The organism is Photobacterium aquimaris, from assembly GCF_002954455.1.
In the GTDB taxonomy this organism is placed as follows: domain Bacteria; phylum Pseudomonadota; class Gammaproteobacteria; order Enterobacterales; family Vibrionaceae; genus Photobacterium; species Photobacterium aquimaris.
Genome location: NZ_MSCC01000001.1, coordinates 1,905,128 through 1,962,798, shown reverse-complemented (window position 1 = coordinate 1,962,798; position 57,671 = coordinate 1,905,128). Strand labels below are relative to the sequence as shown.

Annotated in this window: 45 protein-coding genes, 1 tRNA gene and 1 pseudogene; 35 read left to right on the top strand and 12 right to left on the bottom strand. The window is 41.2% G+C overall.

The window, feature by feature from the left end; genetic code table 11:
• Positions 1 to 153 precede the first annotated feature (153 nt).
• Positions 154 to 1,527, top strand: a complete 1,374-nt coding sequence (locus BTN98_RS08565; protein ID WP_060997427.1) for an MBL fold metallo-hydrolase — start codon at positions 154 to 156, stop codon at positions 1,525 to 1,527.
• Between the two features lie 278 nt (positions 1,528 to 1,805).
• Here the strand turns inward: BTN98_RS08565 and mnmC are convergent, their stop codons facing one another.
• Positions 1,806 to 3,944, bottom strand: a complete 2,139-nt coding sequence (gene mnmC / locus BTN98_RS08560) for a bifunctional tRNA (5-methylaminomethyl-2-thiouridine)(34)-methyltransferase MnmC2/FAD-dependent 5-carboxymethylaminomethyl-2-thiouridine(34) oxidoreductase MnmC1 (RefSeq protein ID WP_060997322.1) — start codon at positions 3,942 to 3,944, stop codon at positions 1,806 to 1,808.
• Between the two features lie 393 nt (positions 3,945 to 4,337).
• Between mnmC and fabB the strand changes: the two genes are divergently transcribed.
• From fabB to purF, 10 genes are all read left to right on the top strand, one after another.
• A complete protein-coding gene (gene fabB / locus BTN98_RS08555) occupies positions 4,338 to 5,552 on the top strand; it encodes a beta-ketoacyl-ACP synthase I (RefSeq protein WP_060997321.1) in 1,215 nt (404 codons plus the stop codon).
• A 418-nt stretch (positions 5,553 to 5,970) separates the two neighbouring features.
• Entirely contained in the window at positions 5,971 to 7,146 is a 1,176-nt protein-coding gene (locus BTN98_RS08550; protein ID WP_060997320.1) for a 4-phosphoerythronate dehydrogenase, read from the top strand.
• Positions 7,143 to 8,156: an aspartate-semialdehyde dehydrogenase gene (locus BTN98_RS08545; protein ID WP_060997319.1), complete on the top strand. Its 1,014-nt coding sequence runs from the start codon at positions 7,143 to 7,145 to the stop codon at positions 8,154 to 8,156. Before BTN98_RS08550 ends, BTN98_RS08545 begins: the two co-directional genes overlap by 4 nt.
• A 299-nt stretch (positions 8,157 to 8,455) precedes the next feature.
• Entirely contained in the window at positions 8,456 to 11,569 is a 3,114-nt protein-coding gene (locus BTN98_RS08540; protein WP_060997318.1) for a FimV/HubP family polar landmark protein, read from the top strand.
• 274 nt (positions 11,570 to 11,843) lie between these two features.
• Complete coding sequence (gene truA / locus BTN98_RS08535; protein WP_060997317.1) at positions 11,844 to 12,623, top strand: tRNA pseudouridine(38-40) synthase TruA; 780 nt, start codon at positions 11,844 to 11,846, stop codon at positions 12,621 to 12,623.
• A gap of 222 nt (positions 12,624 to 12,845) precedes the next feature.
• Positions 12,846 to 13,763 carry an acetyl-CoA carboxylase, carboxyltransferase subunit beta gene (accD, locus tag BTN98_RS08530; RefSeq protein ID WP_060997316.1) on the top strand — a complete coding sequence of 306 codons (918 nt, stop codon included), beginning with the start codon at positions 12,846 to 12,848 and terminating at the stop codon, positions 13,761 to 13,763.
• A 203-nt stretch (positions 13,764 to 13,966) separates the two neighbouring features.
• The gene (gene folC, locus BTN98_RS08525; RefSeq protein WP_060997315.1) at positions 13,967 to 15,229 is read left to right on the top strand and encodes a bifunctional tetrahydrofolate synthase/dihydrofolate synthase; all 1,263 of its coding nucleotides are present in this window, start codon (positions 13,967 to 13,969) and stop codon (positions 15,227 to 15,229) included.
• Positions 15,230 to 15,290: 61 nt separating this feature from the next.
• Positions 15,291 to 15,938 carry a cell division protein DedD gene (dedD, locus tag BTN98_RS08520; RefSeq protein ID WP_060997314.1) on the top strand — a complete coding sequence of 216 codons (648 nt, stop codon included), beginning with the start codon at positions 15,291 to 15,293 and terminating at the stop codon, positions 15,936 to 15,938.
• 64 nt (positions 15,939 to 16,002) lie between these two features.
• Positions 16,003 to 16,494 carry a colicin V production protein gene (gene cvpA, locus BTN98_RS08515; protein WP_060997313.1) on the top strand — a complete coding sequence of 164 codons (492 nt, stop codon included), beginning with the start codon at positions 16,003 to 16,005 and terminating at the stop codon, positions 16,492 to 16,494.
• A gap of 86 nt (positions 16,495 to 16,580) precedes the next feature.
• Positions 16,581 to 18,098 (top strand): amidophosphoribosyltransferase, encoded by a 1,518-nt coding sequence (gene purF, locus BTN98_RS08510; protein WP_060997312.1) that lies wholly within the window; start codon positions 16,581 to 16,583, stop codon positions 18,096 to 18,098.
• A 212-nt stretch (positions 18,099 to 18,310) separates the two neighbouring features.
• Here the strand turns inward: purF and BTN98_RS08505 are convergent, their stop codons facing one another.
• Entirely contained in the window at positions 18,311 to 19,195 is an 885-nt protein-coding gene (locus BTN98_RS08505; protein ID WP_060997311.1) for a LysR family transcriptional regulator, read from the bottom strand.
• Positions 19,196 to 19,537: 342 nt separating this feature from the next.
• On the opposite strand from BTN98_RS08505, the gene BTN98_RS08500 reads away from it, so the two are divergent.
• Positions 19,538 to 20,587: a response regulator gene (locus BTN98_RS08500; protein ID WP_060997310.1), complete on the top strand. Its 1,050-nt coding sequence runs from the start codon at positions 19,538 to 19,540 to the stop codon at positions 20,585 to 20,587.
• Between the two features lie 73 nt (positions 20,588 to 20,660).
• Here BTN98_RS08500 and BTN98_RS08495 read toward each other — a convergent pair whose 3' ends face one another.
• The gene (locus BTN98_RS08495; RefSeq protein ID WP_060997309.1) at positions 20,661 to 22,055 is read right to left on the bottom strand and encodes a peptide MFS transporter; all 1,395 of its coding nucleotides are present in this window, start codon (positions 22,053 to 22,055) and stop codon (positions 20,661 to 20,663) included.
• A gap of 444 nt (positions 22,056 to 22,499) precedes the next feature.
• Between BTN98_RS08495 and rfaH the strand changes: the two genes are divergently transcribed.
• The gene (gene rfaH, locus BTN98_RS08490) at positions 22,500 to 23,003 is read left to right on the top strand and encodes a transcription/translation regulatory transformer protein RfaH (protein ID WP_060997308.1); all 504 of its coding nucleotides are present in this window, start codon (positions 22,500 to 22,502) and stop codon (positions 23,001 to 23,003) included.
• A gap of 76 nt (positions 23,004 to 23,079) precedes the next feature.
• On the opposite strand, the gene folD is transcribed toward rfaH, so the two are convergent.
• A complete protein-coding gene (gene folD / locus BTN98_RS08485) occupies positions 23,080 to 23,937 on the bottom strand; it encodes a bifunctional methylenetetrahydrofolate dehydrogenase/methenyltetrahydrofolate cyclohydrolase FolD (protein ID WP_060997307.1) in 858 nt (285 codons plus the stop codon).
• 339 nt (positions 23,938 to 24,276) lie between these two features.
• Between folD and BTN98_RS08480 the strand changes: the two genes are divergently transcribed.
• From BTN98_RS08480 to BTN98_RS08445, 8 genes are all read left to right on the top strand, one after another.
• Positions 24,277 to 24,353, top strand: a tRNA-Arg gene (locus tag BTN98_RS08480).
• 439 nt (positions 24,354 to 24,792) lie between these two features.
• Complete coding sequence (tig, locus tag BTN98_RS08475; protein WP_060997306.1) at positions 24,793 to 26,091, top strand: trigger factor; 1,299 nt, start codon at positions 24,793 to 24,795, stop codon at positions 26,089 to 26,091.
• 105 nt (positions 26,092 to 26,196) lie between these two features.
• Positions 26,197 to 26,820, top strand: a complete 624-nt coding sequence (gene clpP / locus BTN98_RS08470) for an ATP-dependent Clp endopeptidase proteolytic subunit ClpP (RefSeq protein ID WP_036793692.1) — start codon at positions 26,197 to 26,199, stop codon at positions 26,818 to 26,820.
• A 111-nt stretch (positions 26,821 to 26,931) separates the two neighbouring features.
• Positions 26,932 to 28,215 (top strand): ATP-dependent protease ATP-binding subunit ClpX, encoded by a 1,284-nt coding sequence (gene clpX, locus BTN98_RS08465; protein ID WP_060997305.1) that lies wholly within the window; start codon positions 26,932 to 26,934, stop codon positions 28,213 to 28,215.
• A 209-nt stretch (positions 28,216 to 28,424) separates the two neighbouring features.
• Complete coding sequence (lon, locus tag BTN98_RS08460) at positions 28,425 to 30,788, top strand: endopeptidase La (RefSeq protein ID WP_060997304.1); 2,364 nt, start codon at positions 28,425 to 28,427, stop codon at positions 30,786 to 30,788.
• A gap of 223 nt (positions 30,789 to 31,011) precedes the next feature.
• The gene (gene hupB, locus BTN98_RS08455) at positions 31,012 to 31,284 is read left to right on the top strand and encodes a nucleoid-associated protein HU-beta (RefSeq protein WP_060997303.1); all 273 of its coding nucleotides are present in this window, start codon (positions 31,012 to 31,014) and stop codon (positions 31,282 to 31,284) included.
• Between the two features lie 428 nt (positions 31,285 to 31,712).
• On the top strand, positions 31,713 to 33,605 hold the full coding sequence (ppiD, locus tag BTN98_RS08450) for a peptidylprolyl isomerase (RefSeq protein ID WP_060997302.1): 1,893 nt from the start codon (positions 31,713 to 31,715) through the stop codon (positions 33,603 to 33,605).
• A 135-nt stretch (positions 33,606 to 33,740) separates the two neighbouring features.
• Positions 33,741 to 34,037 carry a ComEA family DNA-binding protein gene (locus tag BTN98_RS08445; RefSeq protein WP_087820931.1) on the top strand — a complete coding sequence of 99 codons (297 nt, stop codon included), beginning with the start codon at positions 33,741 to 33,743 and terminating at the stop codon, positions 34,035 to 34,037.
• Positions 34,038 to 34,094: 57 nt separating this feature from the next.
• Here BTN98_RS08445 and rrtA read toward each other — a convergent pair whose 3' ends face one another.
• On the bottom strand, positions 34,095 to 34,655 hold the full coding sequence (gene rrtA, locus BTN98_RS08440) for a rhombosortase (protein WP_065190099.1): 561 nt from the start codon (positions 34,653 to 34,655) through the stop codon (positions 34,095 to 34,097).
• Between the two features lie 10 nt (positions 34,656 to 34,665).
• On the opposite strand from rrtA, the gene BTN98_RS08435 reads away from it, so the two are divergent.
• The 3 genes from BTN98_RS08435 to BTN98_RS08425 all read left to right on the top strand — a co-directional run bounded on the left by BTN98_RS08435 (position 34,666) and on the right by BTN98_RS08425 (position 36,578).
• Positions 34,666 to 35,274, top strand: coding sequence for a tRNA-uridine aminocarboxypropyltransferase (locus tag BTN98_RS08435; protein WP_060997301.1), 609 nt, complete (start codon positions 34,666 to 34,668; stop codon positions 35,272 to 35,274).
• Between the two features lie 507 nt (positions 35,275 to 35,781).
• Positions 35,782 to 36,051 carry a type II toxin-antitoxin system TacA family antitoxin gene (locus tag BTN98_RS08430; protein ID WP_060997300.1) on the top strand — a complete coding sequence of 90 codons (270 nt, stop codon included), beginning with the start codon at positions 35,782 to 35,784 and terminating at the stop codon, positions 36,049 to 36,051.
• Entirely contained in the window at positions 36,048 to 36,578 is a 531-nt protein-coding gene (locus tag BTN98_RS08425; RefSeq protein WP_060997299.1) for a GNAT family N-acetyltransferase, read from the top strand. Before BTN98_RS08430 ends, BTN98_RS08425 begins: the two co-directional genes overlap by 4 nt.
• A 324-nt stretch (positions 36,579 to 36,902) precedes the next feature.
• On the opposite strand, the gene BTN98_RS08420 is transcribed toward BTN98_RS08425, so the two are convergent.
• The 3 genes from BTN98_RS08420 to BTN98_RS08410 form a co-directional block, all read right to left on the bottom strand.
• Positions 36,903 to 38,270 (bottom strand): anti-phage deoxyguanosine triphosphatase, encoded by a 1,368-nt coding sequence (locus BTN98_RS08420; RefSeq protein ID WP_060997298.1) that lies wholly within the window; start codon positions 38,268 to 38,270, stop codon positions 36,903 to 36,905.
• Positions 38,270 to 38,854: a 5'-deoxynucleotidase gene (yfbR, locus tag BTN98_RS08415; protein WP_060997297.1), complete on the bottom strand. Its 585-nt coding sequence runs from the start codon at positions 38,852 to 38,854 to the stop codon at positions 38,270 to 38,272. The genes BTN98_RS08420 and yfbR overlap by 1 nt, the downstream gene beginning before the upstream one ends.
• A 147-nt stretch (positions 38,855 to 39,001) precedes the next feature.
• The gene (locus tag BTN98_RS08410; RefSeq protein WP_060997296.1) at positions 39,002 to 40,216 is read right to left on the bottom strand and encodes a pyridoxal phosphate-dependent aminotransferase; all 1,215 of its coding nucleotides are present in this window, start codon (positions 40,214 to 40,216) and stop codon (positions 39,002 to 39,004) included.
• 401 nt (positions 40,217 to 40,617) lie between these two features.
• Here BTN98_RS08410 and BTN98_RS08405 point away from each other — a divergent pair, with 401 nt between their 5' ends.
• From BTN98_RS08405 to menE, 5 genes are all read left to right on the top strand, one after another.
• Complete coding sequence (locus BTN98_RS08405) at positions 40,618 to 41,952, top strand: isochorismate synthase (RefSeq protein ID WP_060997295.1); 1,335 nt, start codon at positions 40,618 to 40,620, stop codon at positions 41,950 to 41,952.
• Positions 41,949 to 43,682: a 2-succinyl-5-enolpyruvyl-6-hydroxy-3-cyclohexene-1-carboxylic-acid synthase gene (menD, locus tag BTN98_RS08400; RefSeq protein ID WP_412779388.1), complete on the top strand. Its 1,734-nt coding sequence runs from the start codon at positions 41,949 to 41,951 to the stop codon at positions 43,680 to 43,682. Before BTN98_RS08405 ends, menD begins: the two co-directional genes overlap by 4 nt.
• The gene (menH, locus tag BTN98_RS08395; protein ID WP_060997294.1) at positions 43,666 to 44,478 is read left to right on the top strand and encodes a 2-succinyl-6-hydroxy-2,4-cyclohexadiene-1-carboxylate synthase; all 813 of its coding nucleotides are present in this window, start codon (positions 43,666 to 43,668) and stop codon (positions 44,476 to 44,478) included. The genes menD and menH overlap by 17 nt, the downstream gene beginning before the upstream one ends.
• Before the next feature lie 86 nt (positions 44,479 to 44,564).
• A complete protein-coding gene (gene menC, locus BTN98_RS08390) occupies positions 44,565 to 45,539 on the top strand; it encodes an o-succinylbenzoate synthase (protein ID WP_060997293.1) in 975 nt (324 codons plus the stop codon).
• On the top strand, positions 45,527 to 46,951 hold the full coding sequence (menE, locus tag BTN98_RS08385) for an o-succinylbenzoate--CoA ligase (RefSeq protein WP_060997292.1): 1,425 nt from the start codon (positions 45,527 to 45,529) through the stop codon (positions 46,949 to 46,951). Before menC ends, menE begins: the two co-directional genes overlap by 13 nt.
• 73 nt (positions 46,952 to 47,024) lie before the next feature.
• On the opposite strand, the gene BTN98_RS08380 is transcribed toward menE, so the two are convergent.
• The 3 genes from BTN98_RS08380 to BTN98_RS08370 all read right to left on the bottom strand — a co-directional run bounded on the left by BTN98_RS08380 (position 47,025) and on the right by BTN98_RS08370 (position 50,097).
• Complete coding sequence (locus BTN98_RS08380; protein ID WP_060997291.1) at positions 47,025 to 48,899, bottom strand: MFS transporter; 1,875 nt, start codon at positions 48,897 to 48,899, stop codon at positions 47,025 to 47,027.
• Between the two features lie 18 nt (positions 48,900 to 48,917).
• On the bottom strand, positions 48,918 to 49,514 hold the full coding sequence (locus BTN98_RS08375) for a TetR/AcrR family transcriptional regulator (protein WP_060997290.1): 597 nt from the start codon (positions 49,512 to 49,514) through the stop codon (positions 48,918 to 48,920).
• A gap of 178 nt (positions 49,515 to 49,692) precedes the next feature.
• On the bottom strand, positions 49,693 to 50,097 hold the full coding sequence (locus BTN98_RS08370) for an NINE protein (protein WP_060997289.1): 405 nt from the start codon (positions 50,095 to 50,097) through the stop codon (positions 49,693 to 49,695).
• Between the two features lie 407 nt (positions 50,098 to 50,504).
• Here BTN98_RS08370 and BTN98_RS08365 point away from each other — a divergent pair, with 407 nt between their 5' ends.
• A complete protein-coding gene (locus BTN98_RS08365) occupies positions 50,505 to 51,380 on the top strand; it encodes a Tim44 domain-containing protein (RefSeq protein ID WP_060997288.1) in 876 nt (291 codons plus the stop codon).
• 282 nt (positions 51,381 to 51,662) lie between these two features.
• Complete coding sequence (locus BTN98_RS08360; RefSeq protein WP_060997287.1) at positions 51,663 to 51,908, top strand: TIGR02647 family protein; 246 nt, start codon at positions 51,663 to 51,665, stop codon at positions 51,906 to 51,908.
• 33 nt (positions 51,909 to 51,941) lie between these two features.
• Here BTN98_RS08360 and BTN98_RS08355 read toward each other — a convergent pair whose 3' ends face one another.
• Positions 51,942 to 52,190 carry a YkgJ family cysteine cluster protein gene (locus tag BTN98_RS08355; protein ID WP_060997423.1) on the bottom strand — a complete coding sequence of 83 codons (249 nt, stop codon included), beginning with the start codon at positions 52,188 to 52,190 and terminating at the stop codon, positions 51,942 to 51,944.
• 293 nt (positions 52,191 to 52,483) lie between these two features.
• On the opposite strand from BTN98_RS08355, the gene BTN98_RS08350 reads away from it, so the two are divergent.
• The 4 genes and pseudogenes from BTN98_RS08350 to BTN98_RS08335 form a co-directional block, all read left to right on the top strand.
• A complete protein-coding gene (locus BTN98_RS08350; RefSeq protein WP_060997286.1) occupies positions 52,484 to 52,930 on the top strand; it encodes a YcgN family cysteine cluster protein in 447 nt (148 codons plus the stop codon).
• Positions 52,931 to 53,142: 212 nt separating this feature from the next.
• The gene (locus tag BTN98_RS08345; RefSeq protein WP_060997285.1) at positions 53,143 to 54,738 is read left to right on the top strand and encodes a tyrosine-type recombinase/integrase; all 1,596 of its coding nucleotides are present in this window, start codon (positions 53,143 to 53,145) and stop codon (positions 54,736 to 54,738) included.
• Positions 54,735 to 56,597: a hypothetical protein gene (locus BTN98_RS08340; protein WP_060997284.1), complete on the top strand. Its 1,863-nt coding sequence runs from the start codon at positions 54,735 to 54,737 to the stop codon at positions 56,595 to 56,597. The genes BTN98_RS08345 and BTN98_RS08340 overlap by 4 nt, the downstream gene beginning before the upstream one ends.
• Before the next feature lie 2 nt (positions 56,598 to 56,599).
• Positions 56,600 to 57,671: pseudogene (locus BTN98_RS08335) on the top strand (hypothetical protein); the annotation flags it as partial.

The window sequence follows — 57,671 nt, the reverse complement described above, 5'->3', positions numbered from 1 at the left end:
TTTTGTGATCTAATGATAGTCACACTGCGTTTGTTACATTAAGTTAACATGGTAAAAGCGAATGCTTCCTAGTTCTATCTGATAACATTTCTAACAATAGATATGCGCTGTCATCATGAGCCGCTTATTGTTATTGGCAACGGGGAGATTGCAGTGAATATTGTTCATCATGGCGCAAAAACAGGAGTAACGGGATCATGTCATGAGCTTGTTATTGGCGATAATAGCTTATTGATAGATTGTGGTTTATTTCAGGGAATAGAAGCCCGTGAGACGTTAGATATTGAATTTGATATTAACAATATCGCTGCATTATTACTGACCCATAGTCATATAGATCATATTGGTCGTTTGCCATGGTTGCTTGCCGCAGGTTTTACGGGTCCTATTTATGCCACAGAAGCAACCGCGGCTTTAGTGCCATTAATGCTAGAAGATGGGCTTAAACTGCAATTAGGGCTCAATAAAAAACAGTGCGAAAAAGCGTTAGCATTAATACATCAGCGCATTCGTCCTGTGCCTTATGATTGTTGGGCGCAAATAGTGTTACCAACTGGAGATCAAGTTAAGATCCGTTTTCGACCTGCTGGGCATATTTTGGGATCGGCTTATATTGAAATTAAATTGCCGACCAATGAGATTGTGGTTTTTAGTGGTGATCTTGGACCGAAAAATACGCCATTATTAGCCGATCCCATCGCGCCAACTGTCGCTGATACGTTAGTAATTGAAAGTACTTATGGTGATAAACCTAACCACCAACTTGAGCATCGCCAGCAAGTATTAAAACGCATTATTGAACGCTCATTACAAGATGGTGGTGCGATTGTGATTCCCGCCTTTAGTGTTGGCCGTACTCAAGAGTTACTGTTTGATCTTGAAAATATTATTGCCCAAATTGATATCGATCCTAATGAAACAGAAACCAATAAGCGAGTGTGGAAAAGTTTACCAGTAATTTTAGACTCGCCACTGGCACAAAAGGTGACTGAGCAGTACCGCTATTTTCATGAATTATGGGCTAAAGAAGCGAAACATCGGCGTTATATGGGCAGGCATCCGTTAGCGTTTGAACAATGTATTACCATTGATAGCCATGCGGATCATATAAAATTAGTCAACCGGCTTCAGCATTCTGGTGAACCTGCAATCATTGTTGCCGCCAGCGGCATGTGCTCTGGTGGCCGAGTAGTCAATTATTTAAAAGCGTTATTAGCCGATAAACGCACTGATATAATTTTTGCAGGTTATCAAGCGCAAGGTACAACCGGACGCGCTTTAGTCGATGGCGATAGAGCCATTAAAATTGATGATAAAGTGATTGATGTTATGGCGCACATCCACCAATTATCGGGTTATTCCGCCCATGCTGCGCAATCTGATTTGGTTAGTTTTGTGGCTGATATTGAGCAAGGCCCTAAGATAATTAAAGTCGTGCATGGTGATCTTAAAGCGCAAACCGCATTAGCAGTAGAATTGAGAAAGGTTAAGCCTGAGGCAACAGTGATTATTGCCGCGAGTGAGTAAGGGGGAGAGCCAAGCCTCACTCCGTAATGTCTAGAGTGAGTGCCAAGCCCCAACCTCCGTCATTCCCTACAGTGAGGTTACGAACGAGATAGGGAATCTACCGTCCGCGCGTTGTAGGGTTATTGAATTCACTGGCTTCTTTAAGGCTCGATCACGTCTTGAGTAGATCACGGATAGTTTCGTGCCTCAACTTCCGAGATGACGGATATTAGGCTGTCTCGGCACTAATAATCCGCCACTCGCTACTGCTCTTTCTCGCCTCTAAAACCCTCGCAACCTTATGCCTTTACCTCTTTACCGCGTACTAATTTTCGTACCCACATTCTTCCTGGGTGAAGGGCATCAAGTACTGTGTGTGGTAGGGGAAGTGGATCGCCACAAATCTGTGAAGCCAGTAACTCGCCTAATAGTGGTGCTGAACTTAACCCTCGTGAGCCTAAGCCAACAATGGTAAATAAGTTTTGATATACCGGCACATTTTGAGCGTAAAGCTGGTTATCTTTGAGATCTTGATATTGCTTAATCAAATCATCATAACGGCAAACATTACCCACAAACGGTAAATGATCACGGCTAGCACAACGGACTCCAACACGTGCTCGTTGCTGAGGATCAAACTCGTCAACATGAATGGCATCGACCCATGAGGCCGTTGCAGGAACACTGTCTAGTAAGCGTTGCTTGTTTTGCTGTTGATCGACGTTACTGTAAGTTAAATCGCAACTACGACGGGCGTAACTGGCACCAATACAATGACTATTGGTGTTGGTGTTTACTGGCGTTAAATAGCCGTCATAACATAATACCGTGTTAAGTTGCGCCAAGGTCTCATTGGTTGGTACATGGCTGACTTGACCACGTACTGATGAGGTTGGAATCGGGGCTGTTTGTGGATATTGATTAAAACGGTGACCACTGGCAACCACAACTGTGGTGTGAGTTGTGGTGCTGCCATCGGCAAACGTTAATTGCCATCGCGGATCATTAGTGGGTGTTTTAAGTTGTTCAAGCGTAGTGACATCACAATTAAGATGTAAGGTTAGTTTGCCTGTTTGCTGCATTGATTCGATTAATGCTTGGGTTAATTGCTGTGGGCATAACCAACCACCTAACGGGTAATTAACACTACGACAATCGGTTTCGACACCGGTGATCGTGCGGGTTTGTTCAATATCTAATTCACGGACTAACTCTTCAGGAAAGCCTCCGCTTAACATGCACTCTAGCTTTTTAGTTTGACGACCGAGTTTTTTATCTTGGGTTGCAAGCGCGAGTTGTTTTTCAGCATCAGTCAGGTTTTTACCGTTTTCATCCCATGCTAATTGGGTTACGCCACACCAATCATGATCAAACTGACATTGCTGAGCAGCTTGTTCAACAAACTGACGTGCATAAATAAATCCCGGCGCAAAAAAGCGTGATAGTGGATCATGCTTACCATTGAGCAGTGGGTAGACGGCACCTTGGCGATTGCCCGATGCTCCTTGGGCTAACTCGTTATCAGCACAATATAAGGTTACCGACTGACCGCGACGAATTAAGGCTAATGCGGTGGTCGCTGATGCAACACCACCACCGATAATCGCAATATCGCTTGGTTGTGATGTTTGTTGTGAGCTACGGGCAAACCAAGGCTTAAAGTTAGCTTGCGAATGCGAAGGAGTGATTGTCGCTAGAGTAATATGATGGTGTTCGTTTAGCGTTGATGTATTGTTGAGACTAAAACCAGCCTCAGTTAAACCCGTACGTACTAAGTCTGTCGTTGTTGCTGTCACGGCGCTAACACTGCATTGAGCACGTGCCATTTTAGCCATGTTATTAAACAGCTGCTGATTCCAGCTCTCGAGTTGATGCTGAGGTGCGCACTCGTCTAATAGCCATGCGTCGATAAGACCGTCATTGCCTAGCCATAGTTGAGGCATAGATTGGTGAATATCGCCAAACCATAAATCAAGAGTGATACGGCCATTCTCAAGCACAATTCGATGACAATCAGCGACAGCAGGAGGATAATGTGCGTGAAGCTGTTCAGTGAGTTGTGCCAGTTCCGGCCACATAAGCTGAGCTTTAATTAGATCGTGCTTGGTCAACGGTGTTTTTTCAAAGCTAATATAATGCAGCTCTTGCGTTGTCGCCTCTGGGTGCTGTTCACGAAAAGCGTTAAATGCTTGCCATAGTGCTAAAAAGTTAACCCCAGTGCCAAAACTGGTTTCAGCCACAACAAATCGACGGCGGTCAAAATCCTGCCAGCGTTGCGGTAAACCATGTTGGTGGATAAAGGCATCGCGTGTTTGTTCAAGTCCATGATTATTTGATGATGCTAACTGATGAAATATTGAACAGCCACTATCGTTCCAATCAAGGACGGCATTTTTTATCCGTGGCGTAGACGTTGTGGTAGTAGGACGAGACAACATGAACCTCTTGTTTAGCAGCTGAGCACTTTAGCATCACTTTATGCATAAAAATGCATCAATTATGGGCTTTAAATGCGATTGAATAGCAATTTTGACTCGATTGTACCTGAAATACAGGAAAGCTGACCACTTTTCAGGAGCAAAGCCGTTATAGTTCTCGTACTAAATAATCGTTAACTTTTTTGTTTTTTTCTTAATAAAAGAGTTAGATTAGTGAATTGTCTCGGCCCAAACATCTTTAATATCGCGTGTTTTCGTTCGCTATAGCAAACGAAGAGTGGATGTGAGCGCAGATTTTAAAGCCGTTTGGGACGTATTCTAGTCATTGAAATAGGGCATTGGTTGTTCTATAAAATGGGTAGGTATTTCCATTAATATCAGTAGGAATTCATCATGAAACGAGCCGTAATTACAGGCATGGGTATTGTATCTAGTATCGGTAACAACGTTGCTGAAGTACTGGAATCCCTAAAAACAGGCAAATCAGGTATTACTTACTCTGAGCAGTTTGCAGAAATGAAATTGCGTTCAAATGTGTGGGGTGACCTAAAAATTACACCTTCTGAGCACATTGATCGTAAGAAAATGCGTTTCATGGGTGATGCCGCTGCGTTTGCTTACCTATCAATGGAACAAGCGGTTGCTGACTCTGGCCTAGCAGAAGACCAAGTATCAAATGAGCGTACAGGTTTAGTTGCAGGTTCAGGCGGCGCATCATCATACAATCAGTACCATGCAGTAGATACACTGCGTGAGAAAGGCGTTAAGCGTGTTGGTCCTTACATGGTTCCACGTACTATGTCTTCAACTGTTTCTGCATGTTTGGCAACACCTTTTAAAATTCGCGGTGTTAACTACACCATGAGTTCTGCATGTGCAACATCAGCACACTGTATCGGTCACGCGGTTGAACTGATTCAACTAGGCAAGCAAGATGTTGTTTTTGCTGGTGGCGGTGAAGAGCTTGATTGGTCACTAACAATGATGTTTGATGCTATGGGCGCGTTGTCGACTAAGTACAACGATGATCCATCAAAAGCATCACGTACTTACGATGCAGACCGTGACGGTTTCGTTATCTCTGGTGGCGGCGGCATGGTTGTGGTTGAAGAACTTGAACATGCTCTTGCTCGTGGCGCAAAAATCTACGGTGAGATCGTAGGTTATGGTGCAACATCTGACGGCTACGACATGGTAGCACCATCAGGTGAAGGCGCTGTGCGTTGTATGAAGATGGCAATGAAAGATCTTGATGCTCCTGTTGATTACATCAACACTCACGGAACTTCAACACCTGTAGGTGACGTGAAAGAGCTTGGTGCTATTCAAGAACTATTTAGTGAAAACTGCCCAGCAATCTCTGCAACTAAAGCGATGACTGGTCACTCTCTAGGTGCGGCTGGTGTTCACGAAGCAATTTACTCAACGCTAATGCTAGAGCACGGTTTTGTTGCGCCAAGCATCAACATCGACAACCTGGATGAAGCGGCTAAAGGCCTTGATATCGTGACTGAGAAGCGCGATGTTGAATTGAAGACTGTTATGTCTAACAGCTTTGGTTTTGGTGGTACTAACGCAACGCTAGTAATTAAGAAATACGAAGCGTAAGGCCGGAACACAGCAGCGGCGAGATTTCAAGTAGCGAGATTTCGTGTCTGAGAGTTCATAGCATGATAAAAAGCGATAGGTGAGAGCCTGTCGCTTTTTTTGTGTCCAAACCCTGTTGTTTTCTAAAATGAATGCCAAGCCCAACCCCGTCATTCCCTACAGTGAATGACTGCGAGGGCGTTAGGGAATCTACTGCCCGCGTGTCGTAGAGTCATTGAATCCACTGGTTTCTTTTAAGCTCAAACACGCGTTAAGTAGATCACGGATAGTTTCGTGCCTCACCTTTCGAGATGACGAATATTGGGCTGTCTCGCCACTCGCACCGCTTTTCCTCGTCCCTGCTTTTCCCTTGTCCCTCTCTCCTATATAATAATCAGCGCACGCGCCTCTCTTTACTTATTCTCTCTACAGGACGTATATGAAAATCCTTATCGATGAAAACATGCCTTATGCTCAGGAATTATTTAGCCAATTAGGTGAGGTTATTGCCAAACCAGGACGTACATTAACTGCTGATGATTTAGTCGGCATTGATGCTTTGATGATCCGTTCTGTAACCAAAGTGAATGCCGATCTAATAGCGAAAGCCGATAAGCTGAAATTTGTTGGTACTGCAACCGCAGGGCAAGATCATGTTGATCAGGATTTATTAGCCGCTAAGGGGATCACCTTTACCGCAGCGCCCGGTTGTAACAAAGTGGGTGTGGCAGAATATGTATTAAGTAGTTTGATGGTGCTTGGCCAACAGCAGGATTTCTCTATTTTTGATCGCACCGTGGGTATTATTGGAGCGGGCAATGTTGGTACTTATTTAGCGAAATGTTTGGATGCGCTGGGTATTCGGTATTTATTAAACGATCCCTTAAAACAAGTTGAGGGCGATGAGCGTGAGTTCAACTCGCTTGAAACGCTATTGGCTGAGTGTGATGTGATCACCACCCATACCCCGATAACACGCACAGGTGATCATCCTACTCATCATTTAGTGGATGCAGCATTTTTAGCGGCAATGAAACCCAATGCGATTTTAATTAATGCAGCTCGTGGTCCTGTAGTGGATAATCAAGCGCTAAAACAAGCCTTACAAGCAGCAGCTGATGGCAGTGGTAAAGTGTTAACCGCAGTGTTAGACGTGTTTGAACAAGAACCGCTGGTGGATTTAGAATTGTTACCATTATTAGCCTTTGCGACACCGCATGTTGCTGGTTATGGACTTGAAGGTAAAGCACGTGGCACCACCATGGTGTTTAACAGTTTTTGTCAGTTTTTAAATAACGAACACCATGCTCAGGCAAGTGATTTGTTACCTATTGCACCTGTACCACAAGTGCAATTAAGTCGAAAATGGGATGAAGCAACCTTATTTAGCTTGATCCAATTAGTTTATGATGTACGTAAAGATGACGGTATTTTCCGTCGTGAAATGCTAGCTGCTGGCGACGATAACAGCAAAATGGCTACCGCTTTTGATTTAATGCGTAAAAATTACTGGGATCGACGTGAATATAGTGCGATTACAGTAGCGGCGAAGGCCGAGTTTGCGGTAGAGTCGCTGGCTAAATTAGGTTTTACAGTAGTAGAGGTCACTCAATGAGTCAGGAATATGATATCGCAATACTTGGCGCAACAGGCGCTGTAGGCGAAGCTATGGTCGAAGTGCTAGAAGCACGCAATTTTCCTGTTCGCAATCTTTACTTGCTGGCAAGTGATCGTAGCGCAGGTAAAGCGTTACGTTTTAAAGGTAAATCAACCCGTGTTCGTAATGTAGAAGATTTCGATTGGAGCCAAGTGCAAATTGCCTTGTTCTCTGCAGGTGCTGAAGCATCACGCCATTGGGCACCGATTGCCGCTGAGCAAGGTGTGGTGGTTATTGATAACACCTCTGAATTCCGTTACGAATATGATGTACCGTTGGTTATTCCAGAAGTGAACCCAGAAGCGATTGCAGATTACCGTAACCGTAACATTATCGCTAACCCGAACTGCTCAACAATTCAAATGTTAGTTGCGTTAAAGCCGATTCAAGATGCTTATGGTATCGATCGTATTAACGTGGCGACTTACCAGTCAGTATCAGGTTCTGGTCGTAAAGGTATTGATGAACTAGCAGGACAAACTGCGAAGTTGCTTAACGGTTTGCCAATTGAAACCAAAGCCTACGATAAGCAAATTGCGTTCAACTGTATTCCTCATATTGATGAATTTATGGATAACGGCTACACCAAAGAAGAAATGAAAATGGTGTGGGAAACACAGAAGATTTTAGGCGATGCAAGTATTCGTGTGAATCCAACTTGTGTGCGTGTGTCTTCATTCTTTGGTCATGGTGAAGCAGTACACGTTGAAACCCATCAGCCAATCGTATTAGAAGATGCGATTAACTTACTTGAAAATACTGATGGTATTGAAGTTTTCCCTGGTAATGAATACCCAACACAAGTAACGGATGCTGTTGGTAAAGATCATGTGATGGTTGGTCGTATTCGTGAAGATATTAGTCACCCATGTGGTTTAAACATGTGGATTGTGGCTGATAACGTTCGTAAGGGCGCTGCGACTAACAGTGTTCAGATTGCAGAAAAGTTGATTGCTGAATATTTATAATCAACCTTATTAAAAGTAAGGCTTAGATCGCGCTATTAGTGTTTGTTAACACAATAGTGCGATCGAACTTGCTAACAAAATAACAAAGCGATGGGTGAAAGCCGGTCGCTTTTTTATTTCGTTAGTTGCTTACTTTTCTTTTGCTGATAACTTGACATAATGTCATCCACATTGTGATTGAATATCGCTATTCAAGTTTTGCTCATAGCTGTCGTTATGATTAACAAACTATTATTTCGAATTCGTTGTATGACAACGAGTTCGAGCAACTTTATCTTTGCCAAAGAGGAATGTAGACAGTGTCTGACATCCCAAAAATACTTAAACGTATGGTACTGCCGGTAGCCTTTGTAACTATTTCATCCTATTTACCGGTAGTGAATGCTAATACGATACGTATAGTAGGCCCAGCGAATGAAGACAGCTCGTATATAACGATGAATCAAGGTTCTGACACGAGCGAATTAACTGTACCTGCTAAACAATTTTCAACATCGTCATTAATGGCACGTAGCTATGGTCCAACGTATGAAACTGAAACGTTGTGGGGCATTGCATCGCGTCATTTACCAAATAAAAATGTGTCTATCTTTAAAGTTATTGGTGCCATTTATAATCTTAATCAAGACGCCTTTGAAAATAATAATATTCACTCATTGTTGCCGGGCAGCTATTTAAAATTGCCAACAATGGAGCAAATTCAGCAGCAACGTATTAGCACTGTTAGCCGAAAATTAGCGGCAGACCAATTACGTGCGCCGTACGCAACTGAGTTAGAAAAAAGACGCTTAGCTGAACAGCAACCTTCCGTTGTTAATAAGCCTAAAGTGATAAAACTGACACCAAAGCCGGAGTCAGTCACGCCTGTCACGCCAACTGTAGACATCAAAGCTGAAACTGATGCTGACAACTCGGCAGATGTTACTGCAACGGCAGTGGCGACCAAAAGTGAACAGCCTGCGGTCGTTGATGGGCCTAAGAATGATGATCAAACCATTATTCCAGCCAAACCAGTAGCGAATGTTGATCATGTGAAAATGGCAGCATTAGTTGAAAGTAACCACGCATTGCGGTTGCGGTTATCTGCGATGCAACAAGATATGGCGACATTGAAAGATCAGGTCACTGAAAGTGACAGTATTCGTCAACAAATGGTGTCGTTTTTAGAGCAACAAAAGCAGGTACAACAAGCGCCAGAGCCTGTTCCTGAAACATGGTTAGAGCGTCTAACTAATAATCCATGGGCACTTGCTGCTGCGGGTATTATACCAGGCGGCTTAATTGCTGCGTTATTCGCATTATTACTGTTCCGCCGTAAGAAAAATGAGTCTCAACCACAATCGTTACCTGCACCAATAACCGATAACGACACCAGTTCAGTGGTGGTGCCACCGATTGATTTAGTGGATAGTGATCAAAATGATGATCTTGATGACTTATTTGCTGATGACGATTTGTTTGCAGATATTGAACCTAAACAGCACAGCAATAACAAAGCCTCTGATAAAGAACTTGATTCTGAAACACTAGAACAACAAGAGGATCAATCGTTAGCGAAGGGTGAGCAGTCATCGGAGCTGGCGTTAGCTGCAGCAGATTTTGATGATCAGGCATTTGATTCTAACCTTAGCACTATTTCAGTGACTAACGATGATGCTATTGGTCTGAAAGACATGGAGCGCGCGCTTGATGAGCTTGATGCTAAGTCTGAACCGAGTTCAGATGAAGCATTAGCTGCGTTGTGGGAGCAATCGCTTAGCGAGGAAGATAAAGCTGATTTTGATTTATCTGAACATGATGACGCGACAACAACATCGGTTATCACAGAAGAACACGATCACGATGACGAAAAAGCATTATCAGACCAAGCATTATTAGATGAGATCTTGCAACAAGCACAAGCATCGACCAATGAAGAGTCGCAGTCTGAAGCTGTTTCTAAATCGGAATTAGTCGGTACTAAAGCCGTTTCTCAAGATGAACTTGACGCATTGTTTTCTCAGTTTAATCATGATCTACCAGATATCACTACGCCATCGACAGATAAAGATGCAAGTAATGAGCAATCATTATTTGCTGAAGGTAGCACTGAGTTATTGGATGATTTAGTTACTGATGATGACGATAAATCTTTTGGAAGTGATATAGAGGTTGCTGAAGGTAGCACTGAGTTATTAGATGAACTACTTGCAGATGATAGCGATACCTTAGCGACAACGTCAGATATTAAACTCGATGAAAATAGCACTGCGCTATTAGATGAGTTAATCGATGCTGAAAAAGATACGCCAACGTTTAATCTTGATGATTTGCCTGAGTTTGATGAGCAAGCCGCATTTGATGATTATGATGATCAATTGTCAGACTTACCGTCAGCTGATGCGGTACATAATGCGCCATTAAGCCTTGATGATTTACCTGAGTTTGATGAAAACTCAGCATTTGATGATCCGCAAGCATTGCCATTAGAGCAAACCGATGATCGTTCAGAAATTGATGAGCAAGTTGCAATTGATAATGTTGCACGTCAATTACAACAAGCGGCACAAGCTGCAGAACAACGTCAGACTGTTGCTGTTGATAATGCTAGCGCTAACGTTGAACCTGATTACTCGCCATTTGATACTGCTCGTCATTTGGAATATGCGTTTGAGAATATTGATGTTACGGCTTTGCCTGAGTTCGATGAAGATGAAGCGTTATATGCATCCTTTGAAGAGCAGCATGAATTAGAGCAATACGCTATTGAGCAAGGCCTTAAACCGCAACCATCATCGCCAGGTATCACCACTGTTGATCGTTCACCAGAAGCAGAGCAAGAGCGGGTTGATGCTGCAGGCTTAGATATGGATGCGTTACTGTTTGATGACTCGCAGCCAACAACAGTATCTCCTAAAGGTGGGCTTGGTGTTAATAGTGATGAGCGTGAGCAGCTATTAGCCTCTACACCAGACAGTGCTATTGCTGATAATGAAGATGTATTAGCCGAAGATGAAGCCGCGGTGTGGCAACGTGCTGTGGCTGAGCCTGAACTTGTCAGTGAAGATTGGTCTAAGCAACCGTCTTTTGCTCAAGCGGATGTTAAATCGGCAACGGCAACAACGTCGAATTACATTAGTATTGATGATTTATTGGCTGATGATCCTAATTATCAGCAAGAAGATCCTGATGAAAAACCATTAAACCTTGATGTGGGTTTGACTGAGTTTCCTGATATGTTTGCCAATATTCGTCAATTTGATGTTGATAGTTCTGGTGAGTATGCTGGCCAGTTGGACTTAGCAAAAGCGTATCTTGAAATGAATGATATCAGTGGTGGTATTGATTTGTTGCAAGATATAGCGCTAAAAGGTGAGGGCGAAGTCCAAGCGGAAGCCAAAGCGCTACTTGAGAAGTTTATGCTCAAGAAGTAGGTTTTGAGGAGCGAGGAAAGAGCAGGGACGAGGTTTCGAGTAACGAGACTGTGAGTTTCGAGATTAGCGATAGGCGAGAGCCTGTCGCTTTTTTATATCCAATCCCCGTCATTCCCTACAGGGAATGCCAAACCTCGACATTAACTATCTTACCCCTCGAAATCCCTGCTCTTCCCCTTTGTGGCGCCATCCCCTATACTTCCCTCTCTGTTTTGAGCAGGCGCTTAAACAATATCGCCTGTGTATTTATGCTAAATTAAGTCGAAGTGAGATTATGCGAATAGCGTTAGGTATCGAGTACGATGGTGCTAAATATTGTGGTTGGCAACGTCAAGTAGATGTAGATAGTGTGCAAGAACGTTTAGAAAAAGCGCTATCACATATTGCCAATCAACCCATTGCTGTTTTTTGTGCTGGACGTACTGATACAGGGGTGCATGGTACAGGACAAGTGGTACACTTCGATGTTGATATTGAGCGTAAAATGGCAGCATGGACGATGGGGGTTAATGCCTACCTTCCAAAAGATATTGCTGTACGCTGGGCACATGAAGTCAGTGACGATTTTCATGCGCGTTTTTCAGCTACCGCCCGTCGTTATCGCTATGTGATTTATAATCATGCTGTACGTCCGGCTATTTTTCAGCAAGGTGTTAGCCATTATCATGGTCACCTTGATGAACAAAAAATGCATGAGGCGGCTCAGCATTTAATCGGTGAACATGATTACACTTCTTTTCGTGCTACCCAATGCCAATCACGTAGTCCATGGCGTCGACTTGAACATTTAACTGTGACGCGCAAAGGTGACTTTGTGGTGATTGATATTAAAGCTAATGCCTTTGTTCACCATATGGTGCGTAATATTGCGGGTAGCTTGATTAAAGTCGGTAAAGGTGAAAAACAACCAGATTGGATCAAATGGGTACTTGAACAAAAAGATCGTCGTGTTGCAGGTCCAACAGCAAAGTCTGCGGGTCTTTATTTGGTTGATGTTGATTATCCTGCTGAGCACAATTTACCGCGTTCAGTGCTTGGTCCAATATTTTTATAAGTCATTTATTTACGGCTGGTGAAAACATAGACAGCTTATTAGTCTCGATTTGACTGTTTTTGATGTGTAGTGGTGTTTTTACTTAAAAACATCATGATGACTTACAAAGGTAATACCAGTTTTTTATCTACAGATTAATAAGATTATGTTTTAATCTTAAATAATATTTAATGAATTTGTCTCTTCGGTCTATGGCGGAAGAATAAAAAAGAAAGGTCATTCATGAGCTGGCTTGAAAAGATTCTAACTAAAAGTAACATCGTATCTTCGCGTAAAGTATCTATTCCTGAAGGTGTCTGGACGAAATGTACGTCTTGTGATCAGGTTTTGTATCACGCAGATCTCGAACGCAATCTTGAAGTTTGTCCTAAATGTGACCACCACATGCGTATGAAAGCGCGTCGTCGTCTTGAAACATTTCTTGATGCAGATACGCAAGTGGAAATTGCAGCAGAGCTTGAGCCACAAGATAAGCTTAAATTCCGTGACTCTAAGAAATACAAAGATCGTTTATATGCAGCCCAAAAAGCAACTGGCGAGAAAGATGCTTTAGTTGCGATGAACGGCGAGTTATTAGGTCTACCTGTTGTTGCCTGTGCTTTTGAGTTCTCATTTATGGGCGGCTCAATGGGTTCAGTTGTTGGTGCTAAGTTTGTGCGTGCCGTCGACTCTGCAATTGAAAACAATTGTCCATTGGTATGTTTTTCTGCCAGTGGTGGTGCGCGTATGCAAGAAGCATTAATGTCACTGATGCAAATGGCGAAAACCAGTGCTGCTTTAGAGCGTTTATCTGCTAAAGGTTTACCATTCTTCTCAGTATTAACTGATCCAACCATGGGTGGTGTATCGGCATCACTGGCAATGTTAGGTGATATTAATATTGGTGAGCCTAAAGCATTGATTGGTTTTGCAGGTCAGCGTGTTATTGAACAAACAGTACGTGAAAAGCTGCCAGAAGGCTTCCAGCGTAGTGAGTTCTTGCTTGAACATGGCGCGATTGACATGATTGTTGACCGCCGTGAAATGCGTCAGCGTATTGCTGGTCTCATGGCAAAAATGACTAATCAAGAATCACCATTGGTTGTTTCTGTTGATAGTAAGCCTGTAGCGCCACAGTCAGCACCAGAGCAGCAAGATTAATCATAGCGTCTTTAATTGAGTGCTTGTTACCTTTGGTAGCCACTGCGATTAATGTTAATAAATGCCACACTAATTAACTCAATTAGCGTGGCATTTTTGTTTTCTAGAGCGAATCACTAATTTATTGTGCTCGATGATTAAGTTATTAGCCATTCAATGGTAAATTAATGATTCAGTTCGTTACTACAAGTGAATGATTTTTAATGTCAGGATTGACCTCTCCGCAAGCGACAGCCGCGCTTTCAACATGGCTGAAATATCTGGAGCAACTTCATACTAGTGCTATTGATCTTGGGCTTGATAGGGTTCGAAAAGTTGCAGAAAACGCAGATCTAATTAAGCCTGCGCCGTGTGTGATTACTGTTGCTGGAACCAATGGTAAAGGCTCGACTTGTGCCATGCTAGAAGCGATTTTGTTGGCGGCAGGTTATAAGGTTGGCGTGTACAGTTCACCTCACTTAGTGCGTTACAACGAACGAGTGCGGATTAACAACCAAGAATTGGCTGATAGTGAACATAGTCAAGCATTTGCAAGCGTAGAAGCTGCGCGTGGTGATGTCAGCTTAAGTTTGTTTGAATTTGGTACGCTAGCGGCGCTGACGTTATTTAAACAGCATCAGGTTGATGTGGTGGTTTTAGAAGTCGGTTTAGGTGGCCGTTTAGATGCGACTAATATTGTTGACCATGATGTGTGTGTGATCACCAGTCTAGCGATAGATCATGTTGATTGGTTAGGCGATAACATCGAAGTGATTGGCTATGAGAAGGCGGGTATTTTCCGTGGTGGTAAGCCTGCTATTTGTGGTCAGCCACACCCGCCAGCAACTGTACCTGCACATGCTGATGATATTGGTGCTGAATTGTATCAGGTTGGCTATCAATTTGATTACCAGCAACAAGCGGATTGTTGGCATTGGCAAGCAGGGGCATTTTCGTTGACTGATTTGCCATTACCAAGTTTGCCTTTGCCTAATGCTGCGACGGCGCTAATGGCATTGTCAGTGACGGATCTAGATATTAGCGATAAAGATATTGTTGAAGGTTTGCGTAATGCCCATTTACCAGGACGTATGCAGCGAGTAAGTGAGCAACCATTGATTATTATGGATGTCGCACACAACCCACATTCTGCGCAATATTTTGCAGCCCAATTGGCTAAAATCAAAGCCCAAGAAAATAAAAACAATATCCATGCCGTGGTAGCGATGTTACATGATAAAGATATTGCTGCAACGATTGCCACCCTGCGTGATAGCGTTGATTATTGGTATCCCGCTTCGCTACAGGGCCCACGTGCTGCCGTTGCTGACGAAATATTGGTGCATTTACCAACAGGTTGCCGTGGTTTTGATAACCCAGTGTTGGCTTTTGACCAAGCTCTAACACAAGCAGACGCAGACGATGTGGTAATCGTGTTTGGCTCGTTTTACACTGTTGGCCAAATAACCTCTCATTTAAAACTGTAGAACGTAAAGAAAGCATATTGAGCATGCCGTGTTTTCGTTTTAGATATCAACAGGAGTCATTGTGGCAAGTCAATTTCAAAACCGACTAATTGGAACCATTATTTTGGTCGCGATAGGGGTGATTTTTCTACCGGATTTTTTCGATGGCAAGAAAGAACATTATAAAGAAGAGTTTGCGGGTATTCCGTTACAACCAAAAATGGGGGGGCAGAGTGAAGCAAAAACGATTCCTGAACCTGAAAATGCTGATGTTGTGTTACCGAAAGAGCCTGTAACGGCCACAACAGCACAGCAAGCGTCAACATCGACTAATGATGAAACGTTTACTATCGAAAATGATCACAGTGCAACGACTAACACGGCTGCTAAACCAAAGCCGGTTGTTGCTAAACCCGTTGTAGTCAAACCAACAGTGAAGCCAAGCGTAACAACGCCCGCTGTTAAAAAAACGGCAGTAGCAAGTTCAGCATGGGTGATTAAAATGGGCACCTTTGGTAATTTGGATAATGCTAATGGACTGGTTGCAAAATTACGCTTAAACGGTTATCAAGCACAATTAATTCCAGCAAATGCTAAACCTGGCCAGTTAGTTAAGGTTGTTGTCGGCCCTGATGTATCAAAAGCGAAGCTTGCGGGGCAAATTGCAGAATTGAAAAAAATTACTGGCTTAAACGGTAAATTGAACCGATTTGATGCAATAAATCCCTAGGTAAACGTTTGCGTTAGCAGTTTTTCTGTTAGAATACCCATCAACAAAACGAGCAAGAACAAAAATGATCTGGATTGATTATGTAATATTGGGCGTGATCGGCTTCTCTTCAATGGTGAGTTTGGTCCGTGGTTTTGTTAAAGAAGCATTGTCATTAGTGATTTGGTTTACCGCGTTTTTTATCGCGAGTAACTTTTATACGGAGTTGGCGGTTTATTTTACCAACTTCCATGACAAGATGTTGCGAAATGGCAGTGCAATTGCAGTGTTGTTCGTGGCGACATTGATTGTTGGCGCGGTGGTAAACTACGTTATCGGTCAATTAGTTCAGAAAACCGGTTTGTCTGGTACAGATCGTGTTTTAGGGGTTGTTTTTGGTGCCGTTCGTGGCGTACTTATTGTGGCTGCGGTATTGTTCTTTATTGATACCTTTACGGGTTTATCAAGTTCAGAGTGGTGGAAAAAATCTGAATTGATACCTCAATTTGGTACAGTAATAGAATGGTTCTTTGAATACATCAAAGAGAGCTCTAGTTTTTTACATAGTATTAAATAGTGCAAGATTAACTGCGGTTGCTAACGTTATTATTTTTAATAGTAGGGTTAGCGACTGTTCTTTTATGCAGGACGAGGACTTAGGAAATGTGTGGTATTGTTGGAATCGTGGGCTCAACCCCGGTAAACCAGTCTATCTATGATGCACTAACAGTGTTACAGCATCGCGGCCAAGATGCTGCTGGTATTTGTACCTTAGAAAGCAATCGTTTCCGTCTGCGTAAAGCGAATGGTTTAGTGCGTGATGTCTTTGAAGCTAAACATATGCAGCGCTTACAGGGTAATGTGGGTATCGGACATGTTCGTTACCCAACGGCAGGTAGCTCTAGTGTTTCAGAAGCTCAGCCGTTTTATGTTAACTCACCTTATGGTATTTCTTTAGCGCACAATGGTAATTTAACCAATGCCGCTGATATTCGAGAAACCTTGTTTGAACAAACAAAGCGTCATGTAAACACCACCTCAGACTCAGAAATTCTACTCAATGTGCTGGCTAATCAATTAGCACACAGCCAAACTTACCCTATTAGCCCTAACGATATTTTTAAAGCCGTTAGTGAAGTGCATAACATTGTAAAAGGTGCTTATGCAGTCGTAGCTTTGGTGATTGGCCACGGACTTATTGCTTTTCGTGATCCTAATGGCATTCGTCCATTATGTTTAGGTAAGCGCGAAGAAAACGGCAAAATTGAATATATGGTCGCATCAGAATCGGTTGCATTGGATGCAGTTGGATTTGACTTTATGCGTGATGTATCACCGGGTGAAGCGGTATATATTAACTTTGAGGGTGAACTTTATACTCAGCAGTGCGCATCTAATCCACAGTTAAATCCATGTGTGTTTGAATTTGTATATTTTGCTCGTCCAGATTCCTTTATTGATAAAGTCTCGGTGTATGGTGCACGTTTAGCGATGGGCACTAAGCTGGGTGAAAAGATCAAACGTGAGTGGGCTGACATTGATATTGATGTGGTGATCCCGATTCCTGAAACATCATGTGACAGTGCGCTTGAAATTGCCCGCACATTGAATAAGCCATATCGCCAAGGTTTTGTGAAAAACCGTTATGTTGGCCGTACTTTTATCATGCCTGGTCAACAAATGCGTCGTAAATCTGTACGTCGTAAACTCAATGCGATCCGCTCAGAATTTAAAGGTAAAAATGTACTGTTAGTCGATGATTCTATTGTTCGTGGCACCACCTCTGAGCAGATCATTGAAATGGCACGTGATGCTGGTGCAAAGAAAGTGTATTTAGCCTCAGCTGCGCCAGAGATTCGCTTCCCAAATGTATATGGTATTGATATGCCAAGCGCGAATGAATTAATTGCTCATGGGCGTGAAGTGGATGAAATTGGTAAGTTGATTGGTGCTGATGGTCTTATTTTCCAAGACCTTAGTGATTTAGTGGCAGCGGTTGCAGAAGGTAATCCGGATATTACATTGTTTGAAACCTCAGTGTTTAATGGCCGTTATGTCACTGGTGATGTTGATCAAAAATACCTTGATTATCTTGACGCACTACGTAATGAAGATTCAAAATTACAGGCTGAATTACAACAAGATTTAGCTAACCTTGAGTTGTATAACGAAGGCATGTAATTACCTTAACTGATTCATTAACGACTAAAGCGATAGGGTTATACCTGTCGCTTTTTTGTTGGTGGCGATCGGTATTTTTAAGTGAGGTTATTTAAGGTAGGTTGCTGCGATAAGATATGTTGTTGGTGAGATTAGTAGTAGTGATATTAAATGAAAATGCCGCTCCTAATTAATTTGGCGGCATTTTTCTCTGATTTTTTTAATAGTGCTAATTAGTGTTTTTCAAGATCAAAGTAATGACTTGCAAAATCAATAAATAGACGTAGTTTTTCTGGTTGGTAATCACGGTGGTTATAAATTAAATATACGTCACGTGGGTTTGCAGACCAGTTTTTAAGTACTTGTACTACTTCTCCTGCTGCAATGTATTTTTCTAACATTACGTTAGGCATCAATGTAATACCAAGCCCAGCACTGCACGCTTTACGAATAACATTAAGTTCACTTGCTTCAAAACGTGCGCGTTCGTTAATAGTAACGGTTTCGCCATTCTGGTTAGTTAAACGCCAGCGTAAAAGTGGGTTACCTTTTAAAAGCGTATGTTCATGAAGATCTTGAGCATGCTTAGGTTCTGGGTTTTTCTTTAGATAGTCAGGGCTTGCGACCAAAATATCTTTTACTTCATTAATACGACGTGCAATAAGCGTTGAATCACGTTGAGGACCGACACGGAACATGACATCCCAGTCAGTAGGATCAAGCTGATCTGGTTCATTACTCATGTACAGTTGAATGCTAATCGCTGGGTGTTCTTGCATAAATGCGTTTAACAACGGTTGTAACATTACCTTAGTAATATTCGTTGGTGCAGCAATACGCAATTTACCGGCTGCGCCTTTACACTCTTCACTGATGTGCTCTGTAGTATCAAGGAGTTGCTGTAGTAGTGGGGCACAATCATGGTAAAACTTCTGACCTGCTTCAGTCAGTGATAGTTTACGAGCATGACGATTCAAAAGGCGAATATTAAGGCCTTCTTCAAGAGCTTGAATACGGCGCGTCAGCGTCGCAACGGGTACCTGTGTTTTTCGTGATGCGGCAGTATAACTGCCATTTTCCACAACCATGCGGAATAAATTTAGATCGTCAAGTTTCATATCAAAGTCATTTGTGAAAACTGATAATGGGTAATTGTATAACAAATTGAGTCACAATTATCTCTTTTTATTGGGTATTTTAAATAAAAATATGTTAACCCTTATTCAAATTGATTGAAAGCCGCTCAGGGTGTGGGGGAGTGAAGTTAGAAGCCGTTATATTTATAGAACATATTTTTTGATATTGCCTAAAAAAAAGTTATTTAGCGTCATTATTTCTCTATGTTAAGTCATATCACCGACATGATTTTTGTTGTCACCACAAATTTTAGTGGACCAAAGTTGGTATTGCTGATTTTAGCTTATACACTCATAGACGTAGTCATGAGAAAGGAGATACTTTTGCTAAAAGGGAAAACTATACTTATCGTAGAAGATGATCCTGTGTTTCGAACTATGATTGTTGGCTTTTTAAAGAGTCAAGGTTGTCAGGTGAGAGAGGCGGAAGATGGCTTAGTTGGGTTAAAAGCTCTTAAAGACAATATTCCAGATTTATTGCTGTGTGATTTGGCGATGCCAGTCATGACAGGTATGGAGTTTGTTGAAGAGGTTGCATTGCAGTATCCAATGATTCCGGTGATTGTTATTTCCGGTACTGGCAATATGACAGATGTTGCGCAAGCACTTCGACTTGGGGTTAAAGATTTTCTTATTAAGCCAATTGATAACATCATGACACTTAAGTCAGCCATTGCATCGGTACTTAAAATGCAAGATAGTGCTAATCAGCAGCAACAAGATTTTTCACAGCGATGGTTAGTTGATAGTGATGATGCTGGATTGGTTGAAGAAGAGTTACAGTGGCATATTTCAGAGTTAAAGAATAATCCTCAAGCTGCTCGTGAGCTGTTAATCGGGTTAATGCCTAATCTTCAGTCTCACTATGGACGTTGGAAACTCAGTTATCGAGCATTGCAATCCACTGAGATGTCACCGGTTATTTTTGATTATATTTGGCTAATTGATGGTCAACTAGCATTTTATATGGTTGATACCAGCTCTGGTGGTGAAAATAGCACGGCAACGGCATTATTAATCAGAGCGTGTTTTAATGATTTTTTACGTCGCCAAGGTAATTATTTAAGCAGTGTGCAGCATTTAGTGTCACAAATAGAATTAGGATTGAAGTATTCAGGTTATGCCACACCTGTGAAAGGTTTATTTGGGGTGTTTAATCTCGCTGAGAAGCAACTTCATTTGGTTGCGGCTGGTATTGGCGGTCAACTAAAAGTGGGAGATCAATGCGCTATGATTGCAGCTGGTGAGTGGCTGGGTAATGAGGCTTGTAATAATCCGTTGGTGATTTTACCGATGTCCGATAACGGTGGTCGGTTATCACTTAGCGATATTCAACATGCAAATTTTAGTGTTAACTTTGAAACGGTAACATAAATTAAGTACTGTTTTTAATAAAAAAGGGATGCCGTAGCATCCCTTTTTTATTTTCTATTATTCACTATAACCACTACGCATTTGCAGTTTGTGGCTTAGGTTGATTATCGTCGTTATCCACAGCGCCTTCAGCACCATGCATCCACGAAATAAGTTTGTTTGAGAATAACAGCAATAATACACCCGCGATCACGGCTGTAATAGCAATACCAGAGAAGATAGCTAATGGGCCCGCTTCACCGATACTTGCGCCGACAACACCGGCAATGTAGTTTGCAATCGCATTAGCACCAAACCATGCGCCCATCATCAAGGATGCCAAACGTAGTGGTGCTAATTTGGTTACCATTGATAAACCAATTGGTGATAGACATAGCTCACCAATTGTATGGAAGAAGTATGCACCAACCAGCCACATCATTGATGTTTTAACGGTTACATCACCGTTTTGCTCTAGTGCCGCACCGATCATACAGGCAAAGCCTAATGCAAGAGAGAACATAGCTAATGCAAATTTAACCGGTGAGTTTGGTTCACTCTTACCCATACGAACCCAAAGTGCCGCTAAGATAGGTGCGCAGATAATAATAAAGAATGGGTTTAATGATTGGAACCATGCTGCTGGTACTTCAAAATTGCCAATCATACGGTTGGTATATTCTTGTGAGTAAATATTCATAAGGCCGCCAGCTTGTTCAAAGCCTGCCCAGAATACGATCACAAACGTACACATCACTAAAATTACTTTTAAGCGATCACGTTCAATTTTAGTCAGTGGCTCTTTTTTACCACTGGCATTTTTTTCAGCATCACGCACCGCGGCAGGTACAGTACCGATATCGCCTAAGTAACGTTGAGCGAAGAAAATTTGAATTAATAGGCTCATCAACATGCCAACACCAGCACATAAGAACCCCGCTTTCCAACCATAAACAGCAGATGCTGTACCGGCAATAACACCCGCTAGTAGTGAGCCGATATTAATACCCATATAGAAAATCGTAAATGCGCCATCACGACGGTTATCACCTTCAGGGTATAAATCACCAACCATAGTTGAAATGTTTGGCTTAAATAAACCATTACCAACAATAAGGAAAGCTAAACCAATGTAGAAAGCAGTCACGGCATGGGGGTCAACCACACTATGAGGTAAAGCAAGTGTAAATTGGCCAATGGCCATTAATACGCCACCAATAATAATTGAGCGACGTTGACCTAAAATGTTGTCGGCAATCCAACCACCAATAAGAGGAGTAAAATAAACTAGGCCAGTGTAGATACCGTATAAGTTAAGTGCTTCTTCTGTGGTCCAGCCAAGGCCGCCGTTAATGGTTTTATCTGTTAAATATAAAACCAAGATGGCGCGCATTGCGTAATAAGAAAAGCGTTCCCATAGCTCTGTTCCAAATAAAAGGAACAAGCCTTTTGGGTGGCCCAGAAGGGTACCACTACTATTATGACTCATAAGATTCTCTATTTTATTTTAATTAGTGTGTTTGCTCATTCATGTAGGTTTATAAAGCACAATATATTTGACTGCAAGTTTTTACATTTAACAAACAATGATAAAACATTATAACATGCTGATAAATAAGCAATTGTATATATATCGATCAATTATGAAAAATCAAATTCCATTACCATTATCTGTATCTTACACTATTTTGTTGTTCAAATTTAGGGTTTTGTGTTGTTTTTACGTATTATATTGGGTGGTTATATCACTGTGTGAGAATATTCATATATGTTACAAATTAAGCGCAGGGATATTGGTCAATCATATTACTTAGGCTTCTAACCATAGAATATAATTCCAACACTTATCAAAGCTGGGTTTTTGTGCTGGAAGATGAAAATCAATATTGATTTGTATATACTGATTAAAGTTGAGATTTAATCGAGGTTGATGATGAAAGATTGGTATCTACTTTATTGTAAGCGTAGTGAGCAAGAACGCGCAGTGATCAATCTTGATCGTCAAGGGGCTGAATGTTATTACCCGCAAGTTGTTGTTGAAAAGATTGTGCGCGGTAAACGTTGTGAATGTTATGAGCCACTATTTCCAAGTTACGTTTTTGTGACGTTTGATCCTGAAAAATTAAGCTTTACCACGGTACGTTCAACACGTGGCGTTGCAGACTTTATTCGTCAAGGGGCTATGCCACAGATAGTGAGTGAAGAACTTATCTATAATTTAATGCTTAATGAAGAGAATGATTCATATAAAGATATGTTTGAATCATTACCTCAGCAGGGGGATAAATTAATTTTAGAGCAAGGTGAATTTAAAGGTCTTGACGCTATTTATCATGAGCCTGATGGTGAGCAACGCTCATTTATGCTGATTAATTTACTGGGTAAACAAGTAAAAGTCAGTGTAGAGAATACTGATTTAGTGAAAAACAAAGAATAATAGCAATAAAAAAGCGAGTATGTTGCTACTCGCTTTTGTATATCCCATCATACGCTATTGTTATTCGCTCATGTGTTTATGCTGAATGGTATTGTTCACAGGCGAGCAACGTATTTTCAATTAAGGTTGCTACCGTCATTGGTCCTACACCACCAGGTACAGGTGTGATATGTTTGGCACGCTGACAAGCAACATCAAATTCTACATCCCCGCACAACTTACCATTTTCAAGACGGTTAATACCGACATCAATCACTGTTGCGTCTTCTTTTATCCAGTTTCCAGGAATAAAATTCGGTTTACCAACGGCGACAACGAGAATATCAGCTTGACGTACATGACTTTCAAGATCTTGTGTAAAACGGTGACAAGTCGTTGTGGTAGCACCTGCTAATAACAACTCAAGTGTCATTGGTCGTCCAACAATGTTTGATGCACCAACAATAACTGCATGTTTTCCGCGTACTTCAATATTGTAGCGTTCTAGCAGTGTAATAATGCCTTTTGGCGTGCATGAACGTAATTTAGGAATACGTTGACTAAGGCGACCGACATTGTAAGGGTGAAAACCATCGACATCTTTCTCAGGATCGATGCGTTCAAGAATACGTGTGGTGTCCATACCTGCTGGTAATGGTAATTGTACTAAAATACCATCCATGGTTGGATCTTGATTAAGCTCATCAATTAAATCGAGTAATTGTTGTTCAGTTGCTGTAGTTGGTAGATCAAATGATTTTGAAATAAACCCAACTTCTTCACAGGCTTTGCGTTTACTACCAACGTAGATCTGTGAGGCTGGATCCTGACCTACGAGAACAACAGCTAATCCAGGTGCGCGTAATCCGGCATCGGTGCGTGCTTTGACTCTGGCGGCAACTTCCTGTCGTACAGTTTGGGAGATAATTTTCCCATCAATAATTTGAGCGCTCATGGTGATCCTTGTTGTGTTGGTTGAACGTATCAACGTCAATATTGTGGCAGATTATAAATAGAATTGCCATCAGGCAAACGTTTGCTATTTGATTTTATATTTTGCTATCACTATGATTTAAGTGTTGAAGCAGTGACCATCCATCGAAAAAGAGTGATAAACATGCAGTTAACTCGTTGCTGTGAGCTATTGTTTCTTCACAAAATATCCCCAATCACGTTTGTTTTGTTGTATCTTTAACCAATCAGTTGTTTTAAGCATGAAAAATGAAGTAAAGAGATTGACCTTATATGATAGCTACGTATAATCTCGCCTCGTAACGTCATGTTACACAATGATGCGCCCTTAGCTCAGCTGGATAGAGCACGTCCCTTCTAAGGATGTGGTCGCAGGTTCGAATCCTGCAGGGCGTACCATCTTCTCTTCCCTTCTTGATGTTATCCTTTTATCTTCAATCATTTTTCTAATTCTACACTCCAATATTTCAAGCCAATTTTCTCACTAGTTACTGTTAAAATTTGTCTAATTAGCTCGTTTTTCCAACATTTGAACCACAAAAACCAGTTAAAATGCGATTTTTTTCATTTTTCCCCTTGAAATGATATTTCTAGCCCCTATCTTGTAATGCAGTCAGAGAGATCGTTCGCGTTAAGTAAGGTATCTACCTCGACGTCACCCTTAGGTGTCGTTATAATAGCGCGCTCTGAGAAGTAGGCTATCTACTCTCAGAATCTTTAAGAAAGAATTTAGGCGTTATGGTTTTCGAGCTGTAACACGAAAGGATGCCACCGTCAGTAAATGGCTGTTCGGCAACATCACTCAGAAACACTGAGTTAAGTTTTGAGGTTAAATATAATGCAAGTTACTGTTGAAACCACTGAAGGTCTAGAACGCCACCTAACTATTACAGTTCCTGCTGCAAACATCGAAGATGCTGTTGCTGCTGAACTACGTAAAATTGCTAAAACTCGTCGTTTCGACGGTTTCCGCCCAGGTAAAGCACCAATGAAGATGGTTGCTAAAATGTTTGGCGCTTCTGTACGTCAAGACATCCTAGGTGAAGTAATGCACCGCCACTTTATCGAAGCTATCGTTAAAGAGCAGATCAACCCAGCTGGCGCACCAACTTTCACTCCAGTAGAAATTGCTGAAGGTAAAGATTTAGTGTTTAAAGCTTCTTTTGAAGTTTTCCCAGAAATCGAACTAGCTGGTCTAGATAAAGTTGTTGTTGAGAAGCCAGTTGTAACTGTAACTGATGCTGACGTTGACGGCATGCTAGATACACTACGTAAGCAACAAGCTACTTGGACTGAAGTTGAAGCAGCAGCTGATGCAGATAGCCGTGTAACTATCGATTTCGTTGGTACTATCGATGGCGAAGAATTCGACGGCGGTAAAGCTGAAGGTTTCGCACTTGCTATGGGCCAAGGTCGTATGATCCCTGGTTTCGAAGAAGGTGTTGTTGGTCATAAAGCAGGCGACGAGTTTACTGTTGAAGTAACTTTCCCTGAAGAATACCACGCAGAAAACCTAAAAGGTAAGTCTGCAGCATTTGCTATTACTCTTCATAAAGTAGAAGCACAACAACTACCTGAGCTAACTGAAGAATTCGTTTCTAAGTTTGGTGTTGAAGACGGTTCTGTTGAAGGTCTTAAGACTGAAGTTCGTAAGAACATGGAGCGTGAGCTTAAGCAAGCTGTTAAAGGTCGTATTAAAGATCAAGTTCTTAACGGTCTTGTTGAGCAAAACGACATCGCAGTACCTACAGCGCTTATCGATCAAGAAATCGAAGCACTACGTAAGCAAGCTGCACAACGTTTTGGCGGCGATGCTAAGAACATGCCTGAACTACCACGTGAATTGTTCGAAGAGCAAGCTAAGCGTCGTGTAGTTGTTGGCCTACTAGTTGGTGAAGTAATTAAAGCAGAAGAGCTAAAAGCAGACGAAGAGCGCGTAACTGCAATCATCGCTGAAATGGCATCTGCATATGAAGATCCAACAGAAGTAGTTAAATACTACGCAAGCAACGAGCAGCTAATGAACAATATGCGCAACGTTGCTCTAGAAGAGCAAGCAATTGATGCACTTCTAGCTAAAGCTCAGGTTTCAGATAAAGAAGTTAGCTTCAACGATCTAATGAATCCTGCTGCTTAATTTACTGAAATTGCTGTAGAGATTTGACATTGTCTCAAGTCTTCTGCTAACAATGGTCCGTGTGAATACTTTCATTCGGGCCATTTATTTTAGGGAAATAAGATTATGAGCTACCAAGCACAAAACGGCATGTCACCGATTATGGATGCGCTGGTACCTATGGTGGTCGAGCAGACTTCTCGTGGTGAGCGTTCTTACGATATTTATTCCCGTCTCCTAAAAGAGCGTGTGATTTTCTTAACCGGTCAGGTTGAAGATCATATGGCTAACTTAGTTGTAGCCCAGCTACTATTTTTGGAGTCAGAGAACCCAGACAAAGATATCTTCCTTTACATTAACTCTCCAGGTGGTTCAGTAACTGCAGGTATGTCAATTTATGACACTATGCAATTTATTAAACCAAATGTAAGTACAGTATGTATGGGTCAAGCATGTTCGATGGGTGCTTTCTTATTGGCTGGCGGTGCTAAGGGTAAACGTTATTGTCTACCTAATTCACGCGTTATGATCCACCAACCACTTGGTGGTTTCCAAGGACAAGCATCGGATATTCAAATCCATGCACAAGAAATCCTAACGATTAAACAACGTTTAAATGGACTATTGGCTGAACATACTGGTCAACCATTAGAAATTGTTGAGCGTGATACTGACCGTGATAACTTTATGTCTGCAGATCAGGCAGTAGAGTACGGCCTTGTTGATGCTGTATTGAGTAAGCGTGATTAAGCCAGTTTTATTTTGCAATTCGCGATGCGGGTTTAGTAAAGCAAAATAAGTCGACTTGTTATACACTCAAGACAAGACAATGATGGGATACCCCAATAAAGAGGTTAGCGAATGACAGACAAACGAAAAGAGGGAAGTAGTAGCAAACTGCTTTATTGCTCTTTCTGTGGAAAAAGTCAGCATGAAGTTCGCAAGCTAATTGCTGGTCCTTCTGTTTATATTTGTGATGAGTGCGTTGATTTATGCAACGACATTATTCGCGAAGAAATCAAAGAAGTGATGACGAAAAGCGATAGCGACGAGCTGCCGACACCACAGCAAATTCGTAACAACTTAGATGATTATGTCATCGGCCAATCACATGCTAAAAAAGTGTTGGCTGTTGCTGTATACAATCACTATAAGCGTCTACGTAATGGCGACAAGAATAGTGATGGCGTTGAATTAGGTAAGAGTAACATCCTACTTATTGGTCCTACTGGTAGTGGTAAAACATTATTGGCTGAGACATTAGCGCGTATGCTTGATGTACCGTTTACAATGGCTGATGCAACAACATTAACTGAAGCAGGTTATGTTGGTGAAGACGTTGAAAACATCATTCAAAAGCTGCTACAAAAATGTGATTACGACGTAGCTAAAGCTGAGCGTGGCATTGTTTACATCGATGAAATCGATAAGATTTCTCGTAAGTCAGATAATCCATCAATCACACGTGATGTATCTGGTGAAGGCGTTCAGCAAGCATTGTTGAAGCTAATCGAAGGTACAGTTGCTTCTGTTCCACCACAAGGAGGTCGTAAGCATCCTCAACAGGAATTCTTACAAGTTGATACTTCTAAGATCCTATTTATCTGTGGTGGTGCATTTGCAGGCCTAGATAAAGTGGTTGAGCAACGTGTAGCAACAGGTACTGGCATCGGTTTTGCTGCTGATGTACGTTCAAAAGACCAAACAGATACTTTAAGTGATTTGTTTAAGAAAGTTGAACCAGAAGATTTGGTGAAATACGGTTTAATCCCTGAATTCATTGGTCGTCTACCTGTAACAGCAACGCTTGGCGAATTAGACCAAGACGCGTTAGTTCAAATTCTACGTGAGCCTAAGAATGCCCTTACTAAACAGTATGCCGCATTATTAGCGCTTGAAAACGTTGAACTTGAATTCCGCGATGATGCACTGATTGCGATTGCTAAAAAAGCTATGGATCGTAAAACAGGTGCTCGTGGTCTACGTTCTATTGTTGAAGCAGTGTTACTTGATACCATGTATGAGCTTCCGTCTCTAGAAGGTATCAGTAAAGTTGTTATTGATGAGTCTGTAATTAACGGTGAGTCAGAACCATTACTGATTTTCGAAAATACAGAAACACAAGAAGCAGCAAGTGCTGAGTAATGGCTGAGTAAGTGCTTAATATTTGCACATAAAAGCTTAAAAAAGGGAGGCTTTTGCCTCCTTTTTTATTTTCTGACATTTCATACATTGAAACTTGATGCTTTACCCCCATATACTCAATATAAGCTAACTCTAATCGTATTAAGTAACTAAGCTGTATCCAGTTAGGTTATTTAATACGATTAGTATGGACAGGAAGAGAGAAGAATATGAACCTGGAGCGTTCTGAGCGCCTTGAGATCCCGGTTCTACCTCTACGAGATGTAGTGGTATACCCTCATATGGTTATTCCATTGTTTGTGGGCCGGGAAAAATCAATTCGTTGCCTTGAGTCGGCAATGGAAAACAATAAACAGATTCTGTTAGTTGCTCAAAAAGAAGCAGCCACAGATGAACCGTCGATCACTGATCTTTATGATGTTGGTACTGTTGCCACTATTCTTCAACTATTAAAATTACCTGATGGTACGGTAAAAGTGTTGGTTGAAGGCCAGCAACGTGCCAAAGTTGAAGATCTTGCTGACGATGAATTTTTTACAGCTAATGCTGAATTTTTGGTTACGCCAGCAATGGATGAGCGTGAGCAAGAAGTTTTAGTTCGAACGGCTATCAGTCAGTTTGAAGGCTTTATCAAGCTTAACAAAAAAATTCCACCTGAAGTATTAACATCCCTTAATGGCATTGATGATGCAGCGCGTCTGGCAGATACTATCGCAGCGCATATGCCTCTGAAATTAGCGGATAAGCAGAAAGTACTTGAAATTGTTGATATCACTGAGCGTTTAGAGTTCTTGATGGCAATGATGGAGTCTGAGATTGATTTGCTGCAAGTTGAAAAACGCATCCGTGGACGCGTTAAAAAGCAGATGGAAAAATCTCAGCGCGAGTATTACCTAAACGAACAAATGAAAGCTATCCAGAAAGAATTGGGTGAGCTTGACGATGCACCAGATGAATTTGAAGCGTTAAAGCTTAAAATTGAAGCATCAAAGATGCCAGCGGAAGCACGTGAAAAAACTGAGCAAGAGCTGCAAAAGCTAAAGATGATGTCACCGATGTCTGCTGAAGCTACTGTTGTACGTGGTTACATCGATTGGATGTTAAGCGTGCCTTGGCATAAGCGTTCTAAAGTGAAGAAGAACCTTGCTAAAGCAGAAGAAATTCTTAACGCCGATCACTATGGTCTAGAGCGTGTTAAAGAACGTATTCTTGAATATCTCGCAGTACAAAGCCGCGTTAACAAGCTTAAAGGTCCAATCCTTTGTCTTGTCGGTCCTCCTGGTGTAGGTAAAACTTCGCTAGGTCAATCTATTGCTGCTGCAACCGGACGTAAATACGTGCGCATGGCATTAGGTGGTGTACGTGATGAAGCGGAAATCCGCGGTCACCGTCGTACATATATTGGTTCTATGCCGGGTAAGTTAATTCAGAAAATGGCAAAAGTGGAAGTGAAAAACCCACTATTCCTATTAGATGAAATTGACAAAATGTCTTCTGATATGCGCGGTGATCCTGCGTCAGCATTACTAGAAGTATTAGATCCTGAGCAAAACAGTTCGTTTAACGATCATTACCTTGAAGTTGATTATGACTTATCTGATGTAATGTTTGTGGCTACCTCGAACTCAATGAATATTCCAGGACCATTGCTTGATCGTATGGAAGTGATCCGTCTTTCTGGTTATACCGAAGATGAAAAACTGAATATTGCTAAAAATCACTTACTTGAGAAGCAAATTCAGCGTAATGGATTAAAGTCTAGTGAGCTGACTATTGAAGATTCAGCACTTATTGGCATTATTCGTTACTACACTCGTGAAGCTGGTGTACGTAGTCTTGAGCGTGAAATTTCAAAGCTATGCCGTAAAGCAGTGAAAGAAATTTTATTGAACAAAGACATTAAGCACGTTTCAATTAACCAAGATAATCTAAAAGATTATTTAGGTGTGCAGCGTTGCGATTACGGTAAAGCTGATGAAAGTAACCGTGTTGGTCAAGTAACAGGCCTTGCATGGACAGAAGTAGGTGGTGATTTATTAACTATCGAAACTGAATCGATGCCGGGTAAAGGCAAATTGACATACACTGGCTCTTTGGGCGATGTGATGCAAGAATCTATTCAGGCAGCAATGACAGTGGTACGTAGTCGCGCTGAGCGTTTAGGTATTGCGAGCGATTTTTACGAAAAACGCGATATTCATGTTCACGTGCCTGAAGGTGCAACACCAAAAGATGGTCCAAGTGCGGGTATCGCGATGTGTACTGCGCTTGTTTCTAGCTTAACGGGTAACCCAGTACGTGCTGATGTTGCTATGACGGGTGAAATCACATTACGTGGTGAAGTATTACCGATTGGTGGTTTAAAAGAGAAACTATTAGCGGCGCACCGTGGTGGTATTAAAACGGTGTTAATTCCAAAAGAAAATGAACGTGATTTAGAAGAAATTCCAGAAAATGTCATTGCTGATTTGGAAGTACGCCCAGTACGTTGGATTGATGAAGTGCTAACAATAGCATTGCAGAATAATCCAGCAGGCATTGAGTTAGTCAATGCACGAAATAGTGACCTATAGCAAAATTAGTTAAAGAAAAAACGCTTTCAGGGTTAAAAACCTTGTCAGCGTTTTTTGTGTGGCTATAAGGTACATCTAATCCGCGTTATGCGAACTAATTTTAAGTTTTGATGGCTATTTATAGTAGGCTCTCAAACTACGAATATTTTTCTATTTGATTACGATAACGCGACTATCTAATAAACAGTGCGTAGTGATCAAGGTTCATTAAGAGGATCTAATTGTGAACAAAACTCAACTAGTTGATAAAATCGCAGAAAGTGCTGATATTTCTAAAGCATCTGCAGGCCGTGCTCTTGATGCATTGATTGAAACAGTGACAGAAACTCTAAAACAAGGCGATTCGGTTGCATTAGTTGGTTTTGGTACTTTTTCTGTGCGTGAGCGTGCAGCACGTACTGGCCGTAATCCACAAACAGGTGCAGAAATTCAAATTGCAGCTGCAAAAGTACCTGGCTTCAAACCAGGTAAAGCGCTTAAAGATTCTGTAAACTAAAAACAATGGGTGAAAGCCCGTGTTTTGTCATGTTTTCATGGCTTAAAAATTGCTACCGGAAAGAGTATACTTATTCGGTACGATAAAGGCGCATCGGTTGATGCGCTTTTTTTACTTATAAAAAGCCTAATCAATAGCCCCTAATGATGCATATAGAGCAAGATAATCATTTGGGGTTGTTTAATTGCGTTTATGTAACAATTATCAGTGCTGCGTGTGGCTTATCAGTCACAGGTTATCTATATTTATAAGACTAGCTTAATGAATATTTAGGTTATTTAGATATAGCTGTAGCTATTCAGTTGTTGTTATATAACATGTAGTAAATAGTATGGTGCGGTCATCATGGTGATGCCGTTAGCATTGTGCATAAATTTGATAGTAGTTCGAAACCGAGCCAGATCGAACAGTAGGAGAGACGGCAGATTATGATGGAGCGATTGCGCGAAGGCGCTAACAGCATCTGGGTTAAGATTATTCTAAGCCTAATTATTTTATCTTTTGTATTTGCTGGTGTCGGCAGTTATCTGGCGAGTGGTAATGAGCAAGTTGCAGCAAAGATTAACGGTAAAGAGATTAGCCAACGTCAGTTTGAGCAAGTTTACCAAAATGAACGTAACCGTATGCAACAGCGTATGGGCGATTACTTTTCAACTTTGATGAGCGATCCTGCTTATGTGAAGCAATTCCGTCAAAGTGTATTAGATCGTATGGTCAATGATGAACTTATTCAACAGCGTGCAGATAAACTTGGTCTTAGTGTCAGTGATGCACAAGTTAAGCAAGAAATTCTAGCGATGCCTGCGTTTGCTGTTGATGGCGTATTTAATAACGAGCAATACAACATGGCATTACGTCGTGCTGGCTTTACACCTGATCAATTTGCAGAAACGATCCGTAAAGATATGTTACGTCAGCAGTTCTTATCAGCATTACAAGGCAGTGATTTTGTATTGAGTGATGAAGCTGATGAGTTGCGTAAACTCGAGTCACAACAACGTGTTGTTCGTACATTAACGCTAAACCTTGCTGACTTTACTAAGAAAGTAAAAGTGACAGAGCAAGAAGCGCAAGATTTTTACGATCAAAATCCGAACTTGTTCACTCGACCTGCTCAAATCAAAGTATCTTATATTGAACTATCAGGTAAAGGCTTAACTAAAGATATCAAGATCTCTGAGCAAGCTGCTGAAACGTACTACAAAGATAACCAAACTAAGTTCAGTACTGCAGAAGAGCGTGAAGTTAGCCATATTTTAGTGACTGGCGATACAGCTGCAGCAAAAGCCAAAGCAGAAGCGTTACTTTCGAAGCTACAAAATGGTGCTAATTTTGCTGAAGTTGCTAAGCAATCATCTGATGATACATTCAGTGCTAAAGATGGCGGTAAATTAGAATGGTTCACTAAAGGTACAATGGATCCTGCGTTTGAAAAAGAAGCATTTGCTCTTGCTAAACCGGGTGATATGTCTGGCCTTGTGAAGTCTTCATTTGGTTACCACATTATTTTACTTGATGGTATTAAACCTGGAAAAGTGAAGCCATTTGCTGATGTAAAAGCACAAATTGTTGCTGAATTACAACAACAGCAATCAGCTGACGAGTTCTATAAGCTAAAAAGTAAACTTGCAGAAGTTGCGTTTGAATCACCTGATTCATTAGATGCCGCTGCTGAAGCTGTGAAGGCAAAAATTGTTCACACAGATTACATCACACCAGCTGCAGAAAAAGGTGTGTTAGCTAATAAACAAGTTCAAGAGACACTACAAAGCCCTGAAGTACATGATGATGGTATGAACTCAGATGTAATTGAGTTAGGTCCTGAGCATGTGATTGTGGTACGTGTTGATGATGCTCGTGCTCAAGCTGTGTTGCCATTTAAAGATGTTGCAGCAAAAGTGAATGCGATGGTTGCAAGTCAAAAAGGTGAGCAACAAGCACAAGCTAAAGCAGATGAAATTATTGCTGATTTACAAAAAGGCAAAAATGACATCGTTGCTAAAGATGGCTTAAGCTTCTCTAGCGAACAAACGATTAATCGTTCTGGTCCAAATGCAAACATTTCAAATGTTGCATTTAGTCTACCTAAACCAACCGCTGGTAAAGCGACTTATGGTATGGCACGTGATAACAACGGTAATGTTGAAATCATTGCGCTGGATAAAGTTGTCAATATGAAGTTGGCTGGTGATAAAGTAAATAGTCAATTTGAACAGCAAATTGAGCAGATGTTTGCTCAAGAAGATCTTGCTGCAACATTAAAAACGTTGCGTGATTCAGCAAAGATTAGCTACCCAATGCAAGACTCATCGAAAGATTAATTGAAACTGTAATGTAAAAAGACGAGCTGTCTGTGCAGCTCGTCTTTTTTTTGCCTTTAAATCTTGTTGATCACTACCTATGTTGGTGTTTTGTTGCATATCATTTCTGCTCTTTCAACATACAAAGGAATGAAGATGACTATAAAATATCAGCTATTTAAAGCTATGGTTGTTGCTGGCACATTAGTATTAGCACCGTTAAGTTATGCTAATCCAGATCAACATAAAGGCTTGGATATTATTGTTAATATTAATGATGCAAATGCAGAACAGCTTGATAAATTATTGGTAGGGATAGGACCAGATAAAGCCGAAAATATTATTCAATATCGTATTAAGTATGGAAAATTTGCTGCTGCTGATGAGCTTGCAAAAGTGAAGGGTATTGGTATGTCAACGGTTGATAAAAACCGTAACCGAATTAAGTTGTAGGTTATCAGTAAAGCGATGTTAACGATGACGACAGATGTGAAACTGTCGTCACTTTTATTATTTTTGTATCGGTATGAGGCTATTTTTCGGTATGAAAAACGCCATAATAACCCCTGAAATAGCACCAATTAAGTGGGCTTGTGTTGCTACTTGTACACCAATCAATTCTGCTGAACTGGCAGAGCCACCAAAGCATTGCTCCGAGGTTATTTTTATGATTAAACCGAGCAGTAATAACCATCCGCCTTTGGTTTTGGTTTGAATGTCTCGTACTGCGCCCCAAGCAAATAATCCGTGTAATACACCTGAAAATCCGGCATACCAGCTAATCTGAGTCGCAAATAGCCCTAGCCCGATAATAGAGCTCAGCGCGAGAATTAATAGATTATAACGATGAGCTGTAAAATGAGCTCGAAAAATAAAGCTAATAATAACAAATGCACTTGCATTCATAGCAAGGTGAATCCAATTGGTATGGGTAATATTTCCTGTTAGGATCCGCCATATCTCGCCATTAAGTATAGCTTGGCGATCCCATACTAACAGTGGTTGTAGTAGTGGGATTTGAGCAATAATTCCTATAATTAATGCGATAATAATGTAATTGCGAATAGACAAGGCAACCTCAATGAGTCGGTATTGTGAATACTGTGGTAAGGCAAAAAAAGCCTGTATTTGCCACTGGATCGAAAACATCACAGCAACAACAGAAATTTGGATTTTACAGCATCCATCAGAAATTAAACGTGCAATAGGTACAGCAAGAATCTTATCACTTTCTCTACCAAATAGCCGACTTTGGGTGGGAGAAGATTTTTCTGAACATGATGAGCTTAACAGCTTACTCGAAGAGCCTGAACGAGATGTGTATGTTGTCTATCCTGGTGAGGGTTCTGTGCCGATATCCAGTGTTGCAGCGACAGTAAATAAGCAACGAATACAAACGGTTATTTTATTAGATGGTACGTGGAAAAAAGCCTATAAAATGTGGCAGCTAGCCACGAACTTACACCATTTACCGTTAGTGAATTTAGATAATGCTGACAATGGTAATTATCGCATTCGTAAATCGCCTAAAGATCAGGGTGTATCAACTGTAGAGGCGGGGTATTTAGCCTTGTCTGCATTTGAAGCTGATACTGATAAATTTACGCCTTTGCTAACTACCTTTAATCACATGATAGATTTTCAGATAAAGCAAATGCCGCAAGGGGTGTTTGAGAAGAATTATTTGTGAGTAAATAGGCAAGAGCAGGGACGAGGTTTCGAGTGGCGAGGAAGAGCAGAAGCTATTTCTCTGGATAAAGATCACTTATCAAAAACCACAATAAGACTATAATTTCAAAATCTTATGCAAAAGTTAACTGGAAATTTTCTCTGATAACTTATTAATAATAAGTCTACATTGAAATTAGTTGGCTTTTCTAAAGGGAACGCAAAATACTGAGCCGCTTATTTCTGCTCTTTTAAGTTTTGTCTTAGCCTCTATATACACAAATTTTGATCTGCGCACTTAATCAGCGTTAAACGTGAAAATCTGTTAGGTTTTCGTGTGTTTCAAAAAGCCTGTTTCATTAAACTTTATCGTTAGTAAACAGGGCCGTGTTTTTCGCCATTTATGGCAGTCGTTATACTCACAAAGTTAAAAATCAAATCCGTATTATCTCCGTACAAATTGCATTTTCGTTGTTTAAATCCTATACTCAGATTAATTACGGAATTACTCCGTACAATTGGAGGTTTTATGGCTACTGCAAGACTTGATATTCGTTTGGATGAAGAAATCAAAGCTAAGGCTGAGAAAGCATCAGCTTTACTTGGTTTAAAAAGCTTGACTGAATATGTTGTTCGTTTAATGGATGAAGATTCTACTCAGGTAATTTCTAAACATGAAAGCATTACTGTCGAAGCAAATGTATTTGATCAATTCATGGCAGCTTGTGAAGAGGCTAAAGCTCCGAATCAAGCATTACTTGAAGCTGCTGCATTTACTAAAAGTGGTGATTTTAAGTGAGTTATTCCAAAACTTTCAAAGAATTGGATAAATCACAGCACGATAGAACATCATTTGACTGTGGGGAAAAAGAGTTAAATGATTTTATCCAAACTCAAGCTGCTAAACATATGCAAGCAGGTATTAGCCGTACAATGGTTTTGCCTGCTTCAGTGCCATTACCAAATCAAAAATATCCAATTTGTTCATTTTATAGTATTGCGCCAAGTTCAATTAACCGTGATACGTTACCACAAGCGATGGCTAAAAAATTACCGCGTTATCCAGTTCCTGTTTTCCTTTTAGCTCAACTTGCTGTTCATAAAGAATTTCATGGAAGTGGGCTAGGTAAAGTTAGCTTAATCAAAGCTCTTGAATATCTTTGGGAAATTAACTCTCACATGAGAGCCTATGCCATAGTTGTTGATTGTTTAACTGAACAAGCTGAGTCATTCTACGTAAAATATGGGTTCGAGGTTCTTTGTGAAATTAATGGACGTGTAAGAATGTTCATTCCGATGAAAACAGTTGGTCAGTTATTTACTTAGATATATTAATTGTGGGTTTGTTTTGCTGGCATCTAGACTGATAACCGTTGTAATTTGGTTGCACCGATAAGAGCTAGCGTTGAACTGACAAGTTTTAAACCCCACCGACATCATCCACAAAAGACGAGGTTTCGAGTTACGAGGAAGAGCAGGGGCTAGTGACGAGAATTTTGGACACACACTCTCTTTTTGGTACTTGACTATGAGTTAAGGGTATTGAGAATACCGACCCTCGACCCTCGACCCTCGACCCTCGACCCTCGACCCTCGACCCTCGACCCTCGACCCTCGACCCTCGACCCTCGACCCTCGACCCTCGACCCTCTATACCCCGTGCCCTTCGTTACCTATTTCTAGCGTAATCGATGGTTGAAATAAGGTGTTGTATAGCCGCTGTGAAAAGCCATCGGTCATACTTGAAATATAATCAGCAATGATTCGCATTTCATTGTCACCTTTGTCGACTGCATGTTGCCAATGTTTACGCGTAGGTTCTGGTAATAATCGCTCAGGATCCGATGCAAATGCATCAAATAACTCCATGATTAATTGTTGGCCTTTATATTCTAATAACTGAAACTCTGGCTTTTTAACCACATAATCACTAACAAATTGTTTGAGTATGTTAAGGGTATTTTCCATCGCTGGTGAGAGATAAGCATTCCATTTTAATAGTGGCTCTTCAAAACTGTTGATGCCATCTTGTAGCGTTGGTGCAATTTCAATTGAGGTCAGTAAGGCATTAACTAGCGCACCAATAGCATCTTTACGTTGGTGATGGCTGGCAAACATATGGTCACTGATCTCACCAATACGTTGTTCTAACCACGGATCACCACACTCAGCGATTTTAGATGCCACCGCTTCTTGCCATTGTTCACGGTTAACAATCCCCATCACAATTGCATCTTCTAGATCATGGACACCGTAAGCAATATCATCAGCCAGTTCCATAATTGAACAATCAAGTGATTTAAACCGGGTTTTATGATGCTGTTGCGGTTGATGGCTATGGCTACGCATTTGCTGAAACAACTGGCGATCATAGTGTGATAGTGGCGCTAATACCCAATCAAATACAGTTTGGTCATCATCGTAAATGCCTTTCGCTGGATGCCACAGCTTGGCTTTTAGATGACGAAAGTTGATCACGTCATCTGGCCGCTCTGAGGCCGTCGTTTGACTCAGTAAGGCGGGGTATTTGAGCAGTCCTAACAAAGTACGTCGTGAAAGGTTCATACCGTAATGTTCTGTGTAAGGTTCTAACAGGGTGACTATACGGAATGTTTGCGCATTACCCTCAAAACCACCGTGATTACGCATCATGTAATTTAATGCAACTTCACCACCATGGCCAAACGGAGGATGACCAATATCGTGCGCTAAGCAGATACTTTCCATTAAGCTGGTTGAGGATAGCAACGAATGAAATTGAGGCTGTTTTAATTTTAATTGTGCCACAATTCCAGTGCCTATTTGTGAGGCTTCAAGGGAGTGAGTTAAACGAGTACGATAAAAATCATGGTTACCAGCGCCATGGACTTGGGTTTTTGCTTGTAAGCGTCGAAAGGCTGCTGAGTGTAGAATACGGGCACGATCACGCTGATAAGCTGAACGGTGATCATTGCGGCGCATTTTCTGCTCATCGCTGTGCCGCTGTTGCCAACAAGGGTCAATAATAAAAGCAGTCATTAGCTGATCTCATCTAACGTTAAATTAAAACTATCAGCAAAAGTGACTAAAAAATAGTCCATTTCTGGTGTTCTACGTGCTGCTAAGGTTTCTTCTAGACGTTTTTTGGCTTTAGTAAATTCATGATTACCTGCACTTAATTCCTCTAGGCATTTTAGATAAGCGCATAAGGTATCAGCCTGTTTGACGATCGCTGCATGCTCTGGATCAAGCTTGTGGCTATCAAGTAGCGGCGCATAATCATCATGAAATTCTTCAGGTAGCATCGACAGTAACTTTTGCTCGGCAGCAAGTTCGATCTTTTTATATTCTTCAGCAATGGTGGGGTTGAAGTATTTTATTGGGGTTGGCATATCGCCTGTGATCACTTCACTGACATCATGAAACATGCCTAATAACGCGATCCGTTCAGGATTAACATTACCGTCAAACTTGCGATTTTTGATTAATGCCAGTGCATGGGCAACAAACGCAACTTGCAAGCTGTGCTCTGAGATGTTTTCTGTCTCAACGCAGCGCATTAATGGCCAACGCTGAATTAACCGCATCCGTGCTAGGTGAGCAAAAAAATGGCTTTTTTCCATGGGAGTGTTCCCTCATAGCGAAATACTGATAGGTTGAGTATACCAAGTGTATGGATATGATAGGGCAATTACTTGGTTTTCTATTACAGCTGATAAATAAAAGCCTCGAAGATTCGAGGCTAATGTTATGTTGTTAGCAAATGGTCGTTATTGGCGATAGCTATGCAGGAAGCGCTCAAGGCGAGTCATTGCTTGTTCTAGGTCATCAACACGCGGTAACGTTACAATACGGAAGTGATCTGGTTGTTTCCAGTTAAAGCCTGTTCCATGAACCACGAGTACTTTTTCTTGTAATAAGAAGTCCATTGCAAAACGCTGATCATCAACAATATTGAATTTTTTCTGATCTAATTTAGGGAATAAATATAACGCTCCCTTGGGTTTCACACATGAAATCCCTGGAATTTGCGTCAATAAATCATAGGCTTTATCGCGTTGTTCTAGTAAACGCCCGCCAGGTAAAATTAACTCATTGATACTTTGATAACCACCGAGTGCGGTTTGAATAGCATGTTGCATTGGCACGTTAGCACACAAACGCATTGAAGATAGCATCTCTAGGCCTTCAATGTAGCCTTTGGCTTTATACTTTGCGCCTGATAACACCATCCAACCAGCACGGAAACCACACACGCGGTATGATTTTGATAAGCCATTGAAAGTAATGCAAAATACATCTGGCGCTAGCGGTGCAATCGAGGTGTGTTTCGCACCATCATAGAGAATTTTATCGTAGATTTCATCGGCAAAAATGATCAAGTTATGTTGACGAGCGATTTCAACGACTTCAAGTAAAAATTCACGACTGTAAACTGCACCCGTTGGGTTATTAGGGTTGATCAGTACGATGCCACGCGTATGCGGCCCAATTTTTTTCTTAATATCGTCTAGATCTGGGTACCAATCTGATTGCTCATCACAGGTATAATGCACCGCAGTTCCACCTGAAAGTGATACCGCTGCAGTCCATAATGGATAGTCAGGTGATGGCACTAAGATTTCGTCTTTATGATTAAGCAATGCTTGCATCGCCATCACAATTAACTCAGACACGCCATTACCAATAAACACATCTTCAACATCGATGTCCAATAAGCCACATTTTTGGTAATGCTGGACTACGGCTTTACGTGCTGAGTAAATGCCTTTTGAATCACAGTAACCTTGCGATGTTGGCAAGTTACGAATTACATCAACCAGAATTTCATCAGGGGCATCAAACCCAAACGGGGCTGGGTTGCCAATATTAAGTTTAAGTATTTTTTGGCCTTCTTCTTCCATGCGCTTGGCATGCTTTAGAACGGGACCACGTATGTCATAACAAACATTATTGAGCTTGGATGACATCCCGAAATTTTGCATATAATACTTTCCTGATGATAATTTTTGGTATCCCCACAAATTACACTATAAAACTGGTTTAAAGGAACACCTTTCAGCACAAAATTTGGAAAAATAGTTTTTTGTGTTATATCGAACCCATTGCGACTGCGGTATTAACTATAATCACAGTTAAGGTTCAGCTATTTGTGCTGGAATATAGCCAAAAGGAATGATGTTACTTCATTAGTCAGATGCTATTGAGTGAGGTAGAATATACCTATCATTCTTCTTTGCTGATAATCAATGATTTGCCTCTCAATAGGTAAGCGTTGAAATAATGACTATTCTTAGCAAAGAATCGAGTATGTCCATGATTGGCATATTTTATCTTTCAGCCAGGGATGAGCCGTATTGGTGATATTTAGCTGAGCGAGGTTATCTTGACTGCGTTACAACAAGCCGTTGAATTATTGGTTGCTAAAATTAAGCAAGCATCAATAACAACACAACGATTACGAGTAAAACTAGAATTACCAGCAAACACTGATTTAATTGATTGGATGGATGCACAACCGTTATTTCCTAAATTTTATTGGCAGTCTCGTGATTGCCGTGAAGAAGTGGTGGCGTTAGGGCAGATCAAAACGTTTACTGATCCATTAACCGCAGAAAAGGTCATTAGTAATGATCAACGCGTATGGGGTGGACGTTCTTTTGATGGCCATACTGATCGTAATCGTCGTTGCCTATCATCTTTTTTCTTTTTGCCATTACTTGAAATCATTCGCTTTGATGGTGAATGGCATCTTGCCGCAAACATGAGTGATGATAAGCCACGCATGTTAGCGATGCTGAATAAAATCGCCACTAACCCAGAAGTGGTCGCTGATATTAACAGTCGAATTTTAAGTCGTAGCTATAGTCCAGATTTTGCGGGTTGGTCAACCATGATTGATCAAGCGCTAGCGAGCATTGCTAATGATGAATTTGAAAAAGTAGTATTAGCTCGACGAACAACATTACAACTTGATCATCCAGTACTACCAGCCCAATTGCTAAAAGCAAGTCGCGCCAGTAACAGTAACAGCTTTCATTTTTTGATGGCCTTAGATGCTGAGCATTGCTTTATCGGTTCAACACCGGAACGGCTATTTCAACGCCATGATCGAGTGCTACAAACTGAAGCATTGGCGGGTACGATTGGTCGTGGCGTTGATGCTCAAGAAGATCAACAATTAGCGCAGTGGTTATTGGCAGATACCAAAAACCGCTATGAAAACCGTTTAGTGGTAGATGACATTGTTGAACGCTTAGTGCCGCAATGTGAATCAATGAATGTTGCCCCTGTGCCTGAATTGGTTCAGTTACGTAAAGTGCAGCATTTAAAACGTAGTATTGATGGTCAACTTAACGATACCGTGTTTAGTGCTAACTTACTTGATAGTTTGCAGCCAACTGCGGCGATTGCTGGTTTACCTCGCGATGCAGCCTTAAATTTCATCTCTGAACACGAACCGTTTGCACGGGGTTGGTATAGTGGTGCTGTGGGTTATATTGGTCAAAAGCACAGTGAATTTTGTGTTGCGATCCGCAGTGCAATGATCAGTGGTGATGATTTGTATTTATTTGCTGGTGCTGGCATTGTGCCAGGATCTGTGGCTGACAGTGAATGGAAAGAGCTTGATCGTAAAACATCAACTTTATGCAGTTTGTTTGAACAGCCAAGTTCTGGTGAAGATAATATTATGGATAATATGGGATATAAAAGCGCATGATGCAGCCTTCATTAACAACAAGTCAGCCATACCGTGCGGCATTAAATGGTTGCTGGGCAAGTTTAATGTTGGAAGAGTTAGTCAGGCTTGGTGTACAAGATGTTTGTATTGCCCCTGGATCCCGTTCAACACCATTAACCTTGGCGGCAGCAAAATTACCTCAACTAACAATTCATACCCATTTTGATGAGCGTGGTTTAGGCTTTTTAGCGTTAGGGTTAGCCAAAGCATCGCAAGCTCCGGTTGCCGTGATTGTGACGTCAGGTACAGCGGTAGCCAATTTATTACCTGCTGTTGCCGAAACTGGCTTAACTGGCGAAAAATTAGTGTTATTAACCTCTGATCGTCCTGCTGAGTTGATCCAATGTGGTGCCAACCAAGCGATTCGTCAGCATGGCATTTTTTCAAATCATGTTAGCCACTTTTTAGATATTCCAAGCCCAAGTTTGGATATTGAACCCAATTGGTTATTGTGTGCGATTGATGATGTGATGCAACAACAGCAACTGCGCGGTGGTTCAGTCCACTTTAATTGTCATTATCCAGAGCCTTTATATGGCGATGATGTTGATTTTAGTGAGTATTTAAAACCTGTTGCACAGTGGCAGCAAGATCAACGTCCTTATTGTGATCACCAAGCGTTACTTGCCTCTACAACCGCCACGATTGATCATTCTCAGTGGCAATCATTGTGCGCTCAAAAAGGGGTGATTGTTGCTGGTCGAATGGCAGCAAATGAACTCAATATGGTGCGACAATTAGCCACAATGTTAGGATGGCCATTGCTGGTGGATCCTCAAGCGGGTGGCAGTAGTGCCTATGCCGGTTTTGATGGTTGGTTACAAAATACAGCTTGTCAGGACCATCTTCAGCAAGCACAAGTGTTATTGCAGTTTGGCGGTCGATTAGTTTCAAAACGTTTATTGCAGCTGATTGGTCAGCATGCATGGCAATCTTTTTTATTGATTGATCCGTTAGCGGGTCGATTAGATCCCAATAACCGTCGTAGTCAACGTATTCAAGCTAATATTGAAGCCTGGGCGCAAGCTGCGATTGATATGACTACAGAATCACCACATACACAATGGGCATTACCGTTAGCGACAGCGTCTGAGCACTATTTTGATATCGTTGCTGCCCACAGTACGCCGTTTTCTGAATTGGGTTTAGCCGCTAATGTCATGCAATGGATTGGCCCTCAAACTGAACTGTTTTTAGGTAATAGCATGATTGTACGCTTATTAGATATGTGCGCTCAATTACCGTTAACAGCAACATTTGCCAACCGTGGCGCATCAGGCATTGATGGTTTAATTGCCACTACTGCGGGGGTGCAACGCGCGCGAAAAGCACCGTTAGTGTGTTTGATTGGTGATACTTCGTTACTCTATGATCTCAATTCATTGGCATTATTAAAGCAACAGCAATACCCGATTGTTATTATTGTGACCAATAATGATGGTGGTGGTATTTTTGATATGCTGCCAGTGCCTGCTCAACAAAAAGATGATTTTTATCGCATGCCACATGGGTTTGAGTTTAGCCATGCAGCAGCGATGTTTGGTTTAAATTATTGTGCACCGACGTCATTAATGGCGGCTGAAATCGTGATTCGAGAAGGACAGCAGCATGTTGGAACAACTTTAGTTGAAATAAAAACCCCGGCAGGTGAAGCTGGGGAGATGCTGAAGGTGTTATTTAATGAGGTTAAGCATGCTACTTTATTCTGAAACCTTTGGCGTTAAAACGCAGGCCTCTCAACCAACATTGGTTTTTCTGCATGGTCTATTAGGTAATGGGCGTGATTGGCGTTATGTCATTGGCCAGCTTGCGACAACCTACCAATGTATTACCATTGATTTACCTGGTCATGGTCTAAGTGCGTTTGTTAATACAGATATGACGACAGAAGCGATTGATGGTGGTTTTGAGGCTGTTCATCAAGCATTGACAACAACATTGGTCCAGCGTGGCGTTAAAGATTACGTACTGGTTGGTTATTCAATGGGCGCTCGATTGGCAATGTATCATGCGTGTGCATTAGCTACTCACTCCATATCATCACCAGACTCACCACGATTAATCAAAGTGTTACTTGAAGGTGGACATTTCGGTTTGGCGGTTGCTGACCGTGAACCGCGTTACTTACATGATCAGCGTTGGGCGGCACGATTTGCCCAACAGCCATTAGTTGATGTATTGCACGATTGGTATCAACAACCTGTTTTTGCTTCACTGACCGTCGAGCAGCGACAAGCATTGGTTGTTGAACGAAGTGATAATTTAGGCTCTGGTATTGCACAAATGATGTTAGCAACCTCATTGGCTAAACAACCGCAGTTATTAGCTCAATTACAACAGCTTGCTATTCCTATTCATTATCTTTGTGGCGAGCGAGATGATAAGTTTTGTCAATTAGCGTCGACGTCTGGCTTAGAAGTCACGATGATAGAAAACGCAGGTCATAATATTCATATTGAACAACCTACTACTTTTACAACGGCATTATTAAACTTTATAGATTAATAATACTGTGATGTAACAAATAGCGACTCTGTTTTTGGCTAGAGTGTTTGGTTAATACGTCTCTGGCATTATATAAAGGAAATGCAATGCGTAGTGCGAAGTTATTTCGATACCAACTTCCAATGGATTCTGGAGTTATCTTACGTGATCAACGTTTGATTACACGTGAAGGTTGGGTGATTGAATTATGCCAAGATCAACAACTGGCTTATGGTGAAATTGCACCATTACCTGAATTTAGCCTTGAGACAGCAACTGAGGCTGGCGAGCAAGCACAACAGATACTCTCACAATGGGTAGCTGGTGAAGCGCTTGATCTTGATGCTGTTTTTCCATCGGTTGCGTTTGGTATCAGTTGTGCAATCGCAGAGTTAGCGGCAGAGCTTCCCGAGGCTGGAAATTATTTAGCAGCGCCGTTATGCTCTGGCGATCCCGACGATTTAGTGGTGCGCTTAAATCAGATGCCGGGTGATAAGGTGGCGAAGATAAAAGTCGGCATGTATGAAGCAGTACGCGATGGTATTGTGGCAAATATGTTGCTTGAAGCTATTCCTGACATGCAATTACGCCTTGATGCTAATCGCCAATGGACGCCACTAAAAGCGCAACAATTTGCAAAATATGTTAAACCGGAACATCGTAGTGGTATTGCCTTTTTAGAAGAGCCTTGTCGTTTACCCAGTGACAGTTTAGCGTTTGCACAACAAACTGGTATCAATATTGCTTGGGATGAAACTGTACGTGATGCTGGGTTTGAAATAAAAGCAGAACCCGGTGTTGCCGCGATTATCATTAAGCCAACCTTAATTGGTTCACTTGCACGTTGTATAGCATTGATTGAGCAAGCACATGCAGCAGGGCTTACCGCAGTAATTAGTTCAAGCATTGAATCAAGTTTAGGTTTAAATCAGCTTGCGCGGTTAGCGCAATGGCAAACCCCGAATGTGATCCCAGGGTTAGACACAATGCAATTATTCCAAGTGCAATTAATCCAGTCATGGCCTGATTGTGAATTACCGGTGATCCCTTTATCTGAATTAGACATGGTATGGCACAAATAAAACCAGCATTTCAAATGTGGCCTTGGCAATATTGGGCCGAGCACCGACCAGCAGAGGTTGCGGTAGCATTAGGTGATGCTAACGCTGATGCTGTGACGTGGAATTGGATTGAAGTTACCGCTAATATTGAAAAATATGCTCAGCGACTCGTTGCTCAGGGGGTAAAACGCGATCAATTGGTTGCCGTAGTTGCACCTAATAGTATTGATGTATTATGGCTATTGTTAGCCATTATTCGCGTTGGAGCACGGTATGTAGGGCTTAATCCTAAATTGCCTCTTAACGCATTAACCGAACAGTTAACCGCGCTCAATAATGATTATATTTGGTGCGATAATAGTGAACTCGCCGCAGAGCTTGCGGGTGAAACTCTTTCGTTAATGCCAGAAGTTACCTCTGAGCGTTTGATCCCTGTGATGTGGCAAGAGCATCGTCCAGTGAGTTTAACCTTAACGTCTGGCTCTACAGGTTTACCTAAAGCGGTGGTGCATAATGCGCAATCACACCTAGCAAGTGCACGTGGACTATTAAAGCAAATGACATTTACTGCTGACGACAGTTGGTTATTGTCATTACCTTTGTTCCATATTTCTGGGTTGGCGATTGTGTGGCGGTGGTTATACCGTGGTGCAAGCATTGTTGTGGTAGCTCCAGAGTTACAACAGCAAGCCTTACAATGGGTAACTCATGCGTCATTAGTGCCGACACAATTGCAGCGTTTCCTTAACTCTGACTATGTACAGCAGCATAAGTTAAAACAAGTACTACTCGGTGGTGCTACCATTCCCGTGAGTTTAACCACAGCGGCCCAGCAAGCGGGCATTGAATGTTGGAGTGGTTATGGGATGACAGAAATGGCATCTACCATTACTGCAAAACGCGCCAATAGCAGTGCAGGTGTCGGCACGGTGTTACCACATCGAGAATTGATTTTACGTGACGGTGAAATTTACGTACGCGGCAACGTGCTATGTTTAGGTTATTACCGTAATAAAACCATCTTTTCGTTATTAGGTTGTGATGATGACGATGATTGGTTTGCTACTAAAGATCTTGGTGAGTGGCATGATGACGAGCTATTTATTCGTGGGCGAGCTGATAATATGTTTATTTCTGGTGGCGAGAATGTGCAGCCAGAAGACATTGAACAGGTCTTATTGCAACATCCTGCGGTGAATCAAGTGATTGTATTACCGATGACCGATCAGGAGTTTGGTGCACGACCAGTGGCAATACTGACTACGTCTGAGACATTAGATAACTATTTGATGGATAAGTTAGCGAGCTATATGTCACAACATGTCGCGCCATATAAACGGCCGATTCGCTACATAACCTTGCCTGAAAAGTTTACTCAAAATGTAAAAATTTCACGGGCAGATTTAGCGCAGTGGTTAGCTACTCAAGAGTAGAGTAATCATGAGAGTTGACTTAAAGGCGAAGCATCATAGCTTCGCCTTTTTTATTGTAGTTACATACCAAACACTAGCGTTTATCACCACGCAACGCGATAACTTGTTGGCGTAATAATTGGCTATTAGTTGCTGCTGATGGTACACACCCGCCAGCAACGATGGTGACTTTTGACCAAAAACGCTTTGGCCATTTAAGTAACGCACGTCCGCCTTCACGGCTAAAATAGCTGCCCCATAAACCTTGTAAAGCAACAGGGATCACTTGTACTGTAGAGCGTTTAATAATTAAATCAATACCGCGCATAAAAGGGGCAATTTCACCATCTTGCGTTAAGTGACCTTCGGGGAATACACATACAATATCGCCATTTTCTAAATAGGTGGCAACTTGAGCAAAAGCCGTACGTACTGATTTACGATCATTGGCATCAACAGGTATAGCTTTGCAGGCACGACAGAAAGTATTGACTATAGGCAGGTTATAAATGTCTTTATCCATTAAAAAACGAATCGGGCGAGGACATGCACCTGCTAATAATAGCGCATCCATATAACTGACATGGTTACAGACTAATAATGTGCCACCTTGTTGTGGCAGGTTATTAAGATTATGGTGACGGACGCGATACATGGTATGAGTAACAACCCACACTACAAAACGCCAGAAAAAATCTGGAGCTTGAAAATAGATATACAGCAATACAAGACTATTTAACCCTGCCAGTAATAAGAAAAACTGTGGAATAGAAAGTTGTAGTAAAGATAAGCACACAATCGCAGCTATCGCGCTGATAACCATAAACACCGCATTCCAAATGTTATTAGCTGCAATTATTTGAGCGCGCTGATCTTCTTTGGCACGTTGCTGCATTAAAGTATATAACGGCACAATAAAAATACCGCCCGCAACACCAAGTAATAATAACGAGATAAAAATTGGCCATAATGATGGCTGACTAATAAAGGCAATAATGCCATCAGTGGCAGGGATCACGCTAGGTGTCATTGCGTATAGGCCAAACCCAAAGAAACTGATCCCAAAACAACCGATAGGCACAATCCCCGGGTCAACTCGATGCTGTGAAAGGCGATCACATAACATTGATCCTACGGCAATACCAATCGAAAACAAGGTTAATAAAAAAGACACTGACGATGCTTGGCCACCTAAATTGGTGCGTGCAAAGTTAGGGAATTGGGTCAGGTAGCATGCGCCTAAAAACCAAAACCAGCTAATGCCAATAATACATTGGAAAATGATTTTATCTTGTTGAGCGATTTTCATGGTATGACGCGTTTGTTGCCATGGACGCCATTGAAATTTCACATGCTGCTGGCTCGGTGGTGCAGCAGGGATTGCAAGTGAGGTTAGGTAACCTAAAATAGCAAAAATAATGACACTAATTGCGGCAATATAGCGACCATTGTCACTGTTAGCGATAACGCCTGCGATAATAGTACCTAATAAAATAGCAAGGAATGTACCAGTTTCAACCAGCGCATTACCTGACACTAACTCACTTTTTTTGAGGTGTTGTGGTAAAAGAGCATATTTTGCAGGGCCAAAGAAAGCCGATTGTGTTCCCATTAAAAACAATAAGAACAGTAAAGTTAGGTAACTTTGGTAAATAAACGCCACGGCCGCGCAGCACATGATAATGACTTCCGCCAATTTAACGATGCGCATGATTTTGGCTTTATCATAAATGTCAGCAAGAATACCTGCTGAGGCTGAAAACAGAAAAAAGGGCAGAATAAATAATCCCGCCGCTAAATTGATCAATAAATCAGCGCTAAGTGGTAGCGTGTGTGCCGAGGCATAGGCAATGAAAATAAGTAGAATATTTTTATAAACATTGTCGTTAAATGCCCCTAAGGCCTGAGTAAGAAAGTAAGGTAAAAACCGGCGTTTAGTTAGCAGGTTTGATTGTGGCTTAGGGGACATTACATGATTCTCGTTAAATTATTTGTGCCATGAGTTTAAATAAGTATCTAATAAATTATTGATCAATGCCTTACCATCAACAGGGCTTGAGGTGAACAATTTATCATCAACAGTTAATAGCGTAATACCATGCACACCGGCCCAAATAACACGGCTGGCTTCAAGTACTTGCTTATCACTCATGTCACTATTAATTTGGCCGATCAGTGCTTCTAGCATGCCTGTCATATTATCAATACGATCAGTTTGCCACTCAGGAAGATCTTCACCGTTCATTGTATGTTGGAAAATTAACTGCCAACGATAAGGATGCGCTGTGGCAAAATCAAGGTAGCAAAAAGCAAGATTACGTAGGGCTTGTTGCGAAGATGTTGAATCACGAACACACAATTCAGCTTGTTGGAATAATTCGTCAAGTGTTTGAGCTACGGCATGAAGGAGTAATAAGTTATAGTTACCGAACACATTGACCAATGTACTTGGTACATAGCCAATCATCGCCGCGACTTTACGTAAACTAAGTTCATGATGTGGATGTTCATCAAGAAAATTTTTCACTTGCTCAAGGGTCATATTTACCAATTCTTCGCGGGTGTGGTCATTTCTTCTTGCCATGGAATTATACTCTTTAAATATGTTTGCAATTGTTATAATTAGCTTAGCGATAAGCGGTTTTTTTAATTATTGTTAATTATTATCATCCATGAATCGTTATGCGGAATATAAGTAAGTTTGGCATTAACGAAGATATTGTGGCATTGATATCAGCCACAATATAAATTCCAATTAAATATTATGCATTTCGTTTTTTGGTGTTCTCTAATGAGACTTGATCATTGAGTGTCCAGAAGTCGATCAGGATACCGATGAGAAAGAAACCAAAGGTACATAAGTAAAGAATACCGGAGATCCATTTACCCATATACATACGATGAACACCAAACACGCCAAGGAAGGTTAGTAATAGCCATGCAATGTTGTAATCGATTTCACCGCTAGCGAAGCGCAAATCTGATTCACGGTTCATTGATGGGATCAAAAATAAGTCGATTAACCAGCCAATACCCAGTAATCCTAATGTTAAAAACCAAATTGTACCGGTCACAGGCTTACCGTAATAAAAGCGGTGTGCGCCAGTAAAACCAAAAATCCATAAAAGATAACCCACAAATTTACTGTGTGTATTGTTGTCTTGCATAGATGTCTCCATTGAGAAAATAATAATAATCAAAGAAAACGCGGTCTTTTAACGAATATTTTGCACTTTCACTGATGTTATAAAAAACAGTATATAATAATAAACGTTTACTGCGGATAATATATGAAAGGATATTGTAATTTTCACCTTTTAGGTTGTATTAGTTGAATTTATTGCACATAAGTATGCATATTAAATATATTTATGTTTAATTATATAGCAGTTCACAACTGTTAATGTATTTATTATTAGGATTAGATGTCTGATTATTCGGATTTTAAAGGGCACATATTTGACAATAGCAATAATGTTAAACGTTAGTAACAATTTTGATGGGTGATTAAATTGACATTCTGTAGCGAATAGCTACGATGCTTAGAGTTAATGACAAAGGTATATCTATTATCATGAAACGCTTTTTTACCGTATTTGCTCTTATTGTGGCAGTGTCATTTACTGCACCACATGCAGAAGCAAAAAAATTCGGTGGTGGTAAGTCGTTTGGTAAAAGCTTTAAGACTGCGCCGGTTCGTAAGCAGCAACCACAACAGACTGATACTATCCGTAAACAAAATCCAACTGCTGCATCATCAGCGAAAAAAGGCCTAATGGGTGGTTTGTTAGGTGGCCTTCTTGCTGGTGGCTTGTTAGCTGCTTTCTTTGGTGGTGCATTTGATGGTATCCAATTTATGGATATTCTGATCATTGGTATCATTGCCTTTGTATTGTTTAAGTTATTTAAAGCAATGCGTGCTAATAAAGGTACGCCAATGGGGCACCGTGAGTCATATGCAGGTAATTCCCCTCGTCAGTCTCAACAACAGCAGCGTCAGCAACAACAGTTTCGTCAAGGTGCAGCACAACAATCGCAATCATCTGGTTTTGAATCAACAGATAGTGAAGTGCCGTTTAACTTGCCGCCAAACTTTAATATGAATGCATTTTTAAATGGTTCTCGTGATCATTACCGTGTTATTCAAGGTGCGTGGAACCATAACGAATTAGAAAAAATTCGTGAATATGTGTCGCCAGCACTCATGGCTGATTTAACCGCAGAGCGTGAAAAACTGTCAGGTGAGCAACATACAGAAGTGATGTATGTTGATGCTGAACTTGTACGTGCAGATTATGACGCTAATATGGCGCAACTAAGTATCAAGTTTAGTGGCCGTTATAAAGATAGCGCAGAAGGCGTAGAAGAAGATATTAACGATGTATGGCACTTAGAGCGTGACTTACGCAAGCCTAATGCGCCATGGTTAATTGTTGGTATTCAAGCATAATAGCGATTAATCGCCGTCAAAAAAGCCGCTAATAGCAAAAGTTTCATAGTATATGAACTCTTTTCTAAGCGGCTTTTTTATATCCCTCAATGTGTCAGGTTGTTTTTTGTACAGTTATGAAATTGAGTGACTTGTATATATTCGATTTTTTGACCTAAGTCTCATATTGATAGAGAAAAATCTTCAGATATTGATCCCTGCACCTAGTTTTATTACCAACAAACGCTAATATTAATAATAGATTATTTATCCCGCTGGGATTTTCCATATATAGAGGTGACTATGCCGTACACTCCCGATATCGTTGATGAAATGAATCTACTGGTAAAATTCCCTATGCATAGCAATATGGAAGGCATTAAGGTTCATAGCGATGCAAGTCCTGCTGTTATCTCTGCAGCACAACGTTTGTATGCGAAAGGATTAGTGACCGAAGAGGATGGAGGATATCTGACATATTCTGGCCATCAAGTTGTTGAAAATGCGAAAACCGCATTACGTATTCTTACTGGCGTAACCAAAGAATAGAACCACTAATCAATAAATGAACAGCGATAATGATTATGTTATTTGCTCAAGTTCAGTAATAATTGTTAAGGCTTGCTCGTTGGTATTACCACAAATATCAGAGCAAGCTTTAAAATTATGACATACCGCAGGACGTTCAGGTTTACCAAATAATTTGCACAGATTATTTTCATTAAGCTGAATGCAACGAATACCCGCGGGTTTACCATTTAGCATACCTGGAATCGATGACGATATACTTGGTGCAATACAACACGCGCCACACCCTAGACGACATTCCATCATATTTTTCTCTTTCTGCTTTGCAAATCGGCTGCGCAAATTACCATTGTTACTCTTAAAAGCCAAATAACTTATTGCTTTTGTTTGCGCTGACGATGTGCCCCTCATAGTGCTATTTTTACTTTTAAATGATAATAACTCTTATTATTGTCGTTATTAACGATTAATAGGTATTTTTAATTTGCAGTTTACCGTATAGATCGCTATAAAAACCGACTGCTATATTTATTAATAAGCTCATTCATTATTGTGGCGTATTGAGCGACACAAATAACAATACTGGTGTAAGTATCATGACCCATTTTTGGCAACAGAAAGACTTAACGACAATGACAGATCAAGAGTGGGAATCACTGTGTGATGGCTGTGGTAAATGTTGTCTGCATAAGTTAATTGATGATGATACCGATGATATCTATTACACCAATGTCGCTTGTAGTTTGCTTGATAACCAAACATGCTCATGCAAAGACTATATGAATCGATTTGAGTCAGGTGAAGAGTGCCTTAAGCTAACACGTGAGCGTATTGACGAGTTTGTATGGTTGCCTGAAACTTGTGCTTATCGTTTGCTGGCAGAGGGCAAGCCGTTACCTGAGTGGCATCCTTTGATCACTGGTTCTAAAGCAGCGATGCACAAAGCCGATGAATCTGTACGTGATAAAATTGTGTATGAGATTGATGTTATCGATTGGGAGGACCACATTCAAAACTTACCTGAATGGGCTAAAAACCGATAAATAACTTTTAAAGTTGAGAATAGTTTTTAGTGAGTTATATATAACGTTTGATTCATGATGGCTCAAAACAAATCTAGAGTGCCGCCACTAATGCCATATTGTGCAACAGTGGCGGCATTTTTTTGATCGCGACAACGAAAACACACACAGATAACTTTTAAAGTTGAAAACTAGATATATACTGTTTTTATATACAGTATATAGAGGTGTGTATGCCAGAAAGCGAAAAAAATCAGAAAGAGGTCATACGAGCAGAGATAGAAATTTCGACTGTCCCTAACTTCGTTTACGAAAAACCATTGGTCTTTATTGATGATAATGGTGAACCTCAGCTTACATACCGTGCCAATGGTAATAAGATCCCCATCAAGAAACTTCCCTTACTCTATATCGCTGGGTATGACGACAAAGACAATCTAATCAGCTACCAACCATTAGATATGGTCAATGAGTTCTTATTGTCGAAAGCAATCGATGATGGTGTGCTTGAGCTTGGAACAGATGCACAGGGGCTTGCTCATTACTTCAGCTTTGTATTGGACAAACAGGCCGAGTGGGATGCTGAATACGATGAAGAGGACTTTGACCCTCTTTATGATGATCCCCGTCCAGAATGGAGTGCTTTTCCTCGCAATAAGCAGGAGCGGTTAACTTACCAATATAGGGATGGAATAAAGCAGCTCGCTATTGAGGGTGTATTGGCTAAATCTACGGCTAAGCAATATATGAGCAGTGTCGTTGGTTTCTATAAACACTGTCTTCGCCAAGGTATCCGCTTTAATAACCCTCCCTTTCAGTTTGAGACAGTTAACATCCATTTCGCGGCGTCTGCATCAAGTATGAAAGCTTACCAACGTAAGCAGGTACATACGACGGATATGCGGATCAAGTTTTCTAAATCATCTCGTAGTGGCGGCACAAGCCTCAGCAACCTTCGCCGTGACCTAAAACCGTTTACTAATAATGAATGGGAGATTCTGCAAAATATATTAATGAAGTCTCGCAGAGTGGTTCGTCATGGTGACAATAACAAATTGCACTCACTGCCAATTGAGTTTTGTCTGCACCCAATGATTTGCCGCAATACTGGATTGCGGCGAGAGGAAGCCGCTAGTCTTCATTTGGGTCAAATAGTTAATCCAGAAACAATGATTAAGGGCGGCAAAGAGGTTTTTAAAAAGCCCGTGATGGATTTGGGTGTCGGTGATAAATACCATTCACTAACTAAGACTGCCGAGGGCTGTGCAGAGAAGAATAAAAGCCGCGTTACCATAATCCCTGCCACATTAATGAAGATGCTCTACGATTACTCACAGTCTGACAGGTATAAAAAGCGCCTTGAGAAATTCAAAAGTTGGTGCAAAGAGCAGACTGAGGCAGGTAATACGCATCTCTTTGAGGGTGACGATGCTGTTAACCCTGAACTGGAGTATTTGTTTATTACCCAGTCAGGGAAACCTATGTTTACACGACCACAAGACTTTACAGGTCGTTGGGTTGAGATACGCAACACTGCAAACCTAACTCAAGGTATTGACCATCCTATTGTCGGTTCTATACATAATTTACGCTCAACGTTTGCCGTTAATATATTTCGTCATCTTTTAAATAAAAAAGATGAGTATGGAAATCCCTCAATCACACCTGATGATGCATTAGATAGGGTGTCTGCGTTGCTTGGTCATGAAGATCGAACGACGACCATGGAATACCTGAAAATTGCACAGGATTTGCCCTCTGCTGATGAAATCTACGAAGACGTACTTGATTATATTGGTGCTTTTGATGATTTAGAGGCTGCATTATGATTCAAGGACGTAAGCGTACCAAAATTGCGATTAATAAGCCGAGTGCACCTGTTATCCCACTTCGTTTCGAAGATATGGTTTTAGATAGTGGGAACGGAAATAAATCTTACACCCACCGTCTACGTTATCGTAATGTCCCGACACTAAATCAAATAAAATCAGGCAATGAAGTGTTGGCAAATCGGGATGATATCGTTAGGGACATTCACCAAAGGCTAAATCAGTTACCTGAAAACAGTTCAAAGCAGAATTATTTTTCTGGGCTTGTTGATTATTTCCGATACATTGACAGCATTGGTTATCACGGTGGCCTTTTCAGTAATGCAGTCATGATTGATTGCATTAAGCACTTCAATAAATTGCACAATAAAGGAGAGCAGGTATCGAAAGCTTCCTTGGTTAAAGGTGCCTTATCTGTTTTATTAAGGCAATGGAGCAGGGAGCCTGACCTTAAGGTTCTGCCTGAAGTTGTTGCGCGTCCTCTTGCTAAGAATAAAGCGTTTCATGTGGAAACAGAATTAAAGCCATTATCTAAGGTATTGGTTAAGAGCGCGTTGGCCTTTCAGGAGGCGATTGAGAAAAACAAGTTGCTAGATATTCATCCGTTCTTTGATGAAGAGCTGTTTGATGAACAAGCAATGCAGCATGGCTGGACCCCACGTCAAATTGGCCATAAGAAATATGGCTTAAAGAAGTGCATGAAACCTCAACCTTGGACAATAAAGAGTAGCCTACTTTCATTTGATCGCCTGCATCGGCAGGTTTTCTATAATCAGGCATCACGCAATTGGTTTTTCGTATTTTCAATGTTGACAGGCATGAATACATCGGTGCTTGCTAATGTGCGCTACAAGGACGTTTCATTTAAAAGTATTGGCAGTGGGCGGTTTGTTTTTGAGGGTGAAAAGTTTAGGGCTGGCTATAAAAGTTTGGATAATAGCACTGGCTTTAGCCAGCGAACTAAAGGGTTGATTACCCTATGGCTAAAAACCTCTAAAACGATGTACCAATCACTGGGTATTCCGTTGTCAAATGAGCTGCCGCTTTGTCCTTACTTTAGTTCCAGCGGTGAGGTCTGGTCATTCAATACCCACGGCACACATATTGGCAGCATCAATTCACAGCTTGAGAAGATAACAGGGCTAAAGGTTACGACAAGCCGATTCAGGGCGACTAAATCCGATGTACTGATGCGAGTGACTGAAGATATCTTCCTTGTATCACAGGGGTTGAATAATACAGTGAATGTTGTCGCCAAACGCTACTCTAGCGGCGTTCAGGCAGACCATGATAATAATCTAAATGCCACATTTAGCGCGTTGAGTGCTGCTGCCAAGGGCGAGAAGGTTGGTAAAGCCATCGAGAATGCAAAGGCGATGTGCAGCGATATTTTATCAGATTATGATTATAAGAATTTGCGTAACCGTGAAAGCAAAGGACAACCATTGATGACAACACCCAGTGGCATCAAATGCGCTGGGGCAACACCAGATAAGCTCGTTGCTGAGGCGAGGCGCATGAAGCAGTTAGGTATTGATTTTTCAAAAGATACTGGTCGTTGCACGGATTTTCTTGCTTGCTTTGATTGTGACAGCCATAAGTTGGTCGCGTCAGAAAATGATATCTGGTTGATGCTGTCATTTTTAGAACAAATTGAAGACCTCAAAGAGATGGTGGCTAGTAATTCCGCACCTAAAGATGAGTATTTCATGGTGGAGGGGATGTTAAAAAAAGTTCTTGTCAGGCTCAAACAAAAAGCACCTAAAAACTACGCGTCAGCAAGGCAAAAAGTGGATAACGGAGATTACCACCCACTATACCAAGACCGAGCCAGCGCAAACCAATTCTTTAAGGGGTAATTATGTCTGAAGTACTTATACAGCTTCGCCAAGAACTTACTGAAAATCCCTATGTGACGTTTGACTCTGACGGGAAAGGTAAGTCACGTGTCTTTGATTTAGAATGGGATTTTCATGCCCTAAACCAGAAAAAAACAAAAATTCATTTTGAGTATATTGAAGAAAAGTACCGTCAGGATATTCAATCTTATCTTTATGCGACGATGCAATGGCAGAAGGAGAACTCAAGCGATGGTTCACATGCATCTGTTGCCTCGTTGATTAAATATAGATACAACTTAATGACACTCGCAACACGTTGGGGGCGGAGCGATTTTAGCTTACTTTCGAGCGAACGAGAATGGAAAAAATGCACCAAAACATTACACGGGTTTGGCAGTGAAGTTTCGTGTCGACACCTTGCCTCTACTATTAATTCGATGAATAAGGCTGACCTTTTAACGCGTTATGTACATAATCGAGAGTATATTAAGTGGGTTCAACCTGATGCTGGTGACGGTCAAGCAATCGCATTTCCTGAAGCTATCCACGTCAGTATTTTAAAAACGGTTGTTGAGTTTGTGGAAACCTATCACCCATATCGCCATCAGATTTCATCAGCGATGGAAAAGCTATACACCTATCAAGATGAAATGTTCAATGCCGAACTTAAAGCATTACGTGTGAGTGCCCTAACCGAGAGGCAAATGCGTACACTCAGCACAAGGATGTCTGGCATAACAAGCAAATGGCCTGAACGAAAAACCATCCCTAATTTCTCATTTCACCGCAGGGGGAGTTGGTTAGGCAGATTGCTCAGGATGTGTTTTATCTGTGTCGGTCTATTCTCCGCTGCCCGAAAGGAAGAACTGCTCTCCATGAATAAAGGTAGCTATGACGATTCGCTTGCTGCTGTGCCCAAGGTCTCAGGGTTTTCTACAAAAGGTAATAAGGGCGAAAAGATTTATACAACGTGGAATACTGCTCCTATCGCAAAATTAGCACTGGAGTTAGCTTTTGATGCCACGCAAGCCGCGAGAAAATATTCGTTAGAACGATTAGATGATGGTTATCAAAATGGGCAGTTAACCAAAG

Coding starts and splice junctions, on each gene's coding strand:
- mnmC (WP_060997322.1), bottom strand. CDS start 3,944: ATGTTGTCTCGTCCTACTACCACAACGTCTACGCCACGGATAAAAAAT.
- fabB (WP_060997321.1), top strand. CDS start 4,338: ATGAAACGAGCCGTAATTACAGGCATGGGTATTGTATCTAGTATCGGT.
- BTN98_RS08550 (WP_060997320.1), top strand. CDS start 5,971: ATGAAAATCCTTATCGATGAAAACATGCCTTATGCTCAGGAATTATTT.
- BTN98_RS08545 (WP_060997319.1), top strand. CDS start 7,143: ATGAGTCAGGAATATGATATCGCAATACTTGGCGCAACAGGCGCTGTA.
- truA (WP_060997317.1), top strand. CDS start 11,844: ATGCGAATAGCGTTAGGTATCGAGTACGATGGTGCTAAATATTGTGGT.
- accD (WP_060997316.1), top strand. CDS start 12,846: ATGAGCTGGCTTGAAAAGATTCTAACTAAAAGTAACATCGTATCTTCG.
- folC (WP_060997315.1), top strand. CDS start 13,967: ATGTCAGGATTGACCTCTCCGCAAGCGACAGCCGCGCTTTCAACATGG.
- cvpA (WP_060997313.1), top strand. CDS start 16,003: ATGATCTGGATTGATTATGTAATATTGGGCGTGATCGGCTTCTCTTCA.
- purF (WP_060997312.1), top strand. CDS start 16,581: ATGTGTGGTATTGTTGGAATCGTGGGCTCAACCCCGGTAAACCAGTCT.
- BTN98_RS08505 (WP_060997311.1), bottom strand. CDS start 19,195: ATGAAACTTGACGATCTAAATTTATTCCGCATGGTTGTGGAAAATGGC.
- BTN98_RS08495 (WP_060997309.1), bottom strand. CDS start 22,055: ATGAGTCATAATAGTAGTGGTACCCTTCTGGGCCACCCAAAAGGCTTG.
- rfaH (WP_060997308.1), top strand. CDS start 22,500: ATGAAAGATTGGTATCTACTTTATTGTAAGCGTAGTGAGCAAGAACGC.
- folD (WP_060997307.1), bottom strand. CDS start 23,937: ATGAGCGCTCAAATTATTGATGGGAAAATTATCTCCCAAACTGTACGA.
- tig (WP_060997306.1), top strand. CDS start 24,793: ATGCAAGTTACTGTTGAAACCACTGAAGGTCTAGAACGCCACCTAACT.
- clpP (WP_036793692.1), top strand. CDS start 26,197: ATGAGCTACCAAGCACAAAACGGCATGTCACCGATTATGGATGCGCTG.
- clpX (WP_060997305.1), top strand. CDS start 26,932: ATGACAGACAAACGAAAAGAGGGAAGTAGTAGCAAACTGCTTTATTGC.
- lon (WP_060997304.1), top strand. CDS start 28,425: ATGAACCTGGAGCGTTCTGAGCGCCTTGAGATCCCGGTTCTACCTCTA.
- ppiD (WP_060997302.1), top strand. CDS start 31,713: ATGATGGAGCGATTGCGCGAAGGCGCTAACAGCATCTGGGTTAAGATT.
- BTN98_RS08445 (WP_087820931.1), top strand. CDS start 33,741: ATGACTATAAAATATCAGCTATTTAAAGCTATGGTTGTTGCTGGCACA.
- BTN98_RS08435 (WP_060997301.1), top strand. CDS start 34,666: ATGAGTCGGTATTGTGAATACTGTGGTAAGGCAAAAAAAGCCTGTATT.
- BTN98_RS08430 (WP_060997300.1), top strand. CDS start 35,782: ATGGCTACTGCAAGACTTGATATTCGTTTGGATGAAGAAATCAAAGCT.
- BTN98_RS08420 (WP_060997298.1), bottom strand. CDS start 38,270: ATGACTGCTTTTATTATTGACCCTTGTTGGCAACAGCGGCACAGCGAT.
- yfbR (WP_060997297.1), bottom strand. CDS start 38,854: ATGGAAAAAAGCCATTTTTTTGCTCACCTAGCACGGATGCGGTTAATT.
- BTN98_RS08410 (WP_060997296.1), bottom strand. CDS start 40,216: ATGCAAAATTTCGGGATGTCATCCAAGCTCAATAATGTTTGTTATGAC.
- menD (WP_412779388.1), top strand. CDS start 41,949: ATGATGCAGCCTTCATTAACAACAAGTCAGCCATACCGTGCGGCATTA.
- menH (WP_060997294.1), top strand. CDS start 43,666: ATGCTACTTTATTCTGAAACCTTTGGCGTTAAAACGCAGGCCTCTCAA.
- menC (WP_060997293.1), top strand. CDS start 44,565: ATGCGTAGTGCGAAGTTATTTCGATACCAACTTCCAATGGATTCTGGA.
- menE (WP_060997292.1), top strand. CDS start 45,527: ATGGCACAAATAAAACCAGCATTTCAAATGTGGCCTTGGCAATATTGG.
- BTN98_RS08380 (WP_060997291.1), bottom strand. CDS start 48,899: ATGTCCCCTAAGCCACAATCAAACCTGCTAACTAAACGCCGGTTTTTA.
- BTN98_RS08375 (WP_060997290.1), bottom strand. CDS start 49,514: ATGGCAAGAAGAAATGACCACACCCGCGAAGAATTGGTAAATATGACC.
- BTN98_RS08370 (WP_060997289.1), bottom strand. CDS start 50,097: ATGCAAGACAACAATACACACAGTAAATTTGTGGGTTATCTTTTATGG.
- BTN98_RS08365 (WP_060997288.1), top strand. CDS start 50,505: ATGAAACGCTTTTTTACCGTATTTGCTCTTATTGTGGCAGTGTCATTT.
- BTN98_RS08360 (WP_060997287.1), top strand. CDS start 51,663: ATGCCGTACACTCCCGATATCGTTGATGAAATGAATCTACTGGTAAAA.
- BTN98_RS08355 (WP_060997423.1), bottom strand. CDS start 52,190: ATGGAATGTCGTCTAGGGTGTGGCGCGTGTTGTATTGCACCAAGTATA.
- BTN98_RS08350 (WP_060997286.1), top strand. CDS start 52,484: ATGACCCATTTTTGGCAACAGAAAGACTTAACGACAATGACAGATCAA.
- BTN98_RS08345 (WP_060997285.1), top strand. CDS start 53,143: ATGCCAGAAAGCGAAAAAAATCAGAAAGAGGTCATACGAGCAGAGATA.
- BTN98_RS08340 (WP_060997284.1), top strand. CDS start 54,735: ATGATTCAAGGACGTAAGCGTACCAAAATTGCGATTAATAAGCCGAGT.